48 protein-coding genes, 1 pseudogene and 1 other annotated feature (1 of these 50 running past the window's edge) are annotated in these 57,671 nt (G+C 41.5%); of the genes and pseudogenes, 33 read left to right on the forward strand and 16 right to left on the reverse strand.

Annotated elements, in window-relative coordinates; translation table 11 throughout:
• The first annotated feature begins 474 nt into the window (after positions 1-474).
• Positions 475-756, forward strand: a complete 282-nt coding sequence (locus CXF95_RS20845) for a hypothetical protein (protein WP_101200506.1) — start codon at positions 475-477, stop codon at positions 754-756.
• 188 nt (positions 757-944) lie between these two features.
• On the opposite strand, the gene CXF95_RS20850 is transcribed toward CXF95_RS20845, so the two are convergent.
• Together CXF95_RS20850 and CXF95_RS20855 are read right to left on the reverse strand one after the other, a co-directional pair.
• Complete coding sequence (locus CXF95_RS20850; RefSeq protein WP_101200507.1) at positions 945-1,217, reverse strand: type II toxin-antitoxin system YafQ family toxin; 273 nt, start codon at positions 1,215-1,217, stop codon at positions 945-947.
• Complete coding sequence (locus tag CXF95_RS20855; protein WP_101200508.1) at positions 1,218-1,487, reverse strand: type II toxin-antitoxin system RelB/DinJ family antitoxin; 270 nt, start codon at positions 1,485-1,487, stop codon at positions 1,218-1,220. It abuts the gene before it with no gap.
• A 325-nt stretch (positions 1,488-1,812) separates the two neighbouring features.
• On the opposite strand from CXF95_RS20855, the gene CXF95_RS20860 reads away from it, so the two are divergent.
• Complete coding sequence (locus CXF95_RS20860) at positions 1,813-2,127, forward strand: DUF2834 domain-containing protein (RefSeq protein WP_101200509.1); 315 nt, start codon at positions 1,813-1,815, stop codon at positions 2,125-2,127.
• A gap of 128 nt (positions 2,128-2,255) precedes the next feature.
• Positions 2,256-2,426, forward strand: coding sequence for a hypothetical protein (locus CXF95_RS30065; RefSeq protein ID WP_198556661.1), 171 nt, complete (start codon positions 2,256-2,258; stop codon positions 2,424-2,426).
• A 113-nt stretch (positions 2,427-2,539) separates the two neighbouring features.
• Here CXF95_RS30065 and CXF95_RS20865 read toward each other — a convergent pair whose 3' ends face one another.
• Entirely contained in the window at positions 2,540-2,836 is a 297-nt protein-coding gene (locus tag CXF95_RS20865) for a DUF6172 family protein (protein ID WP_101200510.1), read from the reverse strand.
• A 556-nt stretch (positions 2,837-3,392) separates the two neighbouring features.
• Here CXF95_RS20865 and CXF95_RS20870 point away from each other — a divergent pair.
• The 4 genes from CXF95_RS20870 (at position 3,393) to CXF95_RS20890 (ending at position 9,165) form a co-directional block, all read left to right on the forward strand.
• A complete protein-coding gene (locus CXF95_RS20870) occupies positions 3,393-3,938 on the forward strand; it encodes a cupin domain-containing protein (RefSeq protein WP_101200511.1) in 546 nt (181 codons plus the stop codon).
• A gap of 277 nt (positions 3,939-4,215) precedes the next feature.
• Complete coding sequence (locus tag CXF95_RS20875; protein WP_101200512.1) at positions 4,216-5,634, forward strand: aminotransferase class V-fold PLP-dependent enzyme; 1,419 nt, start codon at positions 4,216-4,218, stop codon at positions 5,632-5,634.
• A gap of 757 nt (positions 5,635-6,391) precedes the next feature.
• The gene (locus tag CXF95_RS20880; protein ID WP_232787962.1) at positions 6,392-7,324 is read left to right on the forward strand and encodes an IS110 family transposase; all 933 of its coding nucleotides are present in this window, start codon (positions 6,392-6,394) and stop codon (positions 7,322-7,324) included.
• A gap of 842 nt (positions 7,325-8,166) precedes the next feature.
• On the forward strand, positions 8,167-9,165 hold the full coding sequence (locus tag CXF95_RS20890) for a DUF2989 domain-containing protein (protein WP_101200514.1): 999 nt from the start codon (positions 8,167-8,169) through the stop codon (positions 9,163-9,165).
• Positions 9,166-9,219: 54 nt separating this feature from the next.
• On the opposite strand, the gene CXF95_RS20895 is transcribed toward CXF95_RS20890, so the two are convergent.
• Positions 9,220-9,510: a hypothetical protein gene (locus CXF95_RS20895; RefSeq protein ID WP_101200515.1), complete on the reverse strand. Its 291-nt coding sequence runs from the start codon at positions 9,508-9,510 to the stop codon at positions 9,220-9,222.
• Positions 9,511-9,745: 235 nt separating this feature from the next.
• Positions 9,746-9,858: a sequence feature (His leader region), on the forward strand.
• A gap of 80 nt (positions 9,859-9,938) precedes the next feature.
• Here CXF95_RS20895 and hisG point away from each other — a divergent pair.
• From hisG to CXF95_RS20950, 11 genes and pseudogenes are all read left to right on the forward strand, one after another.
• Positions 9,939-10,838, forward strand: a complete 900-nt coding sequence (gene hisG / locus CXF95_RS20900; RefSeq protein WP_101200516.1) for an ATP phosphoribosyltransferase — start codon at positions 9,939-9,941, stop codon at positions 10,836-10,838.
• A gap of 35 nt (positions 10,839-10,873) precedes the next feature.
• Complete coding sequence (gene hisD / locus CXF95_RS20905) at positions 10,874-12,184, forward strand: histidinol dehydrogenase (RefSeq protein WP_101200517.1); 1,311 nt, start codon at positions 10,874-10,876, stop codon at positions 12,182-12,184.
• The gene (gene hisC, locus CXF95_RS20910; RefSeq protein ID WP_101200518.1) at positions 12,181-13,278 is read left to right on the forward strand and encodes a histidinol-phosphate transaminase; all 1,098 of its coding nucleotides are present in this window, start codon (positions 12,181-12,183) and stop codon (positions 13,276-13,278) included. The genes hisD and hisC overlap by 4 nt, the downstream gene beginning before the upstream one ends.
• On the forward strand, positions 13,275-14,345 hold the full coding sequence (gene hisB / locus CXF95_RS20915; RefSeq protein WP_101200519.1) for a bifunctional histidinol-phosphatase/imidazoleglycerol-phosphate dehydratase HisB: 1,071 nt from the start codon (positions 13,275-13,277) through the stop codon (positions 14,343-14,345). The genes hisC and hisB overlap by 4 nt, the downstream gene beginning before the upstream one ends.
• A gap of 2 nt (positions 14,346-14,347) precedes the next feature.
• On the forward strand, positions 14,348-14,953 hold the full coding sequence (hisH, locus tag CXF95_RS20920) for an imidazole glycerol phosphate synthase subunit HisH (protein WP_101200520.1): 606 nt from the start codon (positions 14,348-14,350) through the stop codon (positions 14,951-14,953).
• Between the two features lie 36 nt (positions 14,954-14,989).
• A complete protein-coding gene (gene hisA / locus CXF95_RS20925) occupies positions 14,990-15,730 on the forward strand; it encodes a 1-(5-phosphoribosyl)-5-[(5-phosphoribosylamino)methylideneamino]imidazole-4-carboxamide isomerase (RefSeq protein ID WP_101200521.1) in 741 nt (246 codons plus the stop codon).
• 56 nt (positions 15,731-15,786) lie between these two features.
• The gene (locus CXF95_RS20930; RefSeq protein ID WP_101200522.1) at positions 15,787-16,785 is read left to right on the forward strand and encodes a branched-chain amino acid aminotransferase; all 999 of its coding nucleotides are present in this window, start codon (positions 15,787-15,789) and stop codon (positions 16,783-16,785) included.
• A gap of 169 nt (positions 16,786-16,954) precedes the next feature.
• On the forward strand, positions 16,955-17,728 hold the full coding sequence (gene hisF, locus CXF95_RS20935) for an imidazole glycerol phosphate synthase subunit HisF (protein WP_101200523.1): 774 nt from the start codon (positions 16,955-16,957) through the stop codon (positions 17,726-17,728).
• Positions 17,729-17,912: 184 nt separating this feature from the next.
• A pseudogene (locus CXF95_RS20940) lies at positions 17,913-18,242 on the forward strand (four helix bundle protein); the annotation flags it as partial.
• Positions 18,243-18,295: 53 nt separating this feature from the next.
• On the forward strand, positions 18,296-18,916 hold the full coding sequence (hisIE, locus tag CXF95_RS20945) for a bifunctional phosphoribosyl-AMP cyclohydrolase/phosphoribosyl-ATP diphosphatase HisIE (RefSeq protein ID WP_101200524.1): 621 nt from the start codon (positions 18,296-18,298) through the stop codon (positions 18,914-18,916).
• Positions 18,917-19,237: 321 nt separating this feature from the next.
• Positions 19,238-21,694, forward strand: a complete 2,457-nt coding sequence (locus tag CXF95_RS20950; protein WP_101200525.1) for a CHRD domain-containing protein — start codon at positions 19,238-19,240, stop codon at positions 21,692-21,694.
• Between the two features lie 70 nt (positions 21,695-21,764).
• Here the strand turns inward: CXF95_RS20950 and CXF95_RS20955 are convergent, their stop codons facing one another.
• A complete protein-coding gene (locus CXF95_RS20955; protein WP_101200526.1) occupies positions 21,765-22,736 on the reverse strand; it encodes an alpha/beta fold hydrolase in 972 nt (323 codons plus the stop codon).
• A gap of 250 nt (positions 22,737-22,986) precedes the next feature.
• Here CXF95_RS20955 and istA point away from each other — a divergent pair, with 250 nt between their 5' ends.
• The 5 genes from istA to CXF95_RS20980 all read left to right on the forward strand — a co-directional run bounded on the left by istA (position 22,987) and on the right by CXF95_RS20980 (position 30,038).
• A complete protein-coding gene (istA, locus tag CXF95_RS20960; RefSeq protein WP_101198246.1) occupies positions 22,987-24,531 on the forward strand; it encodes an IS21 family transposase in 1,545 nt (514 codons plus the stop codon).
• Positions 24,532-24,550: 19 nt separating this feature from the next.
• A complete protein-coding gene (istB, locus tag CXF95_RS20965; protein ID WP_101198245.1) occupies positions 24,551-25,315 on the forward strand; it encodes an IS21-like element helper ATPase IstB in 765 nt (254 codons plus the stop codon).
• A 346-nt stretch (positions 25,316-25,661) separates the two neighbouring features.
• Entirely contained in the window at positions 25,662-26,258 is a 597-nt protein-coding gene (locus CXF95_RS20970) for a TetR/AcrR family transcriptional regulator (RefSeq protein ID WP_101200527.1), read from the forward strand.
• The gene (locus CXF95_RS20975; protein ID WP_101200528.1) at positions 26,255-27,001 is read left to right on the forward strand and encodes an efflux RND transporter periplasmic adaptor subunit; all 747 of its coding nucleotides are present in this window, start codon (positions 26,255-26,257) and stop codon (positions 26,999-27,001) included. Before CXF95_RS20970 ends, CXF95_RS20975 begins: the two co-directional genes overlap by 4 nt.
• A gap of 4 nt (positions 27,002-27,005) precedes the next feature.
• On the forward strand, positions 27,006-30,038 hold the full coding sequence (locus CXF95_RS20980; RefSeq protein WP_101200529.1) for an efflux RND transporter permease subunit: 3,033 nt from the start codon (positions 27,006-27,008) through the stop codon (positions 30,036-30,038).
• A 462-nt stretch (positions 30,039-30,500) separates the two neighbouring features.
• Here CXF95_RS20980 and CXF95_RS20985 read toward each other — a convergent pair whose 3' ends face one another.
• Genes CXF95_RS20985 through CXF95_RS30830 form a run of 3 tightly spaced genes read right to left on the reverse strand, consistent with a single transcriptional unit; the run spans position 30,501 to position 32,814 of the window.
• Complete coding sequence (locus CXF95_RS20985; RefSeq protein WP_198556450.1) at positions 30,501-32,093, reverse strand: IS66 family transposase; 1,593 nt, start codon at positions 32,091-32,093, stop codon at positions 30,501-30,503.
• Positions 32,094-32,128: 35 nt separating this feature from the next.
• Positions 32,129-32,494 (reverse strand): IS66 family insertion sequence element accessory protein TnpB, encoded by a 366-nt coding sequence (gene tnpB / locus CXF95_RS20990; RefSeq protein WP_101197177.1) that lies wholly within the window; start codon positions 32,492-32,494, stop codon positions 32,129-32,131.
• Positions 32,491-32,814: a hypothetical protein gene (locus CXF95_RS30830; RefSeq protein WP_232787551.1), complete on the reverse strand. Its 324-nt coding sequence runs from the start codon at positions 32,812-32,814 to the stop codon at positions 32,491-32,493. The genes tnpB and CXF95_RS30830 overlap by 4 nt, the downstream gene beginning before the upstream one ends.
• A gap of 162 nt (positions 32,815-32,976) precedes the next feature.
• Between CXF95_RS30830 and CXF95_RS21000 the strand changes: the two genes are divergently transcribed.
• The 3 genes from CXF95_RS21000 to CXF95_RS21010 all read left to right on the forward strand — a co-directional run bounded on the left by CXF95_RS21000 (position 32,977) and on the right by CXF95_RS21010 (position 34,799).
• Complete coding sequence (locus tag CXF95_RS21000) at positions 32,977-33,183, forward strand: dodecin (RefSeq protein WP_101200530.1); 207 nt, start codon at positions 32,977-32,979, stop codon at positions 33,181-33,183.
• A 165-nt stretch (positions 33,184-33,348) separates the two neighbouring features.
• Positions 33,349-33,768, forward strand: coding sequence for a CBS domain-containing protein (locus tag CXF95_RS21005; protein WP_101200531.1), 420 nt, complete (start codon positions 33,349-33,351; stop codon positions 33,766-33,768).
• A 635-nt stretch (positions 33,769-34,403) separates the two neighbouring features.
• Positions 34,404-34,799, forward strand: a complete 396-nt coding sequence (locus CXF95_RS21010) for a DUF3718 domain-containing protein (protein ID WP_101200532.1) — start codon at positions 34,404-34,406, stop codon at positions 34,797-34,799.
• 285 nt (positions 34,800-35,084) lie between these two features.
• Here CXF95_RS21010 and CXF95_RS21015 read toward each other — a convergent pair whose 3' ends face one another.
• From CXF95_RS21015 to CXF95_RS21030, 4 genes are read right to left on the reverse strand one after another with little or no spacing between them, the layout of a single operon-like run.
• Positions 35,085-36,059 (reverse strand): NADPH:quinone oxidoreductase family protein, encoded by a 975-nt coding sequence (locus CXF95_RS21015; RefSeq protein WP_101200533.1) that lies wholly within the window; start codon positions 36,057-36,059, stop codon positions 35,085-35,087.
• Between the two features lie 57 nt (positions 36,060-36,116).
• Entirely contained in the window at positions 36,117-37,151 is a 1,035-nt protein-coding gene (locus CXF95_RS21020) for a phosphotransferase (RefSeq protein ID WP_101200534.1), read from the reverse strand.
• Between the two features lie 27 nt (positions 37,152-37,178).
• The gene (locus CXF95_RS21025; RefSeq protein ID WP_101200535.1) at positions 37,179-38,393 is read right to left on the reverse strand and encodes an acyl-CoA dehydrogenase family protein; all 1,215 of its coding nucleotides are present in this window, start codon (positions 38,391-38,393) and stop codon (positions 37,179-37,181) included.
• A gap of 13 nt (positions 38,394-38,406) precedes the next feature.
• Positions 38,407-39,084: a histidine phosphatase family protein gene (locus CXF95_RS21030; protein WP_101200536.1), complete on the reverse strand. Its 678-nt coding sequence runs from the start codon at positions 39,082-39,084 to the stop codon at positions 38,407-38,409.
• A gap of 517 nt (positions 39,085-39,601) precedes the next feature.
• Here CXF95_RS21030 and CXF95_RS21035 point away from each other — a divergent pair.
• The 3 genes from CXF95_RS21035 (at position 39,602) to CXF95_RS21045 (ending at position 45,735) form a co-directional block, all read left to right on the forward strand.
• Complete coding sequence (locus tag CXF95_RS21035; RefSeq protein ID WP_101200537.1) at positions 39,602-42,181, forward strand: TonB-dependent receptor; 2,580 nt, start codon at positions 39,602-39,604, stop codon at positions 42,179-42,181.
• A 372-nt stretch (positions 42,182-42,553) separates the two neighbouring features.
• Positions 42,554-45,001 carry a TonB-dependent receptor gene (locus CXF95_RS21040; RefSeq protein WP_101200538.1) on the forward strand — a complete coding sequence of 816 codons (2,448 nt, stop codon included), beginning with the start codon at positions 42,554-42,556 and terminating at the stop codon, positions 44,999-45,001.
• Positions 45,002-45,174: 173 nt separating this feature from the next.
• Positions 45,175-45,735 carry a glutathione peroxidase gene (locus CXF95_RS21045; protein WP_101200539.1) on the forward strand — a complete coding sequence of 187 codons (561 nt, stop codon included), beginning with the start codon at positions 45,175-45,177 and terminating at the stop codon, positions 45,733-45,735.
• 475 nt (positions 45,736-46,210) lie between these two features.
• Here CXF95_RS21045 and CXF95_RS21050 read toward each other — a convergent pair whose 3' ends face one another.
• Positions 46,211-46,495 (reverse strand): hypothetical protein, encoded by a 285-nt coding sequence (locus CXF95_RS21050; protein WP_101200540.1) that lies wholly within the window; start codon positions 46,493-46,495, stop codon positions 46,211-46,213.
• Positions 46,496-46,912: 417 nt separating this feature from the next.
• On the opposite strand from CXF95_RS21050, the gene CXF95_RS21060 reads away from it, so the two are divergent.
• From CXF95_RS21060 to CXF95_RS21070, 3 genes are all read left to right on the forward strand, one after another.
• Entirely contained in the window at positions 46,913-48,598 is a 1,686-nt protein-coding gene (locus CXF95_RS21060; RefSeq protein WP_101200542.1) for an EAL domain-containing protein, read from the forward strand.
• 158 nt (positions 48,599-48,756) lie between these two features.
• Positions 48,757-50,193, forward strand: a complete 1,437-nt coding sequence (gene rimO / locus CXF95_RS21065) for a 30S ribosomal protein S12 methylthiotransferase RimO (protein WP_101200543.1) — start codon at positions 48,757-48,759, stop codon at positions 50,191-50,193.
• A 12-nt stretch (positions 50,194-50,205) separates the two neighbouring features.
• Positions 50,206-50,658, forward strand: a complete 453-nt coding sequence (locus CXF95_RS21070) for a DUF2721 domain-containing protein (RefSeq protein ID WP_101200544.1) — start codon at positions 50,206-50,208, stop codon at positions 50,656-50,658.
• 2 nt (positions 50,659-50,660) lie between these two features.
• Here CXF95_RS21070 and CXF95_RS21075 read toward each other — a convergent pair whose 3' ends face one another.
• From CXF95_RS21075 to CXF95_RS21085, 3 genes are read right to left on the reverse strand one after another with little or no spacing between them, the layout of a single operon-like run.
• On the reverse strand, positions 50,661-51,596 hold the full coding sequence (locus tag CXF95_RS21075) for an AEC family transporter (RefSeq protein ID WP_101200545.1): 936 nt from the start codon (positions 51,594-51,596) through the stop codon (positions 50,661-50,663).
• A gap of 35 nt (positions 51,597-51,631) precedes the next feature.
• Complete coding sequence (locus CXF95_RS21080; protein ID WP_101200546.1) at positions 51,632-55,519, reverse strand: translocation/assembly module TamB domain-containing protein; 3,888 nt, start codon at positions 55,517-55,519, stop codon at positions 51,632-51,634.
• Complete coding sequence (locus tag CXF95_RS21085; protein WP_101200547.1) at positions 55,516-57,282, reverse strand: autotransporter assembly complex family protein; 1,767 nt, start codon at positions 57,280-57,282, stop codon at positions 55,516-55,518. Before CXF95_RS21085 ends, CXF95_RS21080 begins: the two co-directional genes overlap by 4 nt.
• A 184-nt stretch (positions 57,283-57,466) precedes the next feature.
• On the opposite strand from CXF95_RS21085, the gene CXF95_RS21090 reads away from it, so the two are divergent.
• A protein-coding gene (locus CXF95_RS21090) for an SDR family NAD(P)-dependent oxidoreductase (RefSeq protein WP_101200548.1) crosses the window boundary here: on the forward strand, positions 57,467-57,671 show its 5' end (the start). 566 nt of this gene lie beyond the right edge of the window; the window shows 205 of its 771 coding nt (coding positions 1-205); it begins with the start codon at positions 57,467-57,469; its stop codon lies beyond the right edge, outside the window.

Here is a 57,671-nt window from a genome sequence, read left to right on the forward strand (position 1 = left end):
TGGCCGACGGATAGAGGAAGTTGATATTGAAGGGTTTTAGCAGCAAAATACAGAAATATAATTCTTCGTTCGTATGTCTGCTATGTCGGAATTGCCGTCCTTAAGATGATTAACTTGTTTGTCTGCTTTTCGCTCTAACAAGACATTAATTTTTTCAATTCGTTATGTCAATTAAGCGCACCAATAAGACCTAAATGACAAAAGAAAGGAACCACAACATGTAGTGGTTGGTCGGGCTAAGTGGATAGCCCTTATAAATACACAGTTGTAGGTGATTAGTAGTTTTGCAAATGACTAAACAGGCGCAATGCCCACTTTCCCTATCTCTGAAGAACGTAATTTTCATTAACACGTTGATAAGGTTAATAAATTCGGATAATGTGAACTACATTCTAATTGTGATAGAAGGTGCAATGAAAAAACTAAACAGACGGCACGCCTTCTATTAAGTTATACGTAAAGGAGAGTTGGTAGATGGAGTTAAATTCAATAGAAGATGTCAAAGCCCTTAATGAATATAAAAAGATGGAGCAAATTCAAAAAATCGAAAAAAAGTTTCATCGACTTGGTTTCGTGCCATACATGACTTTGGGTGCGCTAACAGTTTATTATATTTTTACTGTCTGGTTAGATGGTGATAGTTGGTCAAATATGCACTTCATGTTTATCGCATCATCGATGGCGAGTATAGGCTATTCAAATGTTGAACGTACCGATTTATTAAAACAACTAATAGAATTAAAGTACGGTAGATAATTACGTATAACAAACAAATAATGGCAGGGACGCGCAAACAACGCGCGCCCCATATTTGAGCCGTTAGGCACCTCAGAGGTGCCTTCTTACGATGACGGTCCTATTAATTCGCAATGGTAATACCTAAAGATAGAACTCTATCACTACTGACTATCGTGTATGCATACACTTAAAAAACACGCTTCGTGTTAACGAAATAGATCACTATGGGTGCCAACTCTAGCCAATTTAAGAATGTCGTTTTCAATTTTATAAATAAGTACTAAATCTGGTTTTACGTGGCAGTCCCGATAATTTGACCAATTTCCAGTGAGCCCATGATCAACGTATTTTTCTGCTAATATCTGCCTTTGCTGAAGCGTTGAAATAACATGACCCACTTCAACGACATCTGGTATAGCTAGTTTGACTATTTTTTTGAAATCTTTCTTAAACTGAGTCGAATATTCTAGCTTATACATTTAGGCTTTATTAACTCCCACCTCTTGTAATAGTTGGCTGACATCAGCAACAGCATTTCCATTTCCGCTTTCCAGTTCTGCAATCGCCTCTAACGTTTTAGAGTTGGGTGTTTTAGCGCGCAATTCAAATGGTATCCCCCCATAATTAATTACGGCTTTAGCAAATAACTTTATTGCCTGAGATGGGCTCAATCCAACTTCATCGCAAACATGGGTAAAAGCTAATTTTGTATCGAGATCAATGCGTGTACTTAGCATTTCTGTCTTCATAAATACCACCATTGTTTTACATAGTAATACAATGGTAGCGAATAGCAGCCAAAAAGCAATCAACAAGGATTAAAAACAGTATATAAAGAAAGTAATCGTCACTAAAAATAAGTCCCTAAGTGCTGAAGTTTCAAATGCGTAAAGCAGTGGCAGAGCCACCTAAGACAGCATTTACAATCATGATTATTCTGTTTTTAAACAATTATCTTTTCCCTATCTGAGGAAAACGTTTCTAAAAGAATAACGTAGCGGTAGTATAAAAAATGGCCTGTTTAATATTGGACATTATGTTTTCAGAGCAATAATTTAAGTTAAAGGAGTTTTTTTGAAAATTAAAGGATTGGCGACTTCTCTGTTAATTCCATTTGTATTGTATACCGCTTATACGATGTCTGTAGCAGAACAATCTTTGCTTAGCTTCGGCTATCAGTTAATAACTAGCCCTGACACAGCCCAAGTATTAATTGATTTATATATTATGGCTATATTAGCAATTGTATGGATATACAACGATGCTAAGCAGCTTAATAAAACAGCGATGTACTGGCTACCATTTGCGTTACTAACATTAGTGTTTGTGTCTATTGGGCCTTTGCTTTATTTAGCATTACGTAAAAATGTTCGCGCAAATGAAAAATAACAAATTACAGCAATTAACAGCACAGGTATGTTAATTCTCCGGCTGTGTCAAAATGTGACACAAGCAAATAAAAAAGGCTATGTTAGGTTATATTCCATACATTAAGCTGCAAATAGTAAGGATGACAAATGTCTGAAAAGAAAGTTAAGTTTGAATTCGAAAAACAGAATAAAAATAGTGTTCGATTTAAAGAAGTACCAGAAGAAGGGATGCCACCCGTTATCGGTAGCATTTATGTGCAAAAATGGTTTGCTGGGGACAGTAAAAACATTGAAATAACCATAAGCAAAAAAGATTGATGCATAGTTAGCTCTATCAGCGTAGTTTTTTCAGTCGGCTTAGCATTTTCTCAAACGCCAAGGACAGGATTAAATGCCCTTGTAGTTGCTGCCGAATTTCCCCTCGCTAAATGTCAGTTAATCCCTCGCTCATTTTTTTTATGGCCGGGTTTTGCGATAATTTCCAAATAAAAAGACGCCAGTTCATTTTTTTCCGCTTCATCAATATGTTGATTAATGGCTCCAAGATGGATCACTTCTGCATTGTCTTTGTCGGCGCCAAAACGGCAGTCAAAATCCCAAAAGTCGGCGCCATCCGGGGCCGGCTTGTTTCTTTCGCGCCTAAGATATTTCTTCACTTCATGTCTGATACTATCGACCAACCTCGGCAATTTGATTTTGGGATGAGACAAAACAAAGGTTTTTTTCATATTAATTACTCGTATTAGCCTAATTGACACTAGGCATTTAGTTGACGTGATATGTTACCAAGGATAGGCGAGCTAGCCAATTTCAATACGCTAATCTCTCTAAGTGAGTTAAGACTCTGAAGTGGCAGAACTAACGTATGTTAAGTCCAGTGATTATACAAGATCACCTTATCAATAGATGTACCTAGTAACGAATAGTCATCCACGGATGCAAAAGTGGCTTCGGCATCGACCAGAATAAGACCTTTTTTATTGAATAATCGATTAAGTCTGGTTCTCGGATGAACAGCGCTAAACACGAGAAAAATAGAAAGTGAGCATACACAAACGAGCCACTAATATGACCGAGTAGTGTTGCCCTAACTATGATGTAGGGGGTAATCAAAGAATCCATTCATCAAATTTTCTGTCATATACATCAAGGATGATGTGTCCTTTAAGGCATGTTTATCAAAAGGATGTGTAAAGCGATACCATTGCGAATATGATCATTATCAATCGCCTTACTTAGCACTCATAAAAAACATAAAATTCCCTTAAGGATAATACCAAACCTATGAATAACCAAACCTCTCCTAACCCAGCTAAAGCATTGACCAAAGAACAAGTCATATCACAGCTAAATTTAGAACATCACTTCGAAGGGGGATATTTTCGTCAAACATTTAAAGCCGATCACAGGGAGCCAGTCACCACTGCCCGTGGCGATCGTGCCACCATGACCGCTATCTATTACATGTTGACCGACGACAATAGTATCGATCATTTTCATACTAAGTATTCAGATGGTATCGAGTTTTATCATATGGGCGCCCCGATTACCTATCACATGATTTACCCAGACGGACATTATGAAAAAGTAGTCGTTGGCCCAGATATGCTCAATGGTCAGCAGTTGCAACTTGCTGTACCTGGTGGCACTTATAAAGCGGCGGAACTCACATCAGGGGCTTACGGTTTAGTGAGTGAAGCGGTGGCGCCTGGATGGGAAATCGCAGACATGATAGACGTGAGTCGAGACGAATTACTCAAGCAGTTCCCACAACATAAAGTCATCATTGAGCGTTTAGCGAATAAAACAGCCATGCCTAATACCGAGTGAATACTATATACCAATCAGCATAGATAATTCCTGAGAGGCCAATTATCTATGTGGAATGCTGTAAGATTAAAATAAATAGCTCTGACTTAACTTGATAATCAGGTAAGAGCTACGAATTCAACCGACCAACACCACACATGGATTAAATCACTCTGTGGGTTGTTTCAGAAATCAACTTAGCTGAATGGAATTCTGCGGATAATAGTTGAGCGTTTCAGTGACCCCCTTACATATTGTGGGCACCACATAATACTTCAACAATTTATAAGGGCAATCCATGACCACTCAAAAAGAATTCAAAGCGGCCGCCGAGAAGGCGCTTGAACATGCAGTAGCATGGCGTGAGGATGGAGCAAAATTACCGGCCTTTCCCTCGGCAACAACGGCCGAACTTAGAGCACGGTTTGACGGCGATTTGCCGAGTCAGGGCTTGAACGGCGAAGCAGTTATCGAGCATTTAGTCAGTGCCGCCAAGCACGGTCTGGTCAACAATACTCATCCAAATTTTTATGCCTGGGTTCAAGGCGCATCTCATCCCATTGGTGTAGCCGCGGATATCCTGACCTCTGCCTGGGGACAGAATGCTGCAATCCATCAAACCGCTCCTGCCGCGGCTATTGCCGAAGAAGTCTCTGCAAAATGGATACTCGAACTACTTGATTTACCACCCCAATGCTCATTTGCCTTCGCCACGGGAGCCACTACGGCCAGTTTTATTTGCCTCAGTGTGGCTCGCAGTGAAGTCTTACATCGCCAAGGCTACGACCTAGAACAGGAAGGCCTAACCGGGGCACCCAACATCCAGGTATTTCTGGGTGAAGAGGCCCATGCCACCATTCTCTCAAACCTCAGGTATCTCGGTTTCGGGCGCAAAAACCTTGTTTTTATAGCGGTTGATGACCAAGGTCGAATGCTGCCTGCTGATCTTGAACATAAACTAAGTCAAACCGACGGACCGAAAATTGTGATCCTGCAGGCCGGCCACATCAACTCCGGCGCCTTCGATCCATTTAATGACATTATCCCCCTATGTCAAACGCATAATGCTTGGGTTCATGTGGACGGCGCTTTTGGTCTCTGGGCGCGAGCCGCCCCCTCCCTTGCTCACCATTGTGAAGGACTAGAACACGCAGACTCATGGACAGTAGACGGGCACAAGTGGTTACAAGTGCCCTATGATTCCGGTTATGCCATTGTCAAACATCCTAACGCCCATCGCCGAGCCATGAATATTTCTGCCAGCTATCTGGTCAGTGATCCCGATGATGGCCGCAATCCTACCCAATTCGGTATGGAGCTTTCACGGCGCGCCCGCGGATTTACTCTCTGGGCGGTGCTGCAAGCTTTGGGACGTGAGGGAGTGTTAGAAATGATCACCCGCCATCATGATTGCGCCAAACTACTGCAACAACGATTGGCAGGCACACCCGGGATCAGAATTCTAAACCAAGTAGTATTAAATCAGCTGGCCATTGCTTTTGGCGACGAAAACCAAGAACTGGAAAAACGTAATCAGATGACCGCCGCTGTAATCCGGAAAATTCACGAAGAAAATAAAAACTTTGTCCTGGGCGCAACATGGAAATATCAATCCATATTACGGATCTCCATCATTTCCCAGCTTACCGACAAAGGTGATATTGAGGTGCTTGCGGCTTCTTTGTTACGAGCATGGGATGCGGTTAGGTCAGCATAACTTGCCCTAAAGTTTTTTTAAGATAGAAAAGCACGCTTCGCGCCATCATCCCGCGCGGCGTCCGCGTGATAGTTTTTGTCTCGAATCCATTCTAGCCAGTCACTTTTTCTTCTACAGCTAAGAATAAAGTAACCAAAAAGAAGCCGCCGCTACTAAAGTTCTTAACCACACAAAAAGGCTTATTTTAGCGTCGCTAAAGAATGAGTCCCTCCAGCTTTAGCTCAAATGGCATCCCGCGCGGCGTCCACTTGCCATTTGCCCCTAAAATAAACCTTTTCGAGCTGAAACCTTAAATGCGGGAAAAGTAGTGGCTATGCCACCAAAGCGGTTATCGGTAAAGCCGATTTTCTTGCAATTTTACGATGGCTGATCCTTGTAATTCACTTGTAATTCCAAATGGTTTCATCGACTGTCAGCAATCATGGGCTAAGCAGTCATTAGGGAATTGAATCAGGCAGCTCTGAGCCTAATACCGGACAGTCGAGTGTTAAACCTGAAGGTGAACTTTGTGCCATTAGGAGTCATTCAGCTTTTGATAAATCAACGTTACTGACCCTATCGATTTTGTCGATTTTCAACGAACCTGATAATCCTCTAGCCAGCCTCCTAGTTTAAGTTCCAGCTAAGCTGTAGGTTCCTAAACCAAACGAAAACAGGAGACTGTAATGTCATATTACTGCGGCATTGATTTACATTCAAACAACCACGTAGTGGCGGCCGCCGCGCGGTTGTCATTGATGAAGAGGATAACAAGTTAGTGGATAAGCGCATCGACAATGATTTAAATACAACCATTGCGTTACTATTGCCCTATAAAAAGGAGCTGAAGGCAGTGGCCGTTGAATCCACTTTTAACTGGTATTGGCTCGTCGATGGGCTTATAGAAAATGGTTTCAAGGTAGAGCTGGTGAACACCACAGCGGTGAAGCAATACGATGGGTTAAAATACAGCGGAGACCATCAGGATGCTTTTCACTTGGCGCACCTAATGCGTTTAGACATTCTACCTACGGGCTATATTTACCCGCCAGAATATCGCCAAGAAAGAGATTTACTCAGGCGAAGACGGCAACTTGTCAGACATGCTTCTACACATGCTCTCAGTATTCAAAACCAAATCTGGCGCTCGCTAGGTTATAAACAGACATGTACTGCCATTCGTAGAAAAGACTTTGTTCTTCCCTTCGAAAAAGACGGTTACCTTTACCATTCTGCCAATAGTAATCTGGTGTTGATGCGTACGTTGGATACACAAATTAAACTCGTCGAGCAACAAGTTTTGGAAGGTGTATCACTCAAAAATGAATATAAGTTACTCACATCAGTCACAGGTATTGGCCCGATTTTGGGTTTAACCATTATGCTCGAAACTGGCGATATTCAGCGTTTTGACTCGCCAGGGAATTACGCGTCTTATTGCCGCTGCGTGAATAGCATTCGTGAAAGTAACGGCAAGAAAAAAGGCACTGGTAATCGCAAGGCAGGAAACAAATATCTATCGTGGGCATTTTCAGAAGCCGCTCACTACATGGTGCGTTTCAACAACCAAGCAAAAGGTTTTTATGAGCGTAAAAGACAAAAACGTAATGGGATAGTCGCCATACGCGCAGTGGCACACAAACTCTCACGGGCAGTATTTCATATGTTAAAGAACAACGAGGCATTCGATATCGATAGAGTGTTTCACTAGTTTACTGGCATCATTCAGCCCGTTTGCGGGGTTGGATAACAAGCCATCACACTCTGAGTGGAGGATGATGCCGGTATTTATTTTTATTCGCCCACATGTTAAGCCACTTTGGGTCTGGAAAGTGCAAGCTTAGCCACTTACTCTGTGCGTAATATCGCATTGGATAATATGCGTAACGCCGTTAGGGGAACTGAAGTTTTTGATTACGGGCGTCCTGCCCTCCACCTAAAGGCCATCTTGCGGATGTTAATCTTTGCTCCATGCAAAGCTTTGTGGCGTACTTAGGTACGTGGGGGAAGGAAGAAGTATTTCTCGACCTAGATCCAGATGGGTGACTGTTGCGGATATTTATCCAGCACGACCAATAGAAAAACAAATATTGCGAATAATATAACCGGTACACCGAAGCAGAGTCACATAACTTTATGCTTGCCTGGGCGCTCCGATTACTGACGCTCTATTGACACCGGCTGGCTAATGGGTGACCCCGCAGGTTTTGAATATGAAATAGATGTCAATATGGAAAATATAAGGCATCATGTATTTTGATTTTAGGAAAAATGACGTTTTATTTTACCTATACCCCACTAACACTCCAAGATATCGCAAATTCTATGGGCATTAAATCTAGTAACTTTAAGACCGATTATAACATGCCAACAAAAGACGAATATAAAAAAACTGAGATCAGCGCCAGACCCATCATAGTCTGGAAGAATCCACAGGAAATTAAAAACCCTAACCCTCCTGCAAACAGGAATGTTAAAGATAAATAATTTTCAAAGTTAGTCGTTGAAAATTTAAATACGTGTATATAATAAACAACATTATAAGGTAACTTTATGCGCATAATATATAGCCATGCGGCGGCGATCTTTATTTCAATATCACTTATAGGGTGTATTAACGATCCAAATGAAATTACACTTGAAGATGCATGTGATGCTGATAAAAACTTCTGTGAAGAAATACAGGGAGACAGCCGATGTCGTAATGAAAGAAAGGAAATGATTTTGGCGCGACATAAATTGAAAAGTACAAGAGATAATAACTTTGCTTATAATGCGTTAATCAACACAGAAAAATTTGTTAAGTGCGCTGAACTTGCTAAGGGAATTGAGTACGTTTCTGTTAAAACAAAATATGCTAATGTAGATAAATACCGCACAAGACCCCTTACTGAAAAAGAAATAAAAGAAAGGTTGGCTTACGGAGAATCTTCAATAAGACGTAAGAATCAAAAGCTCAATAATTACAGGTACGCAGAGAAAGAGTTAGCGCGGCTAGAAGAACGGACTAGTTTTAGTAGCATACCTGAACTAGCACACTACCACTGGACAAGACATGGAAACAAAGAAGCGATCAAAAAGCTCGTTGACCTAGACAATCAAGGTAAAATAAATATCTCTTGGTTACAATATTATCTATCACTTCATTACTCTGACATTGATGGGGAAAAATCTATGAATGCTCTTCATAAGAGTTTAATTCTTTATCCAAAGGGAGATTATGTCGATAAGATTGGAGATCTTAATCAAGATATGCATGGAAAGTTTGAAAAGTTTGATGATGAAGGTCATATTCACTTTAATATACTCAGGAGCCTTTCTTCAATACAATTTTCTAAAGGAAATTATGGCGCTTCTTATATTTACGCAAAAACTTTAGAGTTAAATAACGATACTACAGCAGACCTTGACTTTATCCTTATGTATATTGAAAAAAATAAACGATCTAAAAAAAGTACTTTAGAGGATATGGCTGAAGATCTTGATGATTTACTAAGCGATGGTAAACTTACGCTCAAGTTTTTAACTAAAATTGAACAATTTAAGGTGTAATAAATGAAAAGAGGTAGATTGAGTGGCGACTAATTCTCCCAAACACTAATTCACTTAAACATAAATATCCAAGTGTTTTGGCCCTTTGGGTTTCTTCTGGTCGGTGTCGCTATCTTCAATCTCGACTTGTTCAGAAGTAGACTCTTGCTCTGGGCTATGCGCATTTTTGTTATGCTGTTGATTCTTTTTCTTAGCGTCTCTCTCCTCCCCTTTCAATTCCTTTTCCTCATCACTTAAAGGGCGTAGCGCCTCTTGCCTATCAATTTTTGCGACTTTTTGGCTATCATGGGCAATAGGGACCTTGCCCTCTCGCGGTAGTATTGAAAATAAAAGGTCGGTAGTCATCATTCCTCCTGAGTTTATTAAAAACAAAAACCTGCCCGTTTTTACGACAACTTTGTTCATAAAACATTCAATCACGGGGTTGTAAACTAACATAGTTGATTTAATTGTAAGCGAGGGGCAACTTTCCCCCGAAATATTGTTGCATTAATCAGGCCGATTGCATAATGTATGCGCCATTGAAGCGCAGTGATTTAGAAGAACCTAAAATTATGAATATTACCTTGAAAGCAGTCGTCCATCATCATATAGCTTAACCTTTCAGGTATTTGCTGGGAGGTCTATTGAATCCTTCTAGCGGCGCAGACTCACTCTAAACCCCCGGAAGGCATCTTTCGGGGGTTTTTCTTTTGGGTCCCTCTTTGGAGCCAGAAGAGCCACTAATAAACAACACGTTAAGTTACAAATTTTTAAATAGGATTGGAATAAACATGATTGATAACAATAGATTACGTATTGCTGTACAAAAATCAGGACGATTAAGTGACGACAGCATCTCTTTATTAAAAGCGATTGGCATTAAATTGCAAATTCGTGACCGCTTGTTGATTGCGCATTCTACTAACCAACCTATTGATTTGTTATTGGTACGTGACGACGACATCCCAGGTTTAGTGATGGACGGTGTTGTTGATTTAGGTTTTATTGGTCAAAACGAATTAGAAGAAAAAATGCTTGAGCGCAAAGCGGCGGGCAAAAAAGCTGAATATATTGAGCTTAGACGCTTAGATTACGGCGGTTGCCGATTGTCTATTGCCGTGCCTAATGAAATGGATTACCAAGGTTTACAGTCGTTGCAGGGCAAAAAGATTGCTACTACTTATCCCTTTTTATTAGAGCGTTTTTTCAAAGAAAAGAACATTAACGCCAGTACAGTCATGTTAACAGGATCGGTTGAAGTAGCGCCTCGCGCTGGTTTGGCAGATGCAATTTGTGACTTAGTATCGACTGGAGCCACCCTTGAAGCCAATGGGTTACAAGAAGCCGATGAAATATTTACATCTAAAGCGGTATTTATCCAACGCAGCGGCGAAATGCCAGAGGCTAAACAAGCACTTATTAGCAAAATGTTACCTCGTATGGATGGTATAGCTCAGGCCAAGGAGAGCAAATACATCATGTTACATGCGCCTAAGGCTTATTTAGAACAGGTAAAAAGTTTATTACCTGGCTCTGCAAATCCGACTGTGATGGCCCTTGCTGGTAGTGACGACATTGTCGCTATCCACGTCGTTAGCCCTGAAACCCTATTTTGGGAAACCATGGAAAAACTCAAAGCATTGGGTTGCGGTTCGATCTTGGTAATGCCCATTGAAAAGATGATGTCTTAAGACAAAGCGAAAATTAGTTAAGAGGCTAAATAGTCATGCAAATATGGGCACAACTTAACCCAACTGAACAAGCTAAATTACTCAGCAGACCCGCCCTTGTGGACAGTCAAGCCTTGAGTAATACGGTAGCTGACATAATTGAGCAAGTTAAACAGCAAGGCGATAAAGCCTTGTTGGCTTTTACTGAACGTTTTGATGGCGCAAAATTACAGCGTTTACGTTTTAATGATGCGTCACTCAGTAGCTTCGCCAGCCAAATCAAACCAGAAGTAAAATGGGCGATTGACCAAGCCTATGCAAACATAAAAACATTTCATCAAGCTCAGTACCCCGAAGACGTGGTAGTTGAAACGTCCCCAGGTGTGGTTTGTGAACTGAAACATGCGCCTTTAGCATCCGTTGGTTTATATATTCCAGGCGGAACAGCTCCATTACCTTCAACGGTCTTAATGTTGGGCGCTACGGCTCAGGTGGCCGGTTGTGCTAGAAAAGTACTGTGTACCCCTCCGAATAAAGACGGTCAAATAGCCGTTGAAATTCGTTATGCCGCCAGTCTGTGTGGTATCGATGAAATATATTTAGTCGGTGGCGCGCAAGCGATTGCGGCCTTAGCACTGGGCACTGAAAGCATTATCAAAGTAGATAAAATTTTTGGCCCTGGTAATAGTTATGTCACTGAAGCCAAACAACAGGTCAGCCGTATTCCAGCCGGTCCGGCAATTGATATGCCAGCGGGTCCATCTGAGGTGTTAGTGATTGCTGATGAGCACGCTAACCCTGTGTTTGTTGCAGCTGATTTATTGTCGCAAGCCGAGCATGGCACTGACTCTCAAGCGGTATTAGTGTCCAACAGCCGTGATTTGATCGCAGCGGTTAAACAACAAATCAGTTTACAGTTGGCAACATTGAGTCGTAAAACGATTGCCGAACAAGCGGTCAAACACAGTCGCTATATTTTGACCGAAACCCTAGAGCAGGCTTTTGAAGTCAGCAATGCTTACGCGCCTGAACACCTCATTATACAAATAGAAAATGCCCGCGACAGCTTAGATAAACTGACCAACGCCGGTTCAATTTTTGTGGGTCAATGGTCACCTGAATCAGCTGGCGATTATGCCAGTGGTACTAATCACGTATTGCCTACATATGGTTACGCTCGCAATTATTCTAGCTTAGGCTTAGCTGACTTTATGCGCCGTTATACGGTGCAAGAGCTAAGCTATCATGGCTTACAAAATATCGGTAACGCCATTATGGACTTAGCTGATGCTGAAGGGTTAGATGCCCACAGGCAAGCAGTAAAGTTGAGATTAGATGTTGAATACTTGGAAAATAAAGGATCATGAGCGATTTAGTCAATAAGCTAATGTGCGAAAATTTACAGGCCTTAAAGCCTTATGAATCGGCTAGGCGAATTTTTGCGGGTGGCGATAGCGACAGCGAAACGTGGCTAAATGCAAATGAGTCACCTTTTGCTAATGATTTTACTGTCGACACTGCACATTTTAATCGGTATCCCGATTGCCAACCACAACGGGTATTACTGCCTTACGCAGAATATGCAGGGGTGCAAGCCAACCAATTATTGGTCAGTCGCGGTGCCGACGAAGGCATCGAGTTACTTATCCGCACGTTTTGTACCCCAGGCAAAGACAGTATTTTAATCTGTCCGCCTACTTATGGTATGTACGCCATCAGCGCTGAAACATGCAATGTGGGTATCGAGAGAGCGCCTCTCAATGCAGACTTTTCTTTAGATATTCCGGCAATGAGTGTTTACCAAGGTAAAGTGAACTTAGTGTTTATTTGTTCACCTAATAATCCAACGGGTACATCCATTGGCAGGGCGCAGCTTAAACAGGTATTAGAGCACTTTGCTGACTCAGCTTTAGTAGTGGTTGACGAAGCCTATATTGAATTTGATGCCGGTAATACATGGGCCACTGAATTAGCCGCGTATCCCAATTTAGTTGTGCTGCGTACTTTATCCAAAGCGTTTGCCTTAGCAGGATTACGCTGTGGCTTTACTTTAGCCAATAGCGCCGTTATTCACAGCATCATGAAAGTGATTGCACCCTACCCGGTGCCAGAACCAGTCGCACAAATTGCCGCCCAAGCCCTGAGTCAAAAAGGACTCAAACAAATGGCCGAGCAAGTCGAATATTTGTATCAGCAAAAGCAATGGCTCAAACAACAGTTAAGCCAGTTTCCCGAACTTGAATTAGTGGGTGACGATAAGGCTAATTTTATACTGTTCCGCTATTCGCAAAAACAGGCATTAATGGACTTTTTAGTGGAGAATGCAGTACTTATTCGTGACCAGTCTAAACAAATAAACTTAGATAATTGCCTGCGTATTACCCTTGGCACTCAGCAACAAAACGAAAAATTGCTAGGGTTAATGGCACGCTTTTTTAAACAGCAGGAAAAATCAGCATGAGCCAACAAGCACTTCTTTTTATCGATCGTGACGGTACTTTGGTTGAAGAGCCAGCCATCGATAAACAACTGGATAATCTAGAAAAATTAGTCTTTGAACCACAAGTTCTACCTGTGTTACTTAAACTTCAGCAAAATGGTTTTCGTTTAGTCATGGTGTCGAACCAAGATGGATTAGGTACCGATAGTTTCCCCCAAGCTGATTTTGACTTAGCCCACAATAAGATGATGGACATTTTTGCTAGCCAAGGCGTGACCTTTGACGATGTGTTGATTTGTCCTCACTTTGACAGCGACAACTGCACTTGCCGCAAACCTAAACTAGGCTTGGTGAAAGACTATCTGCAGCAAGGAAAAGTCGACTTCACTCGCTCTTTTGTAATTGGTGACCGTGACACCGATATTCAACTAGCCGAAAACATGGGCATTGTTGGTATTAAATACAGCCGTGACAATTACAACTGGCAAGCCATTGAAAAACAATTATTGGCCTCAAATCGTGTCGCCACTGTGGTACGCAAAACGTCTGAAACCAATATCAATGTCACAGTAGATTTAGACTCAAGTGCCAAATCTACTATTCAGACAGGCCTTGGATTCTTTGACCATATGCTGGATCAAGTTGCCACTCATGCTGGCTTTGAACTCATACTAACGGTAGATGGCGATCTACATATAGACGATCACCACAGCGTAGAAGACACCGCCCTTGCACTTGGCGATGCCCTTAAACAAGCACTAGGTGACAAGCGGGGCATTGGCCGTTTTGGATTTGCATTACCTATGGATGAATGCCGCGCCGAATGTATTTTAGATATATCTAATCGACCGCACTTAAAATTTGATGCCGAATTTAGCCGTGATCAAGTAGGCGATATGGCGACCGAAATGGTGCCACACTTTTTTTACTCTATTGCTCAGGCGATGGGTTTATCACTGCACCTTTCGACTACCGAAGGCAATGCTCACCATCAGGTTGAAAGTTTATTTAAAGTATTTGGCCGCGCATTACGACAAGCTATTCACAAACAAGGTGAAGCTTTACCTAGTACTAAAGGTGCCTTGTAATCATGGTTTCACAACAAATTGTGATTGTAAATACAGGCTGTGCGAATATCTCATCGGTGAAATTTGCTGTTAAACGTTTAGGTTTACCCGTCACAGTAAGTGATGATTTAGCCGTTATTCAAAAGGCCGATAAAGTATTCTTACCTGGCGTGGGCAGTGCCAATGCAGCTATGGCCAGTATTGAGAAAAAACAACTTGTAAGCTGCATTCAATGCCTGACTCAACCGGTACTGGGTATCTGTTTGGGTATGCAGTTAATGGTTGAAAAATCAGAAGAAAGCCTAAGTGACAGCACACATTGTCTGGGGCTGATCCCCGGAGAAGTGAAACGGTTGCAAGTAGGCGATTTACGTTTACCTCATATGGGTTGGAATACCGTGATACCCGTTGCTGATGCGCCATTATTTAAAGGCATAGATGCCGGTAGTTACTTTTATTTTGTTCACAGCTTTGCTGTAGCAGTCTCAGAATTTACGATGGCCAGTTGCCAATACGGAATGGAGTTTTCTGCCGGTATTCACAAAGACAACTTTTTTGGTGTGCAATTTCACCCTGAGCGTTCAAGCGACGCAGGGGCACACCTTTTGAAAAACTTTATCGATCTATAAAAGACCGAATAATAAGAAAAGGTTAACAAGCAAGATATGATCATCCCAGCCATAGATTTAATAGACGGTTCAGTAGTGCGCTTATATCAAGGCGACTATGAGCAGAAAACTGAATATAAACTTGACCCTATCGATGTGGTGCACAGTTATGCGGACCAAGGGGCAAAGTGGTTACATATTGTTGACCTCACTGGTGCCAAAGATACCAACAAGCGTCAACTGGATCTGATTGGTAAGATGGTTGCCACTGGGCGTATGCAGTTTCAAGCAGGTGGTGGCATTCGCAGCGAAGAAGATGTGAAACAACTTTTAGACATAGGTGTTAAACGTGTGGTGATTGGTTCATTAGCCGTTAAAGAGCCACAACTGGTTAAAGGCTGGATCACAAAGTACGGCGCAGACGCCATAGTACTCGCGCTAGACATCAATATTGACGAGTCAGGTAACAAATTTATCGCCACCCACGGCTGGCAAGAAAACTCTGGTGTGTCGATTGAAGCTTTACTTGCAGACTTTTTATCTGTGGGTGCCAAACATGTGCTTTGCACCGACATCAGTCGTGACGGCACATTACAAGGTGCGAACCATCAACTTTACACACAAATGACTAAACAATTTCCCACTGTAGGTTGGCAAGCATCGGGTGGCATTGGTAACCTTAACGATATTGCTGTGCTTAAACCAACTCTTGTCAATGGCGTCATTTTAGGCCGGGCACTGTTGGAAGGTAAGTTCACAGTTAAACAAGCAATTGAATGTTGGAATACAGCTAAATAGCGGATGTTAGCTAGACCCAACAACATCCATATATAACAACGAATTAGGAAATTATCATGGCGGCTTTTGGTACAGTGTTTATGCCACATATGGCATTCACTACCTTTGAAAATAATCAGTGGAATGAAGCAACAATTGTTGCATCTGACAGCATCCAGTTACATCCCGGTGCCCATGTGTTGCATTATTCCAGCACTTGCTTTGAAGGATTAAAAGCCTTTAAACATGACGATGGCAGCATTCATGTGTTCCGTATGGATCAAAACCTTGCCCGCTTTGACCAAAGCAGTCGTTTGCTGTCGTTACCCGATATTGACCAAACCCAAGTCTCTAAGATGATTTTAGATATAGTTGAGCAATACAGTGCCGATATCCCAGAGCCTCCTGGGTCGATGTATATTCGCCCTACACATATAGGCACCGAGGCTGCTATAGGCAAAGCCGCAGCACCGAGTACAAGTTCAATGTTGTATGTGCTGATTTCCCCAGTGGGTGACTATTTTGCTGGCGGATCAAAACCTCTTAGAGTGTTACTCGACGAGGCAGGGTTACGCTGTGCCCCACATATGGGCATGATCAAAAGTGGTGGCAATTATGCTAGTGCGCTAGGTCCTATTCTAGCCGCAAAACGCGATGTGCAAGCCGATCAAATATTGTTCTGCCCAAATGGTGACGTGCAGGAAACAGGCGCAGCTAACTTCTTATTGATTGACGGCAACGAAATTATCACCAAAGCATTAGATTCTACTTTTTTACATGGTGTAACTCGCAGCTCAATCTTAACCTTAGCAGCAGATTTAGGCATGAAAGTCACTGAAACCCAATTAACTGTTGATGAGTTATTAACAAGAGCGGCCAAACCCAATGTTGAAGCAGCGTTATCGGGCACAGCAGCGGTACTTACCTCTGTCGGCACCCTTATTCATAACGGTAAAGAGCACGCAGTAGGAGCAGGGGAACATGGCCCAACAACCAAAAAGTTACGCCAAGCACTAAATGATATTCAGTGGGGCAAAGCGCCAGATAAGCACAATTGGTTGACTCGAGTAGGGTAAGAGCAGCTACGAGCTACGAGCTACGAGCTACGAGCTACGAGCTACGAGCTACGAGCTACGCAGGTCAGTGTAGTGGTTACTTATAGTATGGTTGTAAGTTTTTGTTTTAAGTTTTTGCTCGCGGCTCGAAGCTCGTAGCTAGAAACTCGAAGCTTTTTGAGGTTTTTTTATGTTAGCTAGACGTATTATCCCTTGCTTGGATGTCAAAGATGGCAAAGTTGTCAAGGGAGTGAAATTTCGTAATCACGAAATCATTGGCGATATAGTGCCTTTAGCTCAGCAGTATGCTGAACAAGGTGCTGACGAATTAGTATTTTACGACATCACCGCATCCAGTGATCAGCGCGTTGTGGATAAAAGTTGGGTGACTCGTATTGCACAGGTCATTGATATCCCGTTTTGTGTCGCTGGAGGCATTAAAACGGTTGAAGAAGCTGGTAAAATATTAGAAATGGGGGCAGACAAAATATCCGTCAACTCCCCCGCTTTGGCAGATCCTGAATTGATCACCCGCCTGCACGACACCTTTGGCCAACAATGTGTCGTAATAGGTATCGACAGTTTTTTCAATGAAGAAACAGGTAAATATCAAGTCCACCAATACACAGGCGATGAAACCCGCACTCAGGTCACGACTTGGGAAACCGCTGATTGGGTCAAAGAAGTTCAGCAACGTGGTGCCGGTGAAATTGTACTTAATTGCATGAACCAAGATGGTGTGCGCCAAGGTTACGATATCGAACAACTGGCTGCGATCCGCAAAAACTGCTTGGTACCATTAATTGCTTCAGGCGGCGCAGGTGAAAGCGTCCACTTTAAAAACGTGTTTGAACAAGCAGACGTGGATGGCGCATTAGCCGCATCAGTGTTTCACAAAGGCATTATTCCCATACCAGTATTAAAGGCGTATTTGCGTCAGCAGAATATAGCGATTAGAGATTGAAAGAAGCTGCGAGCTATTAGCTTCGAGTGGCGAGCTAAAAGACTAAAAGAAGCTGCGAGCTAAAGCTTAGATATTAGCTCGAAACTCGGAGCTCGTTACTCGTAGCTGCGAGCCACGAGCTAATAGCAAAAGAAAGGCTAATATTTAAGGATGTGAATACACAGGAACGTGTTTTGAAAATTTAGAGGTTTGGCAAAGGAGTTATACACTTGCTGTAGATGTGTATAAAATATTTAGCTATAGCCGAGATTTTGGTTTTAAAAGCCAAATTACACGTAGCGCCCTTTCTATTCCAAGCAACATCGCGGAAGGATGGGAAAGATACACTGAAAAGGAAAAGTTCAGGTTTTTATCGATTGCCAAAGGCTCTGCAGGTGAATTAAAAACACAATTAATGATTGCTATAGACATTGACTATATCGCTAAAGATATAGGTTTATTAAAAATAAAAGAGATAGACGAAATCGCACTCATGTTAGGCGGTTTAATGAAAAGTTTAAATACAGAAAAGTAGCTGTTAACGCGCATACCGTCGTAGCTCGTAGCTAAAACACACTAGAGATTAAAATGATTATTACAAAAGAAAATGTGGCAAAACTGGCTTGGGATAAAATGGATAACTTGATCCCCTGTATCGTTCAAAACGCCATCAGTGGTAAAGTATTGATGCAGGGTTTTATGAACCAAGATGCCTTAGATAAAACCTTAGAAACAGGCTTAGTGACTTTTTTTAGTCGTTCAAAACAACGACTATGGACTAAGGGTGAAGAGTCGGGGAATAGTTTAAACCTTGTCGAAATCACCAGTGACTGCGACGACGATTCACTACTAGCTTTGGTTAACCCAGTTGGCCCTACATGTCACAAAGGCTCAGAAACTTGCTGGGCAGATAGCCAATCAGCTGACATCAGTTTTATCGCTGAATTAGAGACTGTGATTGCCTCACGTAAAGGTGCCGATCCTGACTCTAGTTACACCGCTCACCTATACAGTAAAGGCATCAAACGTATCGCGCAAAAAGTCGGTGAAGAAGGTGTTGAAACAGCACTAGCGGCTACGGTAAAAGACTTAGAAGAGTTAAAAAATGAGTCTGCAGACTTGTTGTATCACTTAATTGTATTACTTCAAGCCAGCGATTTGAATTTGTCTGATGTGATCAACGTATTGAAACAACGTCATTCAAAATAAATGTATATCGGTATTTTCTATTCTTTCACTGAGTGTGAAGGAATAGAAGATTAGATTAAACTGAATTGAATTGAACTTAAATGACCTCCGAGTCGGAAATACTCTTAGTTAACACCTAACACGCCTCAAAACCATCTTCTGTATCTAATAATTTATTTTCATTCTTAAATTTTAAAAAACTTCATATAATCAATAACCTATAAAAAAATCAAATTAAAAGTCGTAATTTAAAAACTTAACATTGATCTAACAATTTTTTTATTGCGTAACAATTTTGCCGAACAAAACAAAACATTTATAACTTACTTAAAAGGTATGAGTATGATCAGCTTTAGCAAAATTTTAGCAGTTTCTGTGTTTTCGATTTCGCTAGTCGCATGTAATGATGATGACAATGTTGTAGTGATTGATGAAGTCCCAACCCCAACATCAGATTTACGTATTATCCATGCCGTACACGATGCACCCACAGTTAATGTTTATGCTGGCGCAGCGGTACTTGCAGGTTTAGAGAACGTTGATTATCAAGTTTCTTCACCGTGGATTACGGTTGACGAAGGAACTTATGCAGTGCGTGTTGAAGCAAATATTCCAGGGGGTACTGCCGATGTGATAACAGCATCGCTGACATTAGAAGGTGAAAAATCCTATAACGTTTTAGCAGTGGGGTCGACAGCAGACGGCACTATTGAGCCTCTTGTAGTATCAGTGGATAGAGCAGCGGTTACCTCTGGAAACGTTAGGGTACAGATAGTGCACGCAGCTCCGGCAGCCCCTATGGTAGATATCTACGTCACCGCGCCGGATGAAGATATTGAAACAGCACAACCTTTAGCCACGGCATCATTTAAAGAAAGCACCGGCCAAGTAGAAGTGACGGGCGGCGATTATCAAATCAGGATAACCCCAGCTGGTTCAAAAACAGTTGTGTTTGACTCTGGTACAGTTACTTTGCCTGCAGACGCAGATTTACTGGTTGCAGCAACACAAAATACCGGTACAGGCACTTCGCCTGTTACCTTGCTTGTTGCAGACGGCACGTCATCATTCAAAATTTGGGATGTGAATTCAAAAGCGAATGTGCGTGTTGTGCATGCAGTGTCTGATGCACCCGCGGTTGATGTGATTGCCAATAATGCATTAACGTTATTCGACGGTATTAGCTATCCAGATGTGACCGCTTATGTTGCGGTTGATGCAGGAGATTACACCATTGATGTAGCAGTGGATGGATCAGAAAGTACTGTTGCTATTGACGATGCCGCCATCACTGTTGAAAGCGGACTATTTTATACTGCCTTTGCTAACAGTGATTTAGCCACTATTGGTCTGGATTTTGTTTTAGACGTACCACGTCCAATTGCTACCGCAGCAAAAGTGAGAATTTTTCATGCCTCGCCAGATGCCGGCGCTGTAGATATATATGTCACTGCAGATGGTGACATCAGTGCAGTATCACCTAATTTTGCTGGTGTGACCTTTACGACACCCATGTTATCCGAAACAGGTTACGTGGAGTTGGCGGCAGGCGATTATGTGGTCACAGTAACGGGTGCTGATTCAAAAGACGCAGCAATAGAAACAGGCGTATTAAGTTTAGAAGTCAACAAAGTTTACACCGCGATTGCGATTGATGGCTTGATGGCAGGCGACGGTCCAACGCTTATTACCGCAGATGATTTAGCACCCAGTTTTAATGTTTCTACAACATTCAATATTACCTTAGGGGGAAATCAAGAAGTGCCTATGGTTGATACTCTGTCTGCAGCGACTGCAATGGTTGAAATAGACGAATCATTACCCGCTTTTAAAGTCACCTTAGACGCAAGTATGCTAACGGATGCCAGTGCAGCCCATGTTCATGATGGTGACATTGGCACTAACGGTGGTGTGGCTTTTGGCTTAACCGACATGGGTGACGGTATATTTGTACTTGAGCAAACTGAACTTACAGCAGGTTTACTCAACGATTTACTTAGCGGTGAATGGTATCTGAACGTACATACACCAAGTAATCCAGGCGGTGAAGTACGTGGGCAAATTGTGCCTGATACTACTGTTGTTGTGACTTTCCCCCTGAGTGGTTTGCAAGAAATCCCACAAGTAATAACTGATGCGATGGGTGGTGGATATGCGTTATTTGACACAACCGACAATGGCGTCACTTTAGCTGTCGCCACTAGCGGCGTTGAGGACGCCACTATGGCTCACATCCATACTGGCTTTGCAGGTGTGAATGGGGGTGTATTGGTGGCACTGGCCCAAGATGCAGCTGATGTAAACCTTTGGACATCGGGCGGCGAAATTAATTTAGAGCAGGCTACTGCCGACTTATTATTATCAGGAGGCCACTACGTAAACGTGCACACTCCTGCTAACCCAAGCGGTGAATTAAGAGGGCAAATTACCCCTGCAAATATTGAAGTATATGGTGTCGTACCATCGGGTGACCAAGAAGTCCCCGCGGTCACAACTGACGCAAGCGGAATGGGCGCTATCACATTGAATACTACAACTGGACTCATAATTGGCACAATTAATGTATTTGATATCACCCCCACTATGGCCCATATCCATGCTGGCGAAGCCGGTGTAAACGGTGGTGTAGTTTTAGCCCTGACAGATGCAGGCGAGGGTGTTTTCAATGTACCAGAAGATACTGTTTTGGACATGGCTCAAATGGATTTGATGCAAGCTGCAGGTTTATACACCAATTTTCACACAACGGAGAATCCGGGTGGTGAAATTCGTGGTCAGATAACCTTAGGCTTTAACTAAATATAGTTTGATGCAAACTTACTAATTAAACGGGCAGATGATGCCCGTTTTTATAAAACACAAAAAATCATTAATCTTCAGTCGCAGCAATAGTGCTGTTATGCAGAAACTGTTCCACGGCTTTAACTGTGGCTTGGGGATCTTCTTCCTGTGGAACATGCCCCAGATCCTTAAACAAAATAAACTGACTATTAGGTATTTCTCGATTAAATCGATGACCAACACTGATAGGGATCAAGCGGTCTTGTTCGCCCCACATGATTAAAGTGGGTTGAGTTAACTCGCCTACCCTGTTTGCTAGATGACCCGCTTTTGTCTCAACAAAACGTTTTGCCAGTGCTGCTCGATTACCCTCTCGGGTGTTTAGCTCGAAATATCGATCAACCAAGTCTTCAGTAATTTTATCTGGATTGCCATACACATTCCCAAGACTGCTTTTCACCACTGATATTGGCATGATATTGCCAAGCAAATATTTGAGTACAGGTGATTGAGAGATCCGGAATCCAATTGGAACAGACTGTGATTCGTATGGGTACCCACTTGCATCAACCAGAACAAGCTTTGCAATACGCTCAGGATAAATAACGGCTGCACTCCATGCAACATATCCACCTAGTGAATTTCCAGCAACAATAGCCGTATCAATGTCAAGTGCATCCATCATCTTAATTAACGTATCGGCATAGTCTTCGATGCGATACTTGGCTTCTGGTTGAGGACCCGTTAAACCAAATCCCTGCATATCAAAGCGGAGCACTCTATGATGTTTAGACAGTACGTCAGTCCAACCGTTCCAAGTATGCAGCGACGAACTGGTGCCATGTAACAATATAATTGGTAAGGGGTCTTCTTTAGGGCCTTCATCCCGAAAGTGTATTTTCATACCAGAAAGTGACAGAAACTGAGAAGGGGATTTTGCCCATCGCTCCGTTAGTTCTGCCACTGGTCGGTCAGGCACAGTATAAGTAAAATGCAGATACCCATAAGCGCCAAAAACAACCACAATTAACAACCAACATAGGCGAAATAAAACTTTCACTCAACACTCCTGTAGACAAAAAACCGATGCGCGTGCATATTAACATCCAACCCGATCACCTAATAACATTGATGCCGATCACCTAATAACATCCATCCCGATCACTCAATAACATCGAAGCCGATCACTTTTTGGTTAAAATGTTATTCAGTGACCGGCTTAATGTTATTGCCCAACTTTTACTCTTTTTTGTCTGTCCAGTAGGTGTTTTTAACCGTTATTCTTTTCATTTTTGATGGTGAGAATAACTATGCCAATGGCACCTATTTCAATGCGTAAGTTAAAAGAGATTTTAAGACTCAAATACGGCTGTTTGCTCAGCCATCGAAAAATAGCCAAAAGCTTATCTGTTTCAGCGTCAATCGTGTCTATTTATGCCATTCGTGCCACCTCTCTTGGGATCACTAGTTGGCCGCTTGATGAAAAATGGAATGATGAGACGCTTCAACGAGCATTCTTCAAAACCAAACCTAAGAGCAAGGGCTACATCATCCCTAATTGGTCTGTCGTCCAGCAAGAGCTGAGGCCGAAAACGATGACATTGCAGTTATTGTGGGAAGAATATGGTGAGCGGTATCCAGAAGGTTTTTACAGCTACAACCACTTCTGTCGTCTATATAAAACATGGCTAACATGTCAAAAACCGTCCATGCGTCAAAACCATAAAGCAGGTGAAAAACTGTTTGTTGATTATTGTGGACCCACTATGAATATTGTGGACTCAACAACGGGTGAATGCCGCACAGCACAGGTTTTTGTGGCAGTCATGGGCGCATCTAACTACACCTTTGCAGAGGCTACGTTTAGCCAAAAACTCGAAGACTGGGTGATGAGTCATGCACGATGCTTTGAATTTCTGGGTGGCGTACCTGAATTGGTCATCCCAGATAACTTAAAAAGTGCCGTGACAAAAGCGTGTCGTTACGAGCCGGATCTGAACCCAACCTACCAACAACTCGCCGCCCATTACGATACCGTTATCGTGCCTGCCAGACCTTATAAACCCAAGGATAAATCGAAAGCTGAGGTGGGTGTTCAAATCGTTGAACGTTGGATAATGGCGCGACTTCGCAAGGAAAGCTTTTTTAGCTTGCGACAGTTAAATCTAAAAATACAGACACTTTTAACCGATTTGAATCAAAGGCAAATGAAAAAGCATCCAGGCTCAAGGCTATCCCAATTTGAAGCGATAGATAAACCCGCACTGAAACCTTTGCCGTCACAACCTTATCGCTACACCTTAGTGAAACAGGTCAAAGTGCATATTGATTATCACATCGAGATTGAAAAACATTACTACTCGGTGCCACACGCCTTGATCAAGAAAAAGCTAGAAGCACATGCTACGGGGCAACTGGTCACACTTTATCATCAAGGGGTACAAGTGGCCGTTCATCCAAGATCATACCGCGTGGGAGGTCACAGCACCCTGGATATCCATATGCCCATCGCCCATCAAAAACAGCAGCAATGGACCCCCGAACGATTTGAAAGTTGGGCCAGAAAATTCGGAAAATCAACCGAGCAATTTGTCATTCAACTCATGCAAACCAAAAAACACCCCGAGCAAAGTTACCGTGCCTGTATGGGCATATTGAGTTTAGGAAAAAAGTTCACAGACAAACGACTTGAAGCCGCCTGCTACCGAGCGTTAGCAACAGGTGTTACGCGAGTAAACCAAGTGAAAGCTATCTTAGAGAAAGGGTTAGATAGCCAACCTCTACCGGAAAAACAGCTGGATCTTTTAAGTGAGATAGACCATCAAAATATCCGTGGCAATCATTATTACCACTAATAAAACCTAAGGAAACAACATGCAATCAGTGACGCAACAAATCAATACTCAATTAGTCATGCTAAAGCTAAGCGGCATACGTGATGCGTTATCACAACAAAGTGAACAACCCAATCTATACGTCGAACAAAGCTTCGAAGAGCGGTTATGTTTATTGCTTGACCATGAAATAACCCAGCGAGATCAACGTAAAATTGACCGACTGACCCGCCAAGCCAAATTTAGAGTGAACGGGACATTAGCACAGTTGGATTATGGTGCGTCGAGGCAGTTAAACAAAACGCAGATCCGCTCATTAGCGCAAGGTGAATGGCTTCGTCTTCACCAAAACATACTGATCACAGGAGCAACAGGTTGCGGTAAAACCTACCTTGCTTGTGCGTTGGGCCATAACCACTGCCAGCAGGGAGAAAACGTTTACTACTTTAGGCTCAAAGAATTGCTTGAAAAGATGTTTATGGCACAAGCGGATGGCAGTTATCGAAAGTTTATTAACAAACTCACATCAGCGAACTTACTGATCTTAGACGATTGGGGATTAGAGCCATTAACGGGGCAACAACGCAGTGATTTACTTGAGTTAATAGATGCGAGGTATGACACAAAATCGACACTGATTGCGAGTCAATTACCGATAGAAAATTGGTACGATATGATCGGGGAATCCACGCATGCAGATGCGATCCTAGATCGGCTTGTTCACGGGGCAATTAAGTTAGAATTAAAAGGCGAATCCATGCGAAAAAAACTAAATTCCTTGACTGAAGCCGATCACACAAGTTAGATTTTACTGAGTTCTACTGGAAGACAAAAAAGTGATCGTCTTCAATGTTATTGACCGATCGGTTTCATGTTATTACGCAGCGCGGTCAGATTCATAAAATCCAGAATACTGCTTACATGGAATTTGTCTGTTAAATATTCAACGCTTGCAACATGCTATCAAAAAAAGAGCGGCAATAACGACACATAACCCAACAATGTCTTACCTGTACTCTTGTCGCCACGTTTAACCTTAGTCATGTAAAGTTAGTCAAATAAAACTATATTTTTTGCCTAGTATAATTTAGCATGACAATGAATGACCGACAGTCGGTCATTCATAATTAACTAAAACTTTGCGGATCAAAATGGCAATTAAAGTAGATAAAGACAAAAAAAGAAGGGACATAGCGGTTGCTTGTACTGAGCTTTTATTGGAAAAGGGAATAAAAAAATTAACCATTACTGAGATTGCTAAAACCGCAGGGATTGGAAAAGGAACTGTCTATGATTATTTTAGTAATAAAGAAGAAATTGTTTTTGAAATAATTCGAAATTTCATTGAAAAACACCATCAAAATTTGCTGAGTCAAAGCGACAAGAAGACTTCGGCCAAGCAAAAAATATTATACCTCTTCGATTTTTTCTTATGGGAATATAAGCCTTATGAAAAACACTTGGACGTTTTTAGGGAATATTTAAGCGTCACTTTGTCTTCAAAATGCAGCCCAATGCTCGAATTCAACAGAGAATGTTCAGGCTTTATAAGAAATATCCTAGAAGACATTATTGAAGAAGGCATCGAAAAAAGCGAAATCAGCGAAGTTTCTAGAAATCTGATTGATGGGATCATGCGAGCAGAAAGAGGTTATATGGTTGTTTCTTGGGCAGAAGAGAGAGACTTGAGAATAGAATTTAAGGAATTTATAGACACGCTATTCGCTTTAATAGAGATAAAAAAATGAAAAAAATTATAGTGTTAGCTCTAGTGCTTTATTTTACAAACGCACAAGCAAAAGAAATTTATGCCACATTTACAATACATGCGAAACAGGGTGCCAATTTAGCGTTCAATTACAGCGGTATTATTAAAGAGCTTCATGTGGACATTATGAGTGTGGTTAAAAAAGATGATATTTTGGCAACATTAGCCAGTGAAGATCTAGTTGCCACAAACAATGCGTCTAAGGTCACATTGAAATACGCCATTTTAGACCATAAGAGACACCAAGACCTGTACCAAAAAAATCTCATTGATAAAGCCCTGCTGGATAAATATGCCATGGCATACGAGGCCATAAAAGCCAAGATTGACGTGGAAAACGCCATCTACGACAAAACCATTTTAAGAGCACCATTCGACGGTGTCATTACCAAAAGAATGATTGAACTTGGAGATGTGGTCAGTGGCCAAATGATAAAAACGGCCTTTAATCTGCAAAGTGAACATGCCCGAATATTAGTGGTTGAGTTTGATCAAAAATATAACAGCGATGTCAATATTGGCGATACCTTTTTATATAAAGTCGATGGTGATGACACACAATACGAGGGTGAAATTTATAGAATATATCCCGAGGCCAATAGTGATAACAGAAAAATTGCCTTACAGGTTATTGCCAAGGATTTAAAAGTGGGCTTATTTGGCGAAGGTAAAATAATCACCTCGGATGATAGCAATAATTCAATAAAAGCAAGTCAAGAATAGTCCTATGTATAAATTTGCAATCAATCGTCCCATCACCATCCTTATGGCCGTCATGGCACTCATAATATTTGGTATCAAGTCATATACTTCAATGCCTTTGGCACTTTTTCCTAATGTTGATTTCCCCATAGTCACCATCCAAACGGGGTATCCTGGAGCAGACGCAAAAACGGTTGAATCTAAAATTACCGATAAAATTGAAGAAGCCGTTTCGGGTATTAATGGCATCGATAAGTTGGACTCAACCAGTTACGAAGGTTTGAGTTATGTCATCGTCAGATTTGATTTGAAAATAGACATTAATGAAGCTGCTAACGATGTGCGAGATAAGATTGGCGGGGTGATTTTACCCGATAACGCACTGGCTCCTCTGGTACAGAAAATTGCTACTGCAGGCGAGGCTATCAGTGTCTTTGTAGTCAGCAAAACAGGTGATATGTCTGCGCTGATGCAGCTAGTGGATGAAAAGATTAAACCGAAATTACAACGTATCCCCAATGTGGGTGATGTGGATATCGACGGCTACCAAGACCGAGAAATTCGCATATTAGTCGATCCCTATCGACTCAATAAATACAATATCTCAGCCATTGAATTGCAAAATATAATTTCCAATGAAAATTTCAAATCCAGTTCAGGCAAGAGTATTAACGATAAACAAGAACTCATTATTAAATTTCATGGTGATTCTAAAGACATTGACGCATTAGCCAATATAGAAATAAAACCTGGCTTACGTTTAAAAGATGTGGCCAAAGTCTTTGATGGATTAAGCGATGTAGAAAGTTACTCGTCTTATAACGGCCAAGTCGGCGTGATGCTGAATATTATGAAAATATCAGGCACCAATGTCATTGGTATCATTGATGAAGCCAAACAATTATTACCCGAATTAAAAGCCCTTGCCGGGGACGATTACCAAGTAAGCTTAATCAAAGACCAGTCAGATAAGATCATGCACAGTGTCAACCAGGTAAAATTTGATTTAGTCTTTGGCGCCATATTAGCAATCATCATTGTTTTTTTATTTTTACGAAACCTTACCGCCACAATCGTTTCTGCACTGGCCATCCCCACATCTATTATCGGTACTTTTGCGATCATTGATTACATGGGTTACGACCTGAATAAGTTAACCTTAATTGGACTCACCCTAGCAATAGGGATTTTCATAGACGATGCGATTGTAGTGATTGAAAATATCAGTAAAAAAATGGAATCTGGCATGGAAGCATTTCAAGCTACCTATGAAGGTGTGCACGAAATTGCGTTTTCACTGTTAGCAATATCGGCGATGTTATTGGCAGTTTTTATACCTGTTGCTTTTATGGGGGGACTAGTAGGCAAGTTTTTTAATGCGTTTGCCATGACAGTGGCGTCGGGTATCGTGCTGTCTTATTTTGTGGCGATAATGTTTATTCCTACCATTGGCGCCCGTGTATTAAAACACAAAGAAACAAAATTTCATGCCAAAACAGAGCCCATGTTTACAGCATTGGATAATGGCTATGTTAAAATTCTAAAGCCCCTGATCAGGTTTAAATATATAACTGTATTAGTGACCTTTGGATTCCTTATTTTATCCAGCAAAATATTTACAAATGTAGGCATGGATTTTGTTCCTGCAGAAGACAATAGCGAATTTCAAATCACCGCTAAAGCCGAAGTAGGTACATCCATTACCGAAATGAAACATAGAATGAAACCCATTATGGATGCCATCAAAAATGATAACATGGTTGATTATTATGCCCTGAGCATCGGTTATACAACAGCCAACGAGTCCCACAAAGCTTTGGTCTATGTAAAATTAAAGCCCATTGAACAACGAGGACTGGGTCAGGCAGACATCATAGTCAATTACCGTGAACAGTTTACATCCATACAATCTATGGCGTTGGCCGTTGAAAAGCTCCCACCCATTAATACTGGTAGCAGCAATGCACCGGTGCAAATTGTTATCACTGGAGACAGTTTAGAAAAGCTTAGGGAAATATCCCAACAAGCCTCCCAGATGTTAGGGAGTTTTGAAGGGGCTGTAGATATTGACAGTGATTACCAAGATGGAAAGCCTGAAATTACCATTTCTATCATAAGACATAATACTGCCAGATTAGGCATTACCGCGACGCAAATTGCAGCCTTGCTTAATGCAAATTATTCCAGTGATAGTAAGATCAGTAATTTTGAACAAAAAGGCAGAGAATACGACATCACCCTAAGATTTGATGATGATAGTCGCGCTAATATAGAGAATATTAGAAAATTACAAATCCGTGCTGCCAATGGTGAATATGTCTTTTTAGATGGCTTAATTCGTTTTGAACAAAGTAGTTCAATCGCCACTATTAACAGATTTGATCGCGAACGCAAAGTCATGGTCAGCAGTAACATATCCAATGTGCCACTAAATTCAATCGTTAACCAGGTTGATGCCAATATAGCCAAAATATTGCCCGAAGGTTACAACTATAGGTTTTCCGGTGATGTTGAAAAAATGCAAGAAACCGCCTTGTCATTTAGTACTGCGGTTGGCTTGGCAGTAATACTTATCTACCTAATACTGGCAGCACTTTACGAGTCGTTGATTCAACCCATTATTATTATGATCACTATGCCATTGGCATTTACAGGGGTGATAACGGCATTAGGCCTAAGCGGCAATAATTTCTCTCTGTTTGTGATGATAGGTATCATTCTATTGTTAGGAATGGTCGGGAAAAACGCCATTTTGGTGGTGGATTTTGCCAACAGAGCAATAAAAGATGGCGAATCTGTTGATGATGCCCTTATCCATGCGGGCGAAAAACGCTTACGTCCAATTTTGATGACCACATTTGCCATGGTGGGTGCCATGATGCCATTAGCTTTTGGCAGTGGTGCTGGTCACGAAATGAATTCACCTATGGCGTTATCTGTTATAGGCGGACTAATTAGCTCAACTATATTAGCCTTATTGGTAGTACCAGCCTTTTACAAAATTCTTTATCCCGTCGATAGCTGGCTCAGAAAATGGTATGAAGTTGGAAAGATTTAATCCCCTTTGCTTTTCTGCTAATAAGTCGGCTTAACTATTGAATCAATGGTTGACGCCATTGGTTTTTATCCAAGTGAGTCGGCTAATATTTAGCTGCTTGATGTGGTAAACCTAAGTCTGCGTTTAGAGTTTGCAGGCCCTATGAGAAAGACAACATCACTCGTTATTTTTTCCATCCGTTATCCCCCTGCTCCATTAACATGCCTGTTCTGTTAATTTATACCATTCCATATAAAAGAGTAATTAAGATGGAATGGTATTAGTTGTCAAAAAAACCTTCGAAGATGAAAATTAAAACCCGAATTGAATAGAAATTACTGGTAAACACCAAGCTGACTTAACTAAATTCTTGGAGGACTTCTGAATACTTGCTTATACCAATTAGTAAGTAAGCGCTTAATAAACCGACGTACTTTCCAAGTATAAATATCCTTGTCATAATCTAACAGTTCACAGTAAGCGCTATTGAACGTGCGGGGGTAGCCAACTGGGTTTTGAATTTTTGAAATTCCATGGCAGGAGGTCTTCGATCTTTTCAACCGTGTCAGCATAGGGTAACGCCTTGAACACGGCATTGAGATAAGCGTAAGGTTCAAGCTCATGAATTTTGGCTGACTCAATCAGGCTATAATGGATTGCACTGGCATTAGCGCCTGCTGGGGTATCGGCAAATAACCAGGCGCGCCTACCAACAGCAAAGGGACGAATGGCATTTTCAGCCAGAATATTGCTGAGCCTCAGCCGACCATCCGTACTGTAAACCATTAGCTTTTCCCACTGATTATGTAAATAGGTCATCGCCTTGCCCGTCAATCCTCCTTTGTCGACTCTGGGGCGATTGAGCTCCAGCCATGTTTTCAGCTCGCTGAGTATGGGCACACTTCTTTGTTGCCTGGCCTGATAAATTTCATCCGCGCTTAGCAATTTGATTTGACGCTCTACCACGTACAACTTATTGATAAGGCTCAGTGCCATATCCGCTTTGGTTACCTTGCCTTTCATTGCCCTGGGTTGCCCATCTTTGGCTTCACGGAATTTTCGTCGTGCATGATCCCAGCAACCCACCGAGATTAACTGATTTTGTCTGCATACCTCGTTATAACTGGCACAGCCATCGGTTTGCAGGTAGCCATGGGTAAACCCATCAAGCAGGCGCAAGGGTACCTCCCTGCCACGGGAGGGATCGTATTCAAACAAGACACTTCGTTGCTGCGGTAACCCGCCCAGGGTTACCCACATCCATTTATGTGAAGTGGGCGAACGATCTGGCTCTTTCAATACTTGAATGCGGGTTTCATCCGCACAAATCAGTGGGCCCGAATGTTGATGCTCCCTGAGTAGGTTAATTAAAGGTTGGGCTTGTTTCGACAGGGCAATCACCCAGTTGGCCAGTGTGGCCCTTGATATTTCACCGCCATAACGTTTGATGATGTTTTCAAGTCGATAAAGCGGCATGCCATCGGCGTATTTTGAAATAATGATATAGGTCATCAGGTTGACGCTCCCCATGGCCTTGGGGACAGGATGTTTGATAAGCTGGGCGGCTTTCACCGTGCGGCCATCATCTTGTGTTTTGAAGGTCGCTTTTTCCTGCATGTATTCCAATACACGTACCTGAGCGGGAATGATATCCAGCTCTTCCCTGACTTTGACAAAGAAGGTGTCAATGGCACCCACTTTTTCTTCATCACTCAAATAAGCGAACACCTGAAGGCGGGGCAATTTGTCGGACAGTGGCTTGCGACCGGTTTTGGCCTTTGGCTCGTTGCCTGTAGGTAAAGGTGAGTCGACAGGCTCAGGCTCAGCCACCGCTTCTACTTCATTAAACAGGTGACCTTGCTGTGGTGGTGTTTGCTCAGAGCTGGCGCCAAAACGTTTTGAGTTGGCCAACCGCAAGTACTCTTCAAGCATCGCTATTCGTTTCTTTTGCTCGGCAATGACATCCGTTTTCTGTTCGATGACATCGTCTTTTTCAGACAGCAATGCGGTCATCTGGCTCATCGCATCCAGATGTAATTTTGCTTTATTTTCAGTGTCTTGCGGCGCTAATTTCATGCCGTAAAGTATACCAAATTAGCGCATTGATTACCTTAAAAAACGGCCTCATAATGCAACTTTTTATGACCTTTCATGGCACTGATATCATAGCCATCAAGCAGCCAATTAATTTGCTGCCCGGTCAGTGTTATCACCTTATCATCACGCTTTGGCCACTTGAACTTTTCCTCTGACAGGCTTTTGTAATACAACACAAAACCATTATCTTCCCAGAACAGACACTTGATTTTATTACGCCGTTTATTGGTGAATGCATAAAGGTGACCGGCAAAGGGGTCGTGCCCCAACTCACATTCAATGATGGCAGATAATCCCAAGTGTGCCTTGCGAAAATCAATCGGCTGTTGGTAAAGAAAAACCTGAGTGAGCTCCACACCTGGACGCATCACTTTGCTCACGACAACAACTCGGCTAATTGTTTAACCACTGACACGTTACTTGCCGTGATACCTATCAGACGAACACCATTGGTAAAGTGCAATGAGAGTGGATCATGATGTTGCGGCTCAGGTAATCGCTGCACACTGACAAAACCGGAGGGTTTGTGGTTAATGGGTACCAGTGCGGTTGAGTATTTGCGTTTGTGGTAGCTGAAGTTGTGTGGACACAGGTCGTGATCTCGACAATAGGCAGCTTGGGTTAAACCTGAGTCACGCCACTGAGTCACATGCTCACGCCACAGCGGAGCTTCCTGCTTTAAATTTGATGTTGCGGTCACTTTGTTTTCCTCATACGTTTGTAATGAGGAAATTATGCAGCAGATTGCCCGTCGGAATAAGGACGTAGGTTTATTAAGCGCTTACATTAGTAATGCCCTCAAAAGGTTTTTATTTCAACTATAGTGATAGGTGAATAAGGTGATTTTTGATACGAGGGAAACATGCCATCACATATTTATAAACACGTTGAGTTAACTGGCTCGTCCCTACTTGGCATGGAACAGGCCATCAACGATGCGTTAGCAAAGGCTAGTGAGTCTATCCACAATATGCGCTGGTTTGAGGTAATCGACACGCGCGGTCACATCGAGAATGGTAAGGCTGCACACTGGCAGATCACTATTAAGGTTGGATTTACCCTGGATTAATGGCCAGTGGTCTTAGTACAGGAATAATATGACTATCATCCATTTTTGTTGGAAAATAGTTAGGAAATAGTTAGGAAATAAATAGAGTTAGGTTTATCTTAATGCCTCTAGACTTTACTCTGATAATAATTAAAAGCCCAAGTCTGAGGCAACTAAGGAAATAAAGTGGAATCATTAAAAGTTGGCGATTATATGAATACCCATCCAGTTACCTTTACCAATGAAATGCCGGTGGTGGAAGCGGTTGAACGTTTGTTAAGTGTCCATCAAACCGGAGGGCCGGTGATCGATGAATACAAAAAAGTAATTGGATTTTTGTCAGAACAAGACTGTCTCAAACAGATGATGGCGTCGAGTTATTATCAGGAACAGATCTGCCTAGTAAAAGACATAATGCGCACAGCAGTATTGTCCATAAAACCCTATACCTCTGTATTTGAGCTTGCCCAGGTGATGTTAGGCGAAAAACCTAAGTTTTATCCCGTCGTGGATGATGACGGCTACTTACTGGGCACTATTAATCGAACCGCGGTATTAAATGCTATCGATGTACATTTTAAAGATGGCTACAAAAAGATGGGATAAAAATCTGTTTGTCACTAAATCTTCACTGCGACTAGTGAACAGCTAGTATCTACTTTGCAGATAAACTGACTAAATGTCAGCGGATCCTAGATTTTGCCGCACAGTTCTTCTAGGATCTGCCCTCGATTTTCGTCTTCGCGTCAACTCGGGGCTTTTTTTTGGACAATCATTCTGACACTAAGGGAGTCCCCCTAAATATCTAGAATAGTTCTAACACTGGATATATAAAAATATTAAAAGCACGCTCCCCGTTATCGTCCTGATAGTTTTGACTCGGATCCCTTCGAGCCAGTTACTTTTTTATAAAGGCCAGCGAAAGCTGTTCCATATTTAATCCGTAAATATGGAACAGCAAAAAAGAGTAATCGGCACCCAAGCTCAACAAGCGAACGCCATAGATGTCGGAAGGTAGAATAACGCAGGAGCAGTTATCGAGATGCAGGTAGCGCCAGCCCATATTATTGATTAAACCATCAAACAATTGAGGGTTTAATCACATCCAGAATAACAAAGTTATCAATCTCCATACCTAAGTATCACCTTGCAGATTTTTTAATCAATTTAGATAGTCTTTAATGGCTTCATCAAAACGCAGCAACGGCTGTAAATAAACTTAAACACCGAGGAACTTAACCATGTTGAAAATAGTTAAAACTTCTATCGCAATCGCTGCAATCTCTTTATTTACTGCAGGCAACGCACAAGCTGACATAAACGAAGCATTACAAAACATCTGCACTATCGTTAAAGCAGATGACAAAGGTGAACTACGTAAAAAAATGAAACGTGTTCAGTCTGACTTTAGAATGAAGCTTAAAGATTACTACACGGGTGTTTCTTGTGGTGGTAACAGCCTCATTCGCACTGCTATGATTAGCAACGCGGTTGAAACAGGTATCCTGATGATTAAAAAAATGCCAAGAGGCGACTTAAGCTCACCAGAGTCAGACGGAAAAACAGTATTGACTTGGGCTTCTGAAAATGGATTAGGTACTTCAGCTATCGTGGCTGTTCTTAAAGACAGAATATAAGTTACGGGCTAAGGCTACGGGCTACAAAAGAATTGTTCTTGAACGAACTGACAGTTCAACATGGTAGGTTGGTTATTCTAATTAAATAACTGCCCATAAAAAAACGGCCTTTCTTGAGGCCGTTTTTTTATGTCTGAATATAAAATAAACCTGAGTCACAGAAAAAACACATCTTTATAATCTGTTCTTTTGTGTAAGTCATCCACTGCAGCAAAGCGTCATTGGTGTCTATTACAGTGAAATGCTTTTAGTCTTAGTTCGAAGCGATGAAGCAAGAAGCTGCTCTTAAGGCCTTAAAGTCATTTTACCTTTTACTTCTCGGTTCATGACTTTATTCAACGCATCTTTGGCATTTTCTAAAGGTACCACTTCATCGACGACCACTTTGACTTTACCTTGCACATACCATAACAATAACTCTTTCATATTAGTGGCAAAGTCTTTTGGTTGATGCTGGGTAAACGAGCCCCAAAATACGCCCATCACTGAATAACCTTTTACTAAGGCTAAATTCACGGGGAATTCCGGGATAGTGCCGCCAGCAAAGCCGACCACTAACAGTCTGCCATTCCAAGCCATGCTTCTTGAACATGCATGGAAAGTATCGCCGCCAACACATTCATACACCACATCAACACCTTTGCCATCGGTCACTTCTTTAATGGCGGTTTTTAAGTCGGTTTCTGTGTAATTAATGAGAATGTCTGCACCATTGGCTTTGGCCATATCTAACTTTTCTTGGGTAGAACAAACCGCAATAACCGTTGCGCCCATCTCTTTGCCAATTTGCACCGCGGCTAAACCCGTTCCACCAGCCGCACCTGTAACCAATAATGTTTCACCTGGATGAATTTGTGCCCGTTGTTTGAGTGCGTGATGGGCAGTGGCGTGAGCAGTCACTAATGCAGCCGCTTCTTCATCAGAGATTTCGTCAGGAATAGGCATAATGTGCGAAACAGGACATAATACTTTTTCAGCATAACCACCTAACATACACATGGCAATCACTCGCATACCGACTCTAAGGTGAGGCACACCCTCGCCTAATTCGCTTATTACGCCTGCAACTTCATTACCTGGTACAAATGGAAATGGGGGTTTCGACTGATACAAACCTTGCACCAATAATCCGTCAGGGAAGTTGACTCCACATGCTTTGACATCCACAACCACATGGCCTTTTATGGCAACTGGATCGGGGATATCTTTATATTTCAGTTGTTCTACTGGGGCAAATTCTTCACATACTATGGCTTTCATTACACTCTCCTTGAAAGATCTGATATTCAAGTAAAACCCTAAGGTTTTACTTGAATATTATTTGGTAAGTTTTAACGCGTATTGGGCTAAAGGTTTAACAATAGCACCAACAGCTTGGGCTTCTTTATTTGACGCATTGCCATCTTCAGCTCGTTTTGCCACACCTTGGGCAATAGCGCCTAAGCGGAAAAAACTAAAGGCTAGGTAGAAATTCCAATTATCGATTTTTTCGATACCCACCAATTTGCAATAAGCGTCTACATATTCTTGCTCTTCTGGGATCCCTAGGGGGACTCTCTCAATACCGCCTAATCCAGTCGCTTTGCCGACGTTTTCGGGCAAACGTAATTGCATACATTGGTACGCTAAATCAGCATAAGGATGACCTAAAGTAGATAACTCCCAATCCAATACAGCTAAGATTTTCGGCTCTGTTGGATGGAACATTAAGTTATCCATACGATAATCACCGTGCACCAAAGACACTTTGCCATCATCTTCTGGCAAATGTTTTTCTAGCCAAGCGATTAACTGATCCATTTCAGGGATATCTTGGGTTTCTGACAACTTGTATTGTTTGCTCCAACGGCTAAATTGGCGTTCGTAATAGTTGCCAGGTTTACCGTAATCACTCAAACCTACTTTTTCGATATCCACACTATGCAGCGCAGCCAATACTTCCACCATTTCTTGATACATTTGGCTGCGTATAGTGTTGCTTGCAATTTCTGGTAATGCGCTATCCCAAAACACCCGTCCTTCGACATATTCCATAATATAAAACATGCTGCCAATTAAGGATGTGTCTTCACATAGATGATAAACCTTCGCCACGGGTACTGTTGAGTGTTCAAGTGCAGCCAATACTTTATATTCACGATCAACGGCATGGGCAGACTTCAGTAACTTACCCGGTGGTTGGCGTCGCAACACATAAGACTGATTGGCCGTCATTAACTTAAAAGTGGGGTTTGATTGTCCACCAGCAAATTTAGTTGCCGTGACTGGCCCTTCAAAACCCGCCACATGTTGGGTTAAGTAGTCAGCCAAAAGCTGCTCGTCTAATTGATCAACTGAGCCTTTATCGGTCATATCATTTTCCTTTTTATAAAAATCATATTAGGCATTTTTATCTTTTGTTAGATTACGGCCTAATTGCATCATATGTACTTCATCAGGTCCATCAGCTAAACGGATAGTGCGAGCATAAGCATAAGTGGCAGAAAGAATAAAGTCTTGGCTCGTTCCCGCAGCACCGTGCATTTGGATCGCCTGATCAATCACATTACATGCCATTTTGGGTGCCACAATTTTAATCGCAGCAATAATATTGCGACTGACTTTGTTGCCATATCTGTCCATGTTATCAGCTGCTTTTAGGGTTAATAAACGCGCCTGCTCAATATCACAATGCATTTGCGCAATACGTTCACGAATAGACTGTTGTTTACTTAAAGGTTGTCCAAATGCAATACGGGTTTCGACTCGTTCACACGCCAAGTCTAAGGCGCGCTGCGCGCAACCAATTAAACGCATACAATGATGTATTCTACCTGGCCCTAAACGGCCTTGCGCGATAGCAAAACCTTCTCCTTCGCCTACTAACAAGTTGGCAACCGGTACGCGCACATTATCAAAGGATATCTCTGCATGCCCAATAGGTTCATCATAGTGCCCCATAGCAGCCAAAGGACGCACAACTGTGACACCCTTAGTATCCAAAGGGACTAAAATCTGTGATTGTTGTGCGTGACGAGCGGCAGAGGGATCCGTTTTACCCATCACCACCATCACTTTACAATTGGCATTCATCGCGCCGCTGGTGTACCACTTAAGGCCGTTTATGACATATTCGTCGCCATCGCGCACAATAGACGTTTCAATGTTAGTGGCATCAGATGAAGCAACAGCAGGTTCGGTCATAGCAAAAGCTGAACGAATTTTGCCCTCTAACAACGGCACTAACCATTTTTTCTTATCCTCTTCAGAGCCATAACGTGCCAGCACTTCCATATTACCGGTGTCAGGAGCACTGCAGTTAAATACTTCTCCACTCCACATCACGCGGCCCATAAGTTCGCATAATGGCGCATATTCTAAATTACTTAATCCTGCACCATAAGGCAGGTATTCTTCTGGTAAGAACAGATTCCATAAACCTGCATCTTTAGCTTTTTGTTTAAGTGCATCCATCATAGGAGGCGAAGTCCAGCGCTGTGCATTATTGTGAACAGCATCAATATATTCCTGCTCAACAGGGTAAATATGCTCATCCATAAAGGCTTGTAGGCGGTCAATCAGTTTTTGTGATTTATCGGAGTAATCAAAATTCATGGTTATATTTCCTTTAGCTAAAGGTGATGGAGTCCAGTCTATCTGGGCTGTCTAAATGTGGGATATTATTAAAACTTGATAAACGTATATTGCTTTTGTTGAAGAAGAAATGACTAATGCTGGTGTTGCGGACTTGCATATTCAGCTCTATGACTTGGTTAGCATCCAGTCCTAATACTAAACTCATTAACATGGATATGGCTCCCCCTGAACTCACAATCAAAATAGGCTTATCGCTACCTTGCTGGCAAACTATCTGTAAAGCACGCTGGACTCTATTTTTAAAGTCTAGCCAGCTCTCATCTAGGGTATTTAATGGTAATAAGTCCTCAGACCATGCGTGCATCGCTAGTTTTAACAAACGGTAAAAATCAGCAGGTTTAGGTTTTTCAGGCAAACGACTTTGTGGGTTTAATGCCCGATAACTATCACCAATATTTTTGAAATCAAATTCATTAAAACCAATATCTACTGTCACAACAGGAAATTGACTTAAACCATCTAGAATACCTTGGGTGGTTTCTCTGTGGCGAACCATGTCTCCCATAAATACTTGAGAGAAACTGATATCTCTTGATCTGAAGTATTCTCCAAGCCATCGCGCCTGTTGGTGACCCAGTTCACTTAACTTGTCGTAATTTTTTGCTCCAAATGAAGCTTGTCCATGACGGACTAAATAGATTTCAGACACTTATTCACCGTTAATTTCACCGTTAATTTTTAACTCAATCGATAGTATTCTTAATAGATCTATAAGTTGAATTTATTATTTTAATTAAATTACATTTAGTAAATTTATATCACTAACCCTATTTCTAAACAATCTGCTCGCAATCAACACATCCCTTAAGCGGTAAATGTTAAGTCTCACCCCAAAATTCCACTTATATTGATAAATAAACATTGACAATATCAACATTAAACACGGTAAATAATTGAGCCTTTAAACAGTATTCAGATACTTCACAAGCCTCATATATACTGAATAGTGTAAATTTTAAGGTAAAAATGTGAAGCATTATGCATAAAAGTATTTTTAATTAACAATTTACAAACCAAACATTTACTTTTAATAATAATTTTTGATAAAGTACAGGTCTGATGAGTGAGTCTTTTGAGCTTAAATACTGCTAAAAGATTCATTTTCACCCTTTTTAAGCTAAAAAATCCGAAATAGACTAGCTCTGCTAGCATAAAGAGAACACATAATGAAACAGTCGCTCCCAACACGTTTTAAACCTTCTACCCTATCAAGTATTGTTGCTTTATCACTTACACTTAGTAGCTCCATGGCTTTTGCTCAAGAAACTGAACAAGAAGGCCGTTTAGAAACCATCACTGTTACCGCACAAAAAAGAGCACAGAATCTTCAAGAAGTGCCAGTATCAGTCACCGCTTTTACCGGTGATGAAATGGCCGAAGCCGTTATTAAAGACATGTACGATTTACAAACAAACGTACCAGGTTTGGGAGCGTTTCAAAGTCAAAGTGCTACCAACTCCAGTTTTTCTATTCGTGGCGTAGGTACTTCATCACAAAACTTTGGGCTTGAATCTTCTGTGGGTTTATATGTAGACGGTGTATATCGTGCTCGTCAAAATTCAATGATCAATAACTTGGTCGATGTTGCGGCAGTAGAAGTACTCCGAGGCCCACAAGGTACGTTGTTTGGTAAAAACACCCCATCAGGTGCGATCCTTGTAAGCACAGTTAAGCCGAGTCATGACGGTGGTGACGGTTTTGTTGAAGCCACAGTCGGTAACTATGGTTTGGTCAACCTATCAGGAGCCATGTCTTTCTCAGCGATTGAAGATGTACTTGCATTTCGCGCAACCGCTTTCAGTAGTGAAAGAGATGGCACCATCAGTGATGTAAATTTGGGTGAAGATACACTTAATGACAGAAATCGTTGGGGTGGCCGCTTGCAAGCGCTTTATACACCTAATGATGACGTATCTATCAGAGTCATCGCAGATTATTCAGAAATAGATGAAATCTGTTGTGGTGCACCGGTTCAGTTAAGTAACTTTGAAGCTTTAGAAATCCCTGGAAAGTTTGGCTCAGATGCAGCATTACCTAGTCTAGGCGGTACAGTTTTCGCTGGCGGCGATGCGTTTTACGATAGAGAAGTAGCCGTTTCGTTTTTGCCGGTGTCAACCATGACAGACAGAGGGTTGTCTGCAGAACTTAACTGGGATATTGATGACAACTATACTTTTGTTTCAATCTCAGCGTATCGTAATTTTGAATCTTTCGATAATATCGATGCGGATTTTACCGATGCAGATTTGTTCGGAACAATTAACGACTCTTCACAAGAATCATTTTCACAAGAAATCCGCCTAGATTATACTGGCGACAAAGTGAATTACATCTTAGGTGCCTACTACTTCACTCAAGAGTTAGATTTAGAATACAGTTTGTACACCGATACCTTGTTTAATCCGTTCTTTATGTCTTCTTTGGGCGGTGCGCTTGATCCTCTTTTTGCAGGACTAAATCAAATAAGTGCCTTAACAGGTGGATTTATTGCTCCATCAGCAGAGGCCGCACCAGCTGGCACTGGGTTCGATCACATTGCAGCGCAAGAACATGAGAGTTATGCACTTTTCGCACAATTTGATTATCAGTTTACTGATGAACTCACACTAACAGCTGGTATCCGCTACACAGATGAGACTAAGGACTTAGCCACAGAGTTTAGTGAAAACTTGCCAGGCGGCGCAGTGTTCCCGACTTTCTTCGCCTCAACGACTGAATTAGCGATTGGTGCTGGCGCAGCCGGCGCGGCACTGGGTAACATTGGCGCAGCATTGCTCTCTGGACAAGCTCCAACAGCAGCTGATTTAGAAGCTATTCGACCTTTTCAAACACTAGGTTGGGGCTTTAATGCATTAGGCGCAACAACTGCCGCTCGTCCTAATATTGTTGAATCAATAGAAGATGATCAGATTACAGGTACAGTTAAATTAAGCTGGCAGCCAAACCGAGATACTTTGGTCTATGGTTCATATGGTACAGGTTACAAATCTGGCGGTACTAATACAGACCGAATAGCAAATGGCTTTGCACCTTTGTTTGATGCTGAGACTTCAGAATCTTTCGAGCTAGGTATAAAAAAGGATTTTCGTGATTATGATTTACGTATCAATGCAGCCGCGCATTACACCACAGTTGAAGATTTCCAAGCGAATACCTTTACAGGTAATGGCTTTAACCTTCAAAACGCTGGTGATTATGAAATTTCTGGCTTTGAAGTGGAAGCAACTTGGCTACCCATGGATAGTCTTGAAGTGAATTTTGCTTGGGCATTTGTGGATGCACAGTATAAAACCTTTAAGGGTGGAAACTGTTGGGTAGCTTACACTTGGCATACAGGCATAGACGATCCAGGTCGTCAGAATCCAACTGATCAATTCTGTGATCGTTCAGGTGACAGACCTGGTGGCGAGCCAGAGAATTATGCAGTGATCAGTGTGAAGAAAGACTTCGAAATGGCCGATGGCGTTTACAGTTATGTTCAAGGTGACTTCAGCCACACCAGCGACATTATCCTAGACGGTAGTAACGACCCATACGCCGTCCAAGATAGTTACAACGTGGTTAACCTAAGATTCTTTATGAACTTTGAAGACTATGATATGGATGTGGTTGTTTGGGCGCGTAACTTACTTGACGAAGAGTACATCAACCGTACTAACTTCAACGCCCCACTACAAACTGGTAAATTAAATGCGTATATGTCTGAACCTGCTACTTATGGTGTGACAGTTAAGAAACGTTTTTAATTCATACTGTTTTAGTTAGACAGTTTTAAGCCGGCATATGCCGGCTTTTTTATTGCCTATAAAAATCTAATTGTCAAAACACATTATGCACCACTTCGTTTACTACCAATCTCGCTTCACACCAATACAAATAAATAACGCAAGATTTTTTCGCAAACAGCACTTTCAACTCACATTTATAACTAAGAGCGATATTATTTGAATACAGGTATTAAATTAACAAATTAACAACGCCGGTAACAATTCATTAACTTTTAACGTACTCTGGTAAAGTTGCAGGTCTAATGAGTGAATTTTTTTGGCTTCAAAGCTGTTCGGAAATTCACTGTTTGTCATTTGTTTAGTAAGAAAGCCAAATAAGAGAAAACGTCAATGAATAAAAATGCGATCAATAATTTCCCTCGGGCAAACAAAATCTTTAAAAAAACACTCTTAGTTTCAGCCATTTTAGGTGCATTTAGTGCCAATAACCTTCAAGCCCAAGAAGCCGCTGGAGCAGACGCAGAGCAAGAATTCGAACGTATATTCGTTACAGCATCAAAACGAACGACAGGTTTACAAGAAACCCCTGTAGCCATTCAGGTAGTGTCTGGCAAGGCTATTAAACAAGCCAATATTGCGGATATAAATGACTTACAGATTTTGGTGCCTACACTTCGTGTCACACCATTAGAACGCTCTAGTAACGTTAACTTTTCTCTTCGTGGTTTTGGTAACGGAGCAAACAATACGGGCATTGAACCATCAGTAGGTATCTTTATCGATGGTGTATACCGCTCTCGCGCTGGTGGCGCCATTGGCAATTTACCAAGAGTGTCGCAAATTGAAGTACTCAGTGGCCCACAAAGCACCTTGTTTGGTAAAAATGCCTCTGCGGGTGTCATTAGTGTGCGTACTTTAGAGCCGTCTTATGACTTGGAAGGCAAAGTAGAAGTCGGTATTGGTAACTATAATAACCAGTTGGTAAAAGGTTACGTCACTAACGGTATCACAGATAACCTAGCCTACAGCTTATCTGGTGCCATTAACACACGTGATGGGTTTACCGAGAGTATTAGTAATGTTGAGGGGATCAAGGACCTCAATGACAAAGATAGATGGAACTTGCGTGGCCAAATGTTGTATGAACCAACCGAAGATGTGAAGGTTCGTTTTATTGCAGACTACAGCGAAATCAATGAGATTTGCTGTACCGTAGCGGCTGCTATTAATGGCCCAACTACTGGAATTTCTCAAGCATTAGGTGGCATAGTGCTGGATGACGCAGACCCCTTTGCTTTTCAATCAGCTCTTAATACTAGCCCTACCAATGATGTAGAAGATGGCGGTGTGTCTGTGCAGGTTGATGTGGATTTTGAAGATTTTTCCTTCACCTCTATTACTGCCTACCGGACTAACGAAGTGCTTACCGGCGCTGATGAGCCACATGATGTGGATTATAACTCTTCAGATGTCTTAAGTCTTTCAACTGATCTCAACATAGAAACAACGACTCAGGAATTCCGCCTGACTTCCACAGGCGAGCGCACGCTCGACTGGATGGTAGGCGGATTTTTCTTTACTGAAGAAGTTGAGTTTAGTGATAGCTTAAGTTTTGGTGAAGATGCAAGAGGTTTTATTGACTTTTTAATTGGTGGCCCTGGTACATTTAGCGGTGTAGAGGCTGCAATGGGTTTGCCTGACGGTTTTTCTTATTCTGCAGGTTCGCTGATTAATACCAATTTTACCCAAGATAACGATGCTTATTCAATATTTGGTAACTTTGATTACCATATGTCGGATGCATTAACCGCTACCCTTGGCATCGCGTACACTCATGATGAAAAAGAAGTCACTATCGCGCAACCCCTTAACCAGGCGTTATTTTCATCATTGCCATTACCTCCCGCTCCACACCCTCTGAGTGGCTTAAAAGCTGTGCAGTTTTTACCACCTAACCTAGATTTACCCAATTCAGTTGAAGACAACTCAACCACTGACAGTAAAACAACCTACTCTGTACGATTGGCCTATACATTAAATAAAAATGTCAATTTCTTTGCCACAGTTGCCACCGGGTTTAAAGCGACCTCATGGAATTTATCTCGTGATTCTCGCCCTTTCCCTAGTGATGAAGCTGCATTGGTTGCTGCTGGAATCACTCAGCCAAATCAAAGTTACGGCACCCGCTATGCTTCTCCTGAATTAGCAACGGTATATGAGCTAGGCATGAAGACACGCTTTAAAAAAGGCGGGCTGAATGTGACCATATTTGACCAAACCATTGAAGGCTTTCAATCCAGCACCTTTATTGGTAGCGGTTTTGTGTTAGCCAATGCGGGAGAGCAAACTACCAAAGGGATTGAGTTTGATTCTGTTTATCGTCCTTCTGATGAATGGACCTTGACCTTAGCAGGTACTTTCCTTGACCCAGTATACGATTCATTTGTAGGTGCATCAGCTGTAGGTGGCGGACAAATTGATTTATCAGGTACTAAGCCCGCTGGCATTCATGAACAAAGCATCACCGCGGGTATTGTTTACAACTACGAGTTGGACAACGGTATGTACGGTTATGTGCGCACCGATTACATCTACGAAAGCGAGGTTGCACTTGTGTCGAACGTGCCAGACTCTTTGACACGTGAAGTCAGTACCTTTAACGCAAGTGCCGGTCTGAACTTCGAAAACGGCGTAGCGTTACAACTTTACGTACGTAATCTCACTAACGACGAATATTTCTTATCAGGTTTCCCACCTCCAACGCAAACAGGAAGCTTTTCTGTCTATCCTAATCAACCACGCACCTTTGGTATTAACGTATCGTATGAGTTTTACTAAACAGTAAACATCAAAATTGAAGCCGGCAATTGCCGGCTTTTTGTTACCTGAAATAAGTAAAAGTGATCCATAAGACCACTTCAACAACTAAGCATTATGTAAGTGAGCTAGCTCGCTAATTAAACCCAAAGACATCCAAAAAGTTATGGCCTCGTGCAATAAGGTACAACATCATGAAAAAATTAATCAACATTAATATGCTCATTACCATCATATTACTGTCAGTCACGTCAGTTAGTACCAATGCAACAGAATGTCCAGATTTACTCAAGTTTGTAAAACGTAAACTTAACTCACAAGACACAGTGAATATGTGTGAAGCCTATCAAGGTAAAACGATTTTATTTGTGAATACGGCTAGTTACTGTGGTTTTACTCCGCAGTTTGAAGGTCTAGAGACTCTATATAGCAAATACCAAGATAAGGGTTTTGTGGTACTGGGGTTCCCGTCGCATGATTTTAATCAAGAAGATAAAAGTGAAGTCAAAACAGGGCAAATTTGCCGCTTAACCTACGGGGTTAAATTTCCCATGTTTGAGGCGATGTCAGTCAAAGGTGAAGATGTTGATCCTCTTTATAGGATGTTAGCGAATAAATCGGGTCAAGCGCCGAAGTGGAACTTTTTCAAGTACCTAATGGATAAAAATGGCAATGTTGTTAATGCATATGCTTCTGCTGTAAAACCTACAGATGCAACCTTAGTGAAAGATATCGAGATGGCGCTGCAATTATAAACAATCGATCATAATGCATACGTCTAAATGTGCTATCACCACTGCAAACGCTATTATTTAAATCCCCCTACACCATAAAATGCCAAGGTACATGTGTAGGGCTGCCTGTAGTTTTAGCCTAGCCTTAGTCTTGTTCTTGTTACATTACTTCGCTGCTACCTATCCAATCAATAGACAGCGAAAAATAGAATAATGTATAGTCTAGGGTGCATGCATCCCACAGTCGTCATTTCCTCCCTACATAGCACCAAAAAGCCAAATCTGGATATAATTAACCTTAGCTCTGGATAAGCCATACCGTCCAGCACCACTATTATCGCGCCTATGTTCGTTGAACTTGCTCACAATAGCGCGCTGTTCCCTCACAAGCTCGCCTCGATAAACGCAATAATAGCAGCACTGGATGTGTTCAATGTCTTCGTAATGCAACTACAACTTTCTAACATACTGTTCGTCGGTCCAGAAAATCACATTTTTAACTAAGTGATTGTACTTTATCTTCCAAGGTCACCGTTTGGGCATCCACTCGGTCAATGATTTTAATGATCGTGGTTTGCACTGTCTCATCCTGACGAATGTCCGTTTCGCTGTTAAAGGTTTCCAGCATAGGTTCGGCATTTTCTTGTTCAATAAAACCCACCTCTACCTTTGTAGCTAAGGCTTCACTGGGGCCGAAGTATTGAATGCTGATCATCGGATACCCATGAAATCCACGTTTAACCCGCTTACTGATGCGTTTTTGCGACTTGTCTAAGTTCATATTTTATCCACCGATTTTTATTAATAATAACTGATTTAAGACTAACAGTGTTACACGCAACGCTATAATTTACCTGCTCATAGAACACATGAAAAAGATTAACAATAGGTATTTTTACTCATTAATGAATATCCATAATTAACTTATAATACTTTCTACGAATATTTAAAATAGTTGCTACTTTAAAGGCCTCAATAAAAATGTTGGATGCTTCACCCAACTCATCAGTTATTGACAACCTCAAATTTCATACTCATATACAAGATGAAGTAGAAGCAATTGCGGGTGTAGGGTCATGGGAATTCAAACTAGCCACTAAGCAACTCAGTTGGAGTAAAGAAACCTACAAACTACATGGACTAACATTTGAACAGAACATAACATCTTGTCTCAGCAGGCGTTGACAATACGGCTTATTTGGCAAGCCTTATTAACAATTTAAACGATGCAATTCTTACTATTGATGAGGTGGGTGTCATTTTATCTGCCAACGATACGGTTGAAAAAATATTTCAATACAAACCCGCAGAACTGATAAATAAAAATATATCCATGCTCATGCCTGAGCCATACAGAACAATGCATCACAAATATTTATCAGCTTATCTACAAACCGGAAAAGCAAAAATAATTGGTATAGGAAGGGAGTTGCCTGCCATTAGACGTAATGAAACCCAGTTTCCCATGGAGTTGTCGTTGTCTGAAGTCACCCGAAATGGTAAGCGAATTTTTATTGGTATCATTAGAGATATTTCTGAGCGTAAAGACGCTGCAACTCAGATATACCAGTTAGCTTATTATGACCAGATAACACAGTTACCTAACCGGCAATTATTTGAGAAGGAACTCCTTAAGCTAATTTCAAAGTCAAATATAACCGATAGTTCTATGTACATCTCAATGATAGACATTGATCGTTTCAGTCAAATAAATTTAACCTTTAGCAAAGCAGCTGGCGATTATGTATTAAACATGATATCGCAACGCATTAATGCCATTTTACCTGAGCATATTAAGTTATACCGCAATACAGCAGATACATTTTTTTTGTTGAATCACTCACCCATTTTAAAATTGCCACTACAAAACCCAGTTAGTTTTGAACAACTTCAGCTGAAAATTCAACAAACATTGGCTGACAAGTTAGCAATTAATGAACAATATTATTCACTAACTGTCAGCATTGCCTCGGTGTTAGTTGATTCAGTTCATTTATCCAGTCCTAAATTGATAAGCCTCTTAGAACATGTGATCAGCGATATCAAAAACAAAGGAGGGAACAAAGCTCAAATTGTGGGTGAGAATGAGCTGATCAGTTTTAACCGCAAAGCGGAAATCGAATCAGAAATGAAACGGGGCATAAAACATCAAGAATTTTATATTCAACTTCAGCCCCAGTTTAATGCCCAACAGCAAATTGTGGCATCAGAAGTATTATTACGCTGGCGCTCGCAAAAATTTGGACAAGTAGGACCTGATGAATTTATTCCCATCGCCGAAAACAGCGCATTAATTTTGCAATTAGGCCAGTTTGTAATTAAACAGGCCTGTAAAACAATCGCTGAGCAAAAAGCATTGGGAAATACTTGCAGATTGTCTGTGAATATCAGTACAAAGCAGCTCGCACAAACTAACTTTTGTGCTGATTTAATTAATGTCGTCAACGAATGGCAAATTGAACCATGTCAACTGATGTTAGAGATCACAGAAACCACATTAATCAGTGATATAGAATTAATTAAGCAACGCATGTATGAACTTTCAAATGATGGCTTTCTGTTTTCAATCGACGATTTTGGTACTGGATACAGCAGTTTAAGTTATCTAAAAGAACTGCCTATTAACGAACTCAAGATAGATCGCTATTTTATTAACGAAATCACATCATCGGTTGAAAATGTGCCTATTGTGAATGCCGTAATACAAATCGCTCAAGCATTAAATGTCACCACTGTGGCCGAGGGAATTGAAACAAAACAACAGTTTGATTATTTGATAACCAAAGGTTGCAACTTAATTCAGGGGTATTACTTGAGTAAACCTTTGGATATGGATGACTGGTTGGTTTTGCAGGACCCTGTTGTACTGACAGGATCCACTTGAAAATGACTCGCGGATTTCAGTTTCTAGTGCGACACATTGAATTTTGAAGGCCTGTGGGCGAAGCTAACGGTTGTTGAGTTAAAAATCTATATTACCCATGACGTAGCGTAATCAGTTAACGTATAATAAATATAATTATGTTTGTTTAAGATGCCGTTATGACTGTTGAAACGTTTACCCCCAATAAAACCACCACCTTAGAAACCCCCATTAAAATATTAGAGGCCGACTCGCCTGTACAAAAAACCCAAGGCACTAGAATTGGCTTTGTGAGCCTGGGTTGCCCTAAAAATTTAGTGGACTCAGAGCGGATTTTGACGCAGTTGCGTACTGAAGGTTACGACGTAGTGCCTACTTATAACGATTCTGATTTAGTGATTGTCAACACTTGTGGCTTTATTGATTCGGCAGTGCAGGAGTCATTGGATACCATTGGCGAAGCACTAGCCGAAAATGGCAAAGTGATAGTCACGGGGTGTTTAGGTATTAAAGAAGATGAAATACGTGAGGTACACCCGAATGTGTTGGCGATTACTGGCCCCCATGCTTATGAAGAAGTAGTGAATCAAGTTCACCAACATTTACCTCAGCCTGAACATAACCCCTATTTGAATTTAGTACCGGATATTGGCGTCAAACTCACGCCCCGTCACTATGCCTATTTAAAAATATCCGAAGGCTGTAATCACAGATGTACCTTTTGTATTATTCCTTCTATGCGTGGTGATTTAGTGAGTCGCCCTATTGGTAGCATTTTAGACGAAGCACAACGTTTGAAAAATGCGGGGGTTAAAGAGTTATTGGTGATTTCTCAAGATACCAGTGCTTATGGTGTAGATGTAAAAAACAAAACCGACTTTTGGGATGGCATGCCGGTGAAAACCGATATGAAATCACTCTGTGAAAAACTCGGCGAAATGGGTATTTGGGTGCGTTTACATTATGTGTATCCCTACCCTTCGGTGGATAAAATTATGCCATTGATGGCAGAAGGTAAAATTTTGCCTTATTTGGATATTCCTTTCCAACATGCCAGCCCACGTATTTTAAAACTGATGAAACGCCCTGCGGCGGCTGAACGCACTATGGAGCGTATCAAAGCATGGCGTGATGTATGCCCAAATATTATTATTCGCTCGACCTTTATTGTGGGTTTCCCAGGTGAAACCGAAGAAGACTTCCAAATGTTGTTAGACTTTTTAGATGAAGCCCAACTTGACCGTGTGGGTTGTTTTAAATATTCAGATGTAGACGGCGCTAAAGCCAATGACTTGCCAGATCCGCTAAGCGAAGACATCAAGCAAGAGCGTTATGACCGTTTTATGCAAAAACAATCAGAAATTAGCACCGCGAAATTACAAGCTAAAATCGGCTTAGAATATCAAGTGATTATTGACGAAGTCACACCAGAAGGCGCAGTGGGTCGTTGTTACGCCGATGCCCCTGAAATTGATGGTAACGTGCATTTAACCGATGAATTTGATGTAGAGCCAGGTGACATTATCTGGGCGCAAATCATTCACAGCGACGAATACGATTTATGGGCTGTAAAAGTGGATGATGAAGACGATGTTGAAACCGCTGAATTAACCTAAAAGGACTGAACTATGTCATCATCCGTTACCGACCTGGCCGAAGTTATCCAAATCGTGGTGGCACCTGTCTTTATGTTGACTGGCATAGCAGGATTTTTAAATGTCATGTCGGGGCGGTTAGGACGGATTGTTGATAGAGCACGTATAATGGAACGCCGTGTAAATACCATTAAAAACCCAGAGTTTTTAGAACAGTCAGAAAATGAATTAAAAAACATATGGCGCAGGATCAAACTGATTAATCGCTCAATTGGCTTATGTACCGCCTCAGCGTTATTTGTCTGCGCTGTTGTGGTGTTGTTGTTTGTGGGTGATTTGTTGCTGTTTGATTTGAGTAAATTGATAGTGACAATGTTTATCATAGCACTGGTTTTATTGATATTTGCCTTACTGACTTTTTTAAAAGAAGTGCAGTTAGCCACTAGAACGTTACAGATGGGTAAAGAGAAAATATTCGACGACTGAGCTTATACCCATTGCATTTCACGCAACAAAAACAAGCCTAGTGTTGAGGTAACAATCGACATCAAAGTACTACCTGCGATAATCGCGGCTGTTAAATGATAATCGCCGCCAATACTTCTGACCATTGGATAGGCTGCAGCTGCGGTGGGTGCGGCGGTCATCATAAAGAGTACCCCAAGTTCCTCGCCTCTTAGTCCAAAATAAAATCCCAATGCCGTGGCCACAACAGGGATAAACACAATTTTACTGCTTATTGCCCAATACAAAATGCCTGAAGAGCGAAACTCTTGCCAACGAATGGTGGCTCCTACACATAATAATGCCAAGGGTAAGGTCATTTTTGCTAAGTAATTGCCAGTGTCTAATACTAATTTAGGCACTTGAATAGGTAACAAAGCCACTAGTATCGCCAGCGTAATAGCAATGGCTAACGGGTTAGTTAAAACACTGAAAGTGACCTCTTTAACACTCGGTGTTTTTTCTTGATGGTAATACAAGGTCAAGATAGAAAAGATGTTTAATGGTACCACTAAGACAGCTAAATACATCGAAGCGATAGCTAAGGCTGAGTCACCAAAGGCATTAACTGACAAGGCCAAACCTATGATAGCCACATTGCCTCTGCACGCCCCTTGCACAAAAGCGCCTCTAGCCAATTTGTTAGATATTCCGTAAGCCAATAAATGAAAGATTAAAAATGCACAGGTCATCACAATGCCTGCAAACACTATTAACAAGGTAGGAAAATGGTCGGTCAAATTGGTGGTAGCGATATTAACAAACAATAAACAGGGTAACGTTAAGTTAAATACTAATTCTGAGCCTGTTTTTGCAAACTCTTCTGTTATCCAACCTAACCGTTTTAACAAAATCCCTAAGCCAATAATTAAGCTAATAGGTAAAGTCACATCTAAAGCATAAACTAATGATTCAAACATACAATTTTGCCCTATTAGCATGTGATAAAGTAATGTTAATCATCTCTTACTTGTTTGTTTTGCTTACCCTCAATACTAAATTGATAGTAAATATCAATTGCTGTACTTACACCACCACTTACCGCTTCTAAATAAAGCTTGGGTAATAATTCATAACGTATTGCCACTTCTGAAATAGAATCAAATACCCCCACGCCGTAACGTAATTGTACACCGGGAGCTATAGTGCCAGTTAACGATAACTGGGTACTTTCGCCCTGCCCAGATGTATCTAAATTCACATCTTCAAAGCCTAATTTATTGCCTACTTTACTGATCAGGTTTTCACTTTGGCCTAAGCCCAGCGACAATAAAGCATTTCTTAACATGACATCTTGGCTATCGCCGCTGGTACCGCCTAAACCTCTTCCGGTTAAGATATAAGATAAGGTCTGTTGTTGTTCCATAGTCGGTTCAGAAAATACACTGATAGTGGGGCTTTGTGCAACACCCTCGACTTTTATACCTGCAACCACACCATCTTCAGTTAAGTCAGGATCTCTGACTGCTTCGATATTCAAAAATGGTCGGTCAAGAGAGCTAGTAAATAAGATATCTCCTTCACGAATAATCAGGTTTTGCCCGTAAGCCTTGTAGCGGCCATTAACCAGTTGCACTTCGCCGCTACCAAATATTTCACTTTTATTATTTTGTAAACGTAATTGGCCCTGCAAGTCGGTGGTTAGACCAAAAGCATCTAATTTGACTTCGTTATTGCGTAAAGGATCGACTTTTAATAACACATTCAATGCAAGCCTTTGTTGAGATGCCTCTTGTTCAGCCTGTTTTTCCACTAAAATCACATCTTTTGATGGCGATATTGAACCTTTAGGCAATTCACGTACTTTAATACGTGCATAGGGAATAGTCAGCTCCCCTTTAATCTCTAAGTTATTCGGCTCAAAATTAAGCTGAATATCTGGGCTGACTTTTGCTTTGATCATACTTTGATAATCAAATTCTAGATCGTCACCCACTACATGCAAACTCCCCTTAAGAGTTGGCAACCAAATAAGCTCGCCACTCATTTTACCTTGACCTTTGCCTAGTTTATAACTGCCTGCAAAATCAGCACTTTGCCCTTTTAAGATAATACTTTGTTCAATATCGCTAAGAGCGACTGGCAAGGCTTCATCTTTTAATGCCCCCTTAGCCAGTTTTAATTCACCGGTTAACAAAGGGCTGCCCAAAGTCCCGTCAATTTGTGCTTGGCCATTAATACCGCCTTGTAATACATCAAGCTGTGGAGCTAGTGCTTTAAATGCGGCTAAATCAAAGCGCTCAATCAGTAACTCGCCTTTTATAGGTCTAGTCAGTGGATCGCTGTATACCCCAGACTGCCCTTCTAGACTGGCACTTAAAGTGCCAAATTTGCTACCCGACAAATTAAGATTTGCTAAGATATTTTGTTGGGTTATTTGAGCTGTCACTACCACTTCATCTACAGCCAGTTGCAGATTATTTTGTTCGCTAAAGGTCCAATTTCCAGCACTGAGACTGGCTTTTAAGTTGGCGTGAGGTAATTGCTCTATATCCCAATCACCTGACATATCTATATTCAGGCGACTATTGGTTTGAATTTCAGGCATACCCGGCATCAAACGACGCATTACAGAAAGCACATCAAATTCTTTAAGAGAGATGTCCCAAATTGCAGTGTTTTGTTTAAATTCGGCTTGTTTAATACACAGCTCGTTCTCTGTATGTCGCCAGCAATGTGCAGCGATAATATATTGCTGCTTACCCCAATCGGCTTCAATTTTAAAAGGGTCAAGCAAAGTTAAATTGGCATAAGAAGATGTAATATCACCCGCTAACCAGTTACCTTGCCAAGAAGATTGCTTAAGCTGCCCTTGAATACTTAGACTCACACTAGTGGTTTGCCCAGTAGTGGTTAAATCTAATTGGTGATTACTGGCATCTCCGCTTAACAATATCAGGGCGCTATCGACTTGGTTATTCACCCCTTGAATACCCGTTAGATTGAGGTTTAAATCAACTGGCTTTTGCTCGTTCCACTTAATATTTCCTTTGCCCTTAGCTTGCTCGATAAAGATATTAGAGACCAATAAGTCACTGCCCGATAGCTCATAACTCACTTCAGGTTGTTCAACATTGCCCTTTAGATTTCCAACTAAACTTAATGCGCCACTAAGTTGAGGAAGACTATTAGACAAATCGGCCACATCCAGTGCAAAGTTAATATTAAGCGCTTGTTGATTAGACACATCACCGTCTAATAACAAACTATTATCAGCATTTCTTATGTTCAATGCCCGTATTTGCAAACCGTTGTTTTGATGATAGTCAACAAGGCCAGAGGCACTTAATGGATACCCTTGCCATTGACCATTGATGTCTAATTGACTTAACTTAGCTTGCCAAAATCCTTGGTTATTATTGGCTTGGGTAGAGACTACACCATTGATATCTGCCGCCAGTTCAGGCCAAAAAACGCTTGGGTCAATATTATTTATAGTAGAGCGACCTTGCCATTCTATATAATCAGAAAAAGTCAGTTTTCCCTGACTCAATACTTGTCCACCTAAGGTTTCTATTAAAAACTCATTCAACTCAAAGCTTTTATTCTGCGCGGTTGATGCGGCGATAGCGCTAAGGTTTATCTTAGTTTCTGGTATATTGTTCCCAGCTAACAGGGTCTTAATAGACATTTTCAGTGCATTTAAATCACCATTAATGTCAATCACACCCGACTCGGATTTTATCTCAGGCTCTGACAAAGGCCATTTAAAATGACTCCAATCCAATCTCATTTTAACTGGCAAGGTGGCTTTTGAAGGCTGCGCAGTAAAATCTAATGCTAGCTTTAAAGGCTTGGTTTGAGCCGTCACGGTTTTTGATTTAGCCAATAAAGCCGTCTCAATTAATTCGACTTGGGTAGATAGAGAGGTAATATTGCCTGAAGAGCGCATGGTTAACTTTAATGGAGCTTGTTGCACCAACTTTGCACGGGCGTCTACAGAAAACGCATGCTCAAATTGACCATTTAACTGTACATTACCCTTGGCCAATACTTGCCCTAGATCATGCTCAACAAGCAATTCATCTAGTAGTACTTTCTTTTTACTACCTTTAGCCTTAAGGCTGACTCTTTTGAGTTTAATCAGCTCTTGTTCAGCCAGTTGTATATTTGCCGCAGACATATTAAATGCCAACACATCAAAATGAATTGGTAACACAATGGGTAGTGCAGTAATCGGCTGATACTGCCATTTAGTCCAATCAAAGGGTTCAGCCTGAGTGGCTAATTGTGGTTCTTGAGTGGCATAAGTGGTTAGATTAAACCCGTCCAATTGCATCTTCTCAACACGTAGACGCTGATAAAAATCAAGTTTAGCGGTTAATTTCTGCCAAGAGATGTCTGTGCTATCTTTCACCTTTAACGAAAATTTATTTAAGCTGATATTTTGGATGGAAACAGGGATAGGTAACGTTATGGCTACAGTGGCAGGTTCAGCAATAGGAGGTGGTTCTGCAGATAGATTTATTTGCACCAGCATTTTATCGGTACTGACAGAATCAATACACAGAGCTAACCGCCATACACAAGACAACTGAATTGAAAGGCGCAGATTGTCAATATCAACTTCTGTAGTTGGCTGCTTCCACTGCACCGACGTCATATGCAGTTCAGATCCCAGCCCGCCGCTGTGATAATCGATTGTTAACTCATCTACTAGACTATTCGCCGTTTTTATCAAGGCATTAGTGCCCCAAGGCGTTAGTGCAATACCTAGTAAAAGGCATATAACTAGCAATAACACTAGCCATAATTTGACTATTCCTATACCGATTTTGCTAAGTAAACTTTTAGGATTTTGTTGTTTTTTTACCGGTTGTTGTTCAGCAGAGACAGGGCTCATAATGCAGGCCCCATGGAAATATGGAAATAACGCGTTTCACCAAAATCACTCTTACCTTTGGCTAAATACAAGCGAACCGGTCCAATTGGAGAATTCCATATGGCGCCAAACCCAACACCGATAGCAGGATCTTTAAATAGATCATCACTGGCATTACCTGCATCCACAAAAGCCGCTGCCCGCCAATTTTCGGCAACGGGATAAGAATATTCAATACTCGCTACAGCTAGGTATTGGCCACCAGTCAGTTCCCGCTCGCCATCTGAGTCAAGTTCGAAAGGGGATAAGGTTTTGTAATCAAAGCCACGTATACTTTGATCACCACCAGTAAAAAATCGCAAACTGGAGGGTACTTGGTCAAAATCATTTGTGACAATACCGCCAAGCTCAGCACGCAATAAAAAGCGATGTAGATCGTAACTTCTGACCCACTTAGAGGCAGCCGTCACTCGAAACATATTGATATCTGACAACAGCGATTCTGAAGCGAATTCGGTTGTGAGGGTTTGTTTATCACCCCAAGTAATATCTAAACCGCCCTTGCTACGTAAGCGGCTCAAAGTTAAACCTGGTGTCAACAAGATAGTGGTTTGTTCTGGCTCTAATCCTTGAATAAAGGTTTCTTGCTCAAGCCTCAGAAAAGCCGAACGTTGCCAATTTGAATTCTCAACTGTCCAATGTCGAGTAGCGGATACAGACCACTTATGACTGCTGGTATCATTATCGTTTTGCGCTTGATACCCCGCCTGATAACTCAGATAGTTTTGGATCGCATCTTCCAAAGGCACTTTATAATCTACCGACACATATTGTTGAGGCGATGAAACATACACTTCTCCCCCAACTGAATGACCACTTTCATTGACCCATGGACGCTTCCATTTGCCAGTGAAACGTGGGCCATCAATATCCGTCGACACACCGAGACCCACATCAAAATTATCTCTTGGCTTATGAGTTAAAATAACTTCGATCGGTACGGCTGCATCAACGGCTTCTGCCACTAAAGGTCTAACAATTACATAGCGAAAGTATTGAGTTTGTTTAAGCCTTTGATTCAGAAGACCCAGTTGACTGGCTTGATATAAATCACCCGTTTTAAAAGGCGTTAAACTCTTTACTAACGTTTGCGACCGGGTATCATTTCCAAAGCGCAAGTCACCGAATTTGTAACGTATACCACTTTGAATATGGATCGTAATATCGGCAACATTTAGGGATTCAAATACCTTGATGTTACTTTGTTCAAATTCAAAATCAAAATACCCCCGTGACAAAGCTAAACTGCGTAGTTCATTTTTAGCGTTTTCGTAGACTGCATGTTCAAGAGGTTTGCCCTGTTTAAGTTTGAAGGAGCTAAGTAACGTGTGGATTTCTTTATCCTGCGCTCCCTCCCCCTCAATTTTGATTGATAATTGCCTAACAAGGGTTACTGGCCCTAACTCAATCTGCAGGCTCCAACTTTTGCTTTTGGTTAAATTATTCGACACCACATTTGGAGCAATAACCACAGTGGTTGCTTGGTAATAACCAAACACTTGAGTGGCTGCTGCCACTTTTAACAGTAAACTTTCTTGATATTGCCTAAATTGATAACCGGCACTAGGCATATCTAGGCTGTCGATATGCGCTCTGATATTTTTTAACACGCGCTCGTCTTCAATCCCTTTAATCTCGACTTCAGTTCCGTGTACTTCAAACAAAGCCAAAAACAACAGGAATAATAAAAATGGTGTTCTTAAAAAGAGGATAGAAAGGAACAAAACTTCTCGCTTTAAAGATAGAGCAACGTTTGAAATATCAACAGCCCTAAAGTTACAAAATAATTCGACTGGTATTCTACAATAGCCCCGCGCCAGTGTATTGCACAAAAACAGAATTTACACTTGGTTGCTCAGTCATGTTGAATTACTCTAGTATGATGTTTTGACTTTAAATTAAGTTCACATGTCTTCCCCGAAAAATCCCGATTTATTAGATAAACCAGTTTGTATTGTCACTGGAGGTAGTTTTGGCATAGGTCATGCCGTTTGTGAAAAGTTTAGCGATGAAGGTTACAGCGTGATAAATCTTGATATCCAAGCCAATCCAACACAATCAAAGGCGGTAGACTGGCTTAAATGTGACATATCAACCTCTTCAGAGGTGAGTC

The sequence above is a fragment of the Paraglaciecola sp. MB-3u-78 genome, from assembly GCF_002835935.1.
Taxonomy (GTDB): domain Bacteria; phylum Pseudomonadota; class Gammaproteobacteria; order Enterobacterales; family Alteromonadaceae; genus Paraglaciecola.

What these genes read in the sequence shown, in the direction of transcription:
- CXF95_RS20950 (WP_101200525.1), top strand. Translation starts at nt 19,238, where the DNA reads ATGATCAGCTTTAGCAAAATTTTAGCAGTTTCTGTGTTTTCGATTTCG.
- CXF95_RS21035 (WP_101200537.1), top strand. Translation starts at nt 39,602, where the DNA reads ATGAAACAGTCGCTCCCAACACGTTTTAAACCTTCTACCCTATCAAGT.
- CXF95_RS20930 (WP_101200522.1), top strand. Translation starts at nt 15,787, where the DNA reads ATGGCGGCTTTTGGTACAGTGTTTATGCCACATATGGCATTCACTACC.
- CXF95_RS20855 (WP_101200508.1), bottom strand. Translation starts at nt 1,487, where the DNA reads ATGAAGACAGAAATGCTAAGTACACGCATTGATCTCGATACAAAATTA.
- CXF95_RS20975 (WP_101200528.1), top strand. Translation starts at nt 26,255, where the DNA reads ATGAAAAAAATTATAGTGTTAGCTCTAGTGCTTTATTTTACAAACGCA.
- CXF95_RS21050 (WP_101200540.1), bottom strand. Translation starts at nt 46,495, where the DNA reads ATGAACTTAGACAAGTCGCAAAAACGCATCAGTAAGCGGGTTAAACGT.
- CXF95_RS21020 (WP_101200534.1), bottom strand. Translation starts at nt 37,151, where the DNA reads ATGACCGATAAAGGCTCAGTTGATCAATTAGACGAGCAGCTTTTGGCT.
- hisD (WP_101200517.1), top strand. Translation starts at nt 10,874, where the DNA reads ATGCAAATATGGGCACAACTTAACCCAACTGAACAAGCTAAATTACTC.
- CXF95_RS21080 (WP_101200546.1), bottom strand. Translation starts at nt 55,519, where the DNA reads ATGAGCCCTGTCTCTGCTGAACAACAACCGGTAAAAAAACAACAAAAT.
- CXF95_RS30065 (WP_198556661.1), top strand. Translation starts at nt 2,256, where the DNA reads ATGTCTGAAAAGAAAGTTAAGTTTGAATTCGAAAAACAGAATAAAAAT.
- CXF95_RS20870 (WP_101200511.1), top strand. Translation starts at nt 3,393, where the DNA reads ATGAATAACCAAACCTCTCCTAACCCAGCTAAAGCATTGACCAAAGAA.
- CXF95_RS21070 (WP_101200544.1), top strand. Translation starts at nt 50,206, where the DNA reads ATGTCATCATCCGTTACCGACCTGGCCGAAGTTATCCAAATCGTGGTG.
- CXF95_RS21010 (WP_101200532.1), top strand. Translation starts at nt 34,404, where the DNA reads ATGTTGAAAATAGTTAAAACTTCTATCGCAATCGCTGCAATCTCTTTA.
- CXF95_RS20985 (WP_198556450.1), bottom strand. Translation starts at nt 32,093, where the DNA reads ATGAAATTAGCGCCGCAAGACACTGAAAATAAAGCAAAATTACATCTG.
- hisG (WP_101200516.1), top strand. Translation starts at nt 9,939, where the DNA reads ATGATTGATAACAATAGATTACGTATTGCTGTACAAAAATCAGGACGA.
- istA (WP_101198246.1), top strand. Translation starts at nt 22,987, where the DNA reads ATGCCAATGGCACCTATTTCAATGCGTAAGTTAAAAGAGATTTTAAGA.
- hisH (WP_101200520.1), top strand. Translation starts at nt 14,348, where the DNA reads ATGGTTTCACAACAAATTGTGATTGTAAATACAGGCTGTGCGAATATC.
- CXF95_RS21040 (WP_101200538.1), top strand. Translation starts at nt 42,554, where the DNA reads ATGAATAAAAATGCGATCAATAATTTCCCTCGGGCAAACAAAATCTTT.
- hisC (WP_101200518.1), top strand. Translation starts at nt 12,181, where the DNA reads ATGAGCGATTTAGTCAATAAGCTAATGTGCGAAAATTTACAGGCCTTA.
- CXF95_RS21045 (WP_101200539.1), top strand. Translation starts at nt 45,175, where the DNA reads ATGAAAAAATTAATCAACATTAATATGCTCATTACCATCATATTACTG.
- hisB (WP_101200519.1), top strand. Translation starts at nt 13,275, where the DNA reads ATGAGCCAACAAGCACTTCTTTTTATCGATCGTGACGGTACTTTGGTT.
- CXF95_RS21075 (WP_101200545.1), bottom strand. Translation starts at nt 51,596, where the DNA reads ATGTTTGAATCATTAGTTTATGCTTTAGATGTGACTTTACCTATTAGC.
- CXF95_RS20970 (WP_101200527.1), top strand. Translation starts at nt 25,662, where the DNA reads ATGGCAATTAAAGTAGATAAAGACAAAAAAAGAAGGGACATAGCGGTT.
- CXF95_RS20980 (WP_101200529.1), top strand. Translation starts at nt 27,006, where the DNA reads ATGTATAAATTTGCAATCAATCGTCCCATCACCATCCTTATGGCCGTC.
- CXF95_RS20895 (WP_101200515.1), bottom strand. Translation starts at nt 9,510, where the DNA reads ATGACTACCGACCTTTTATTTTCAATACTACCGCGAGAGGGCAAGGTC.
- CXF95_RS21015 (WP_101200533.1), bottom strand. Translation starts at nt 36,059, where the DNA reads ATGAAAGCCATAGTATGTGAAGAATTTGCCCCAGTAGAACAACTGAAA.
- CXF95_RS20845 (WP_101200506.1), top strand. Translation starts at nt 475, where the DNA reads ATGGAGTTAAATTCAATAGAAGATGTCAAAGCCCTTAATGAATATAAA.
- CXF95_RS21000 (WP_101200530.1), top strand. Translation starts at nt 32,977, where the DNA reads ATGCCATCACATATTTATAAACACGTTGAGTTAACTGGCTCGTCCCTA.
- hisF (WP_101200523.1), top strand. Translation starts at nt 16,955, where the DNA reads ATGTTAGCTAGACGTATTATCCCTTGCTTGGATGTCAAAGATGGCAAA.
- CXF95_RS20850 (WP_101200507.1), bottom strand. Translation starts at nt 1,217, where the DNA reads ATGTATAAGCTAGAATATTCGACTCAGTTTAAGAAAGATTTCAAAAAA.
- hisIE (WP_101200524.1), top strand. Translation starts at nt 18,296, where the DNA reads ATGATTATTACAAAAGAAAATGTGGCAAAACTGGCTTGGGATAAAATG.
- hisA (WP_101200521.1), top strand. Translation starts at nt 14,990, where the DNA reads ATGATCATCCCAGCCATAGATTTAATAGACGGTTCAGTAGTGCGCTTA.
- CXF95_RS20890 (WP_101200514.1), top strand. Translation starts at nt 8,167, where the DNA reads ATGCGCATAATATATAGCCATGCGGCGGCGATCTTTATTTCAATATCA.
- istB (WP_101198245.1), top strand. Translation starts at nt 24,551, where the DNA reads ATGCAATCAGTGACGCAACAAATCAATACTCAATTAGTCATGCTAAAG.
- CXF95_RS20865 (WP_101200510.1), bottom strand. Translation starts at nt 2,836, where the DNA reads ATGAAAAAAACCTTTGTTTTGTCTCATCCCAAAATCAAATTGCCGAGG.
- CXF95_RS20875 (WP_101200512.1), top strand. Translation starts at nt 4,216, where the DNA reads ATGACCACTCAAAAAGAATTCAAAGCGGCCGCCGAGAAGGCGCTTGAA.
- CXF95_RS21025 (WP_101200535.1), bottom strand. Translation starts at nt 38,393, where the DNA reads ATGAATTTTGATTACTCCGATAAATCACAAAAACTGATTGACCGCCTA.
- rimO (WP_101200543.1), top strand. Translation starts at nt 48,757, where the DNA reads ATGACTGTTGAAACGTTTACCCCCAATAAAACCACCACCTTAGAAACC.